This is a genomic window from Pedobacter mendelii, assembly GCF_014635725.1.
GTDB classification, from domain to species: domain Bacteria; phylum Bacteroidota; class Bacteroidia; order Sphingobacteriales; family Sphingobacteriaceae; genus Pedobacter; species Pedobacter mendelii.
Genome location: NZ_BMDJ01000008.1, coordinates 173,015 through 217,540, shown reverse-complemented (window position 1 = coordinate 217,540; position 44,526 = coordinate 173,015). Strand labels below are relative to the sequence as shown.

The following is a 44,526-nucleotide window of genomic DNA, read 5'->3' as shown; positions in this document are numbered from 1 at the left end:
CCTGATAAAATACTTGGAAGAATAAAAGAACACACTTCTAAAGCATTGGTAAAAGCGATAAAAGAAAACAGTCAGGAATTAGAAAGGAATGGATGCTTTGGCTATTTGAGCGGGCAGGACTTAAAATTAGTAATGTAACAAGAAGCCAGTTTTGGCAGCACAATAATAAACCAATTGAATTATGGAGTACAGAAGTGATTGAACAGAAAGCAGATTATCTGCATGATAATCCGGTTGTAGCAGGTTTTGTAAATGAAGCCTGGCATTGGAAATATAGTTTGCTATAGATTATAGTGGCGGTAAAGGGTTAATTGAAATAGAATACTTATAATCTTTTTGGGTTAATGCACACGCGACACGCGTGCGCCAGCAAGGGGAAAGAGGCATTTTTCCTAATGGAGAATTGGACATTTCAATAATAATAAAGAAAAAAGGCTTCGATACCCCCCCATATATTAAATTTTAAAAAGATGAGCACAAAACAAATATATGCCAATCGTTTTGGAAATGAAATTTTTGAAAATCAAGTTAATAAATTAGGTGATTATTTATTGAAACATTATGATGATGAAATCTTAACTAAAATTGAGACGTACTCTAAAGGCGTACTCGTTGTTACATCTTATAATTTGATTTCTCATGACAATGTGCAATCAATTTTAGATTCAGATCCACATGCATCTTTTCAGATTGAGTCACAACAAGGAGACTATAAACTTTTTGAGTGTCTAAGTTATAAGGATAAAATTTTAGTTGATAAACAGATTTACGTAGAGATAATCCCCATCAACGAGACGATTTGCAGGCATTATTTTGATTTACCTTCAAATGCTATCAAACATACAAGTACAATCAAAATTTATTATGATTTAAATGGAAAAGAGCTTTATGAATTTGAATATAACGCAGACGGGACCTGCTTCCATATTAATAATCTTCAAGAGTATCAATCTGATTTTTATGCACACAATATAGGTGTTGACCCAGATTTGGAATTTACTTGGCAGGGATTTGAATATTACCAGTTTTCTGAACCATTAATCCCTACAGGGCCAATTATTTAAAAATAGGGCAAAGAAATTAGATAAAATACTAATTGTAGATATAGAGGCAACCTGCTGGGACGGTGCAAATCCAGAGGGTATGGAAAGTGATATTATAGAAATAGGCATTTGTTTATTGGATTTAAAATCTGGAGAGATCTCGGATAATAAAGGGGTTTTGGTAAAACCAGAGCGTTCGACGATTGGCACATTCTGTACAGAACTTACAACAATAACTCCTGAAATGGTTGCGCAAGATGGTATTTCCTTTATCGAAGCCTGTACGCTATTAAAAAAGCAATATTTATCACAAAGTTATCCTTGGGCAAGTTTTGGTGCTTATGATATGAAACAGTTCCAGAGACAATGTTCTGCAACAGATGTAGGTTATCCTTTTAGTCCATCTCACATCAATGTTAAAACACTATTTGCCTTAAAGAAAAAACTTGATCATGAACATGGGATGGCAGGTGCACTAGAGCTATTAGATTTGCCTTTAGAAGGTACTCACCACAGAGGTGTTGATGATGCAAAAAATATAGCCAAAATTTTAAACTGGATTTTGAACAATTAGATTACAAGCAAATGCCAACCACTAAGCCCGTAACCAAAAGATACTATCCAGCCTTATCAGAAATGATTACAGTAGATGATTTGCCTGAATTTTTGCATTTCGCAGAAGATGGTTTAAATCTGCTTCTGGATAGGATTCATTATAAAAATCTGCAGTACTCCAAAAGTCAAAGGGGAGATGCTGCTTTCTATAGCCTGGATATTGTAACGTCAAATATTGGCCTTGATTTGCCATTTGGTATGCGTTTGGTTTTGAATCCGGATGAACAGGGTGATTCTTCCATTTCGGCTTTCCCAGTTACCTTGCAATATCAATGGGAAATCCTGGCATTTTTACGGGCATTTAAAGTGAATAATTTTGCTTTTAGCCCACAGGCATTTTATGAACTCGGCCTCCAAGTTTTTAAAATTTCTGAAAGCGAAGTCATTGCACATACCTTAAATTATTTCATTGAAAGTGATGAGACCGAAACCAAGTTTCAAAAGTTAATCAATGATATTAATGCTTTATATCCGGATGCATAGTTCATAATCCTTAAACAGTCCAGCTATAATTTTATGAGCATGGCTTTCCGGTTATTTACTATAGGTGTAATGAAAATAGTCGACATCAATATAGCCCTCATCTGACAGGTTATTATAATTGTAAATCGCTATCCGGTCGCCGCGATACGAGCCCCATTCCATTTGATAAAGCTTTCCGAAAGTTATATATTTTTTGCCGTTCATGCTATAATAAAACTGGCTTTTGCCATCCAATCCCCAGGTTGATTTTAGCCAAATTTTTTGACCGTTTAATACAGGACCTTTTGTAATTTTCCCCTTTATATTTAGTTCTAAATGGCTTACTTTACCTTCGCATGCAATTCCTAAAGTAGTATATGCAGTTGCTCCAAAGTGCGAAAGTCCGGCCTTTTGACCATTGGCGATTCCGCTGAAATCTATTTTTATAATAACCTCATTTGCTTTTGTGCGGTATGTACGCTGGGTTAGGGTATTTCCTACTTTCAACAGATTGTTTGCTTCAATGGGTTTGAATGCACGGAGCCTTAACCAACCGGCTCTTTCTTTTAACGACCATTTTTCTGCTCTTGGATGGTAATTCCATTCCCATTGTGGCGGCAAATTAAATTGGTTAAACTCATCACTCGTTTGCGGTTCATAAACTACGCCAGGGTTAATTGGTTTTTTACCAGACCATACCATTGAACCTATCTTGTCCTGGCCAACCTTTCCGATAATTGGCCAGCCATCAATCCAGCTTACCGGTAACAAGCTCATAATTCGCCCAGACCAATCGCCGGTACCATGATGGGTAAGAAAATACCAGTCTCCATTCTGGGTCTGTACCATACCACCCTGGTTGGGTTCATTAAATTGCTTTTCGGCATGGCTCAATTGTTTTTCCTCGGTATAAGGGCCATAAATATTCTTTGACCTTTCCATCATGATAGTTCGGCCTTCGGATTTTACCTCACTAAAAAAATGATAATAAATACCATTAATTTTGTACAATTTATTGGCCTCGCTTCCTTCCGACTGATGAATAACTTTATCAGAGCCTTCAATCAGTTCTTTGCCATCAGCTGTCATTTTAAAAAGGTAGATTTTATAACCATCGCTAAAGTTTGTTCCCACTAAATAACCTTGCCCATCATCATCCCAAAAAGGACTACAATCGTCCCATCCCTTTTTAGCTAATACCTGATGAAGGGGTTGCCAGGGACCTTCGGGTTTTTCGGCAGTCGTCATAAAATAGCCTTCATCGGGTGTGCCGAAATAGATCCAGAATTTTTTATCATGGTAACGTATAGCACCCGCCCATATTCCTTTTCCATACCTGTTCATTTTATCCCAGTTCATTTCCGGAGAAATTGAAGTGATGTCGTTTACTGCATGGCTTATGATTTCCCAATTCACCATATCTTTTGAGTGGAGGATTGCAAATCCTGGCGAATACTGGAATGTGGATGAAACCGCATAATAATCAGTTCCTACGCGGATGCAATCGAGGTCGCTATAATCGGCAGGTAATATGGGGTTGTTGTAAGTGCCATTTCTGTTATCTCCCCAGTTTTCCCATTGACCCCAAATTGGTGCCTGATTATTTATTTGGGCAAATGAATACGTGTTGGCAAAAATAAAAACGATGAAATAGATAAGAATAAGGCGTTGCATAACTTAATTAATAGTGTTTTTTTAATTTTCTATATTTCAGCGAACCGGACTTGTCTTTCAATAATGCTATTAATTACCATACTCGCAACACCTAGAATGCAGGAATCCTGACCCAGCTCTGAAGTGTCAATTCTTGTATTTTCTCTGATTTCAGTCATGCTATAAGTATTAATCGCCTGTATGATTGGAATTGTTATGTATTGCTTTGCCTCCGCCATTTTACCGCCTAAAATAATGAGTTCAGGATTAAAGAGCTGTACCAATGTGGCGATACCTTTACCGAGGTTATTACCAACTACAGACAGGATACTAATTGCATATTGATCACCCCTGTTGGCGGCATCAATCACCAAATGAGGTTCAATTTTTTCAACTTCATAATCTGATAATTCATTCAGCAAGGAATGTTGACCAGATTTAATGCCTTCTTTCGCCATTCTTGCGAGTGCAACACCCGAAGCTACAGTTTCCAAACATCCTTTTTTGCCACAATAACATAATGCGCCTTCATCCATCAATGGAATATGGCCAACTTCTCCGGAAAAGCCTCTGCTACCCTTACGCATTTTACCATCCATGATGATGCCTAATCCAACACCCCAATCCATCAATACCACAAGGGCATCGCTAATTCCTTTTGCCAATCCATATTTACTTTCTGCGATGGCAGCACATTTCACGTCATTTTGCAGAAATACAGGATAGCCGAAGGCCTCTTCCAATACTTGTTGCAATGTTTTTTCTTTACTTTTTGGTCTTAAATAGGTATAATTCACTCCCGCTTCTGTATCAACCAATCCTGGCATTGAGATGCCTATTCCAACCAGCCTGCTCTTATCGATCTTAGCAGAAGATATCAGTTCATTGATAAAAGTATAAAGGTCTGTAAGCGTCGACTCATCTTTGCTGATTCCCTTACCTAAAGTATGAATTGTTGTGATGAAATTATTGTTATTGTCGAGGATAACGGCCCTCGTCCTGAACTTTTCCATATCGATACTGACGATATAAAATGTTGCATCTCTTAATAAATAGATATCTGGCTTTCTACCTCCTACAGATTCCCCTTTACCATTTTTCTCCAAAACATTATCAGCAATCAGTTCATGTAGAAGAATTAAGCATGTAGGGGAACTAATTCCAACAGCGTTGAAGATTTCACTAACCGTTGCAACTCCATTCTGGTAGATATATTTGAGTATTTTAATTTTTTGAAGGTATTTTTTTCTCTCTATGTTACTCAGTTTACGGAGTCTAATTTCATCTACAGAAAAGTAATCAGGCCGAAATGATATATCCATATTGGTTGCGTATTTAAATAGTTGTGAAACAAAAATAGCTTTCTTTTATTAAATTTTATAATAAGTATTATAGTTTTTATAAAAAATATTCAATTATAATTTGTTTTATAAAAAAAATAGGAATATTTTTATTTTATAAACTATTTTTACATAACTTTAAAATAAGAATGATTTTAGGGATTTAAGATGTTAACCTTTTTAAAGTAAGGTGTAATTAACAAAAGGAACCACCAATTATTTGCAATTAGCCAAAACAACTATAAGTATTCAAAACTTAAAAACCAGACAATGAACAAGACCTTCACTTCAGATTCGTAATCGACTTGCATCAAAGTCAGAAAGACTTTATGATTTACAGAAAAAATAAATTTATTTTCATTATGCTGATGTGGTAAATCAGGGCAGATTAAATGCTCTCTATATCGTACAGTATTCAAACAAACTATTTGATGAAACATTTACAAACGATTTTCGCATTTTTACATGCCAGCCGCTCGTTTAATTTCTACCAACCATTTAAGGCAATAATCATATTGTTGTTACTGCTTTCTTTACAGTTCCAAACTGCCTTTGCACAATCGGTAATAAAGGGAAAAGTTACGGATGCAAAAGGAGTTACGCTCCCTGGCGTGAGCGTAAAATTACAAGGCTCTACTATCGGAACAACCACTAACGATAATGGAGAGTTTTCTATTAGCGCTCCCGGAGATGGTATTCTTGAATTTACTTATATCGGTTACCAGAAAACCACTGTTCCTATTGGTGGTAAATCGGTAATTTCGACAATACTATCAGAGAATAATCAAAATCTTAACGAAGTAGTGGTTGTGGGTTACGGTACCACAAAAAAGATAGATGTTACCGGTTCTATTTCCAGTGTTAAAGGTTCGGATATTCAGAACCTGCCGGTTGCTTCAGTTACACAAGCTTTAGATGGTCGTGCCGCAGGGGTTAACATATTACGCAATGATGGTTCGCCAGGTGCTGCCCCAAGTATCAGAATCCGCGGAACAGGAACCATTAACGATGCCAACCCTTTGGTTGTAATCGACGGGGTTCCTTCCAGTAATCCAGATGCTTTAAGTGATGTAAATCCAAACGATATCGCCTCAGTAGAGATTTTAAAAGACGCATCTTCAAGTGCTATTTATGGTACAAGAGCGGCAAATGGCGTGGTGTTGGTAACCACAAAAAAGGGTAGTTATAGTCAGAAATTATCAACATCGGTAAACGCCTACACTGGTTTTTCCAATACTACCCGTTATATTAACCTGTTAACCGCACCAGATTTATATATGCTTAAAAGAGAGCGCTACGCTAATGATGGCGCTACAATAGAAGCCCCATGGGATGATCCCTATTACGCTACACAACGTACCGACTGGCAGAAAGCAATTCTGGGCACAGGTAAGGTGAACAGTGGTGATGTAAATATACAGGGTGGAAATGAAACCTCTACCTATTATTTTGCTGCTTCGATGTACGATGAAAAAGGTGTTGTTGATAAAGCAAGATTTAAACGTTATAGCACCCGGATTAACTCAGAGCATAAAATAAAATCATGGTTAAGAGTAGGGGAGAACATACAGGGCACTTTTACAGAGAGTAATTCATTTAATAATAATGATTCTCAAGCTGGTTTAATTTTCTCAGCCCTACGTTTTAATCCTGCAATTCCGATAATAAATGATGACGGTAGTTTTGGGACTTCCAAAGCTTTTGCCAATCAACTTGGAGACATTAATAACCCTTATGCAACCATACAACAAACAGATGCTTATACCCGAAAATACAGGGTAATTGCGAATGTATTTGCTGAGGTAAATATCATGCAAGATTTGAAATTCCGTGCCAACTACGGCTTTGACGGAACGATTGGCAGAGGTTACAATTTTAACATTCTGGATGTAAACCAGGCAAGACCTACTACCAACTCTAGTTTAACCCAATCGGAATCTGAGGCGTATTCAAATTTACTTGATTTATTTCTTACTTATGATAAAACGATTAATAAAAGCCATATCACAATAACAACTGGCTATTCTAAACAGAACTTTCAGGGAAGCAATTTCAGCGCAGCAAGAATTGGATATGATAATACCAGTTTTGATCAACGTGTTTTAAATCAAGGCAATACTTTATTAACCGCATCTGGCACTGCAGATGATCCTACCGCTTTAGAATCGGTATTTGCACGAGGTTTTTATGATTACGACGGCCGGTTTCTAGCTACGCTGACATTTAGAGCCGATGGTTCATCTCGTTTTGCACCAGGTAAACAATGGGGATATTTCCCTGCCTTTTCTGTGGGATGGAGAATTTCTAACGAAAGTTTCATGAAAGATATAAGCTGGATCAGCAATTTAAAAGTAACAGGTGGATGGGGCGAATTGGGTAATCAAAACGTAACGCCATTTCAATATGTAAGTTCTATTCTGGTTGGAAATACATACGGAACCAATGGATATACTTTTGGCGGTGCAGGATATAATGGAGCAGCAATCACTAAAACAGCTAATCCTAATATTACCTGGGAACGTTCGGCAATGACGAATATGAGTGTTGAAGCCGGATTCCTCAAAAATAAACTGAATACAACCCTAACATATTTTAATAAAGACACCAAAGAAATGCTGATTCCGGCAGTTCAGGTAGGTACCGCCGGTACAACAATCGCATCAGATGTGAATGCCGGAGAGATGAACAACCGTGGTATAGAGGCCGAAATTAACTATAGTGCAGGTGATCAGGTAAAATATTCTGTTGGTGTAAATGGTGCTTTCATCAAAAATAAAATCACCAAACTTTACGGAGAAAGTGCTTATATTTCATCAAAAGTTTACGGCCGTTCAAGCCAGGAAATTTCAAGAACATACGAGGGACAGTCAATTTCTTCTTTCTACGGATGGAAAACAAATGGCTTATATCAAACCCAGGCTGAAATAGATAACGATGCCGCATTAGCAAATGATTCGCGAAAAGGTTCTATCAAACCTGGAGACGTTCGTTTCCTCGATGTAAACGGAGATGGTTTAATTGATGGAAAAGACCGAACTTACCTGGGCAACCCAAACCCTAAAGCCACTATGGGTCTTCAGGGTAGTGTATCTTACAAAAACTTCGATTTAGCAGCTAATTTTACTGGTGTATTCGGTGTAGACTTGTACAATGCCGACCGGATGCAGGGCATAGATCCTACCTATTCGTTTAATTTATATGGTGAAACCATTGGAAGATGGACTGGCCCGGGAACGAGTAATACCATTCCAAGAATGTCGCTCGACCGTTCGAATGATAATTATCGCACATCGGATTTATTCATTGAGAATGGTAGTTATTTCAGTTTAAAAAACATCACACTTGGTTATACTTTCCCATCAACACTGATTAAAAAGACAACCTTCAGCAGCCTGAGGCTATATGTAACCGGACAAAATGTGTTTATGCTTACAAAATACACCGGCTATACCCCAGAATTGGGTTATACAGATGGCAACAGACAAAGAGGTGTTGACGTTGCTCAGTACCCTTCAGTACGTTCATTTACATTTGGTTTAACCCTTAAATTATAATCCTATGAAAACGAAAATAAATATTCTTGTACTAACAGCGATTGTATTTTTAGCTACAGCCTGCAAGAAAAATCTTGATCTTGATCAGAAAGGTGTTTACAATACCGACAATTATTTTAGAAATGAAACCGATGCTGTAAATGCAGTTTCAGGAATATATAGCCTTCTGGAGCAGGAAGACTATATCAGTCATGCCGAAACCACTTTTGATGTAGCTTCTGATGACTATTGGCGCTCGGGCGACCATTCGGAAGATGAAGCGATAGAAAATTTAACCTACGATGCGTCGAACGCACAGGTAAGATTCAGCTGGACATATAAATACGAAACCGTTAACCGTTCGACTAATGCAATTATTAATATCCCTAAAATTGCAACAATGAACGAAGCCGTTCGGAAGAGAAGTATGGGCGAAGCATATTTTATGCGTGCTTTTGGCTACTGGCGCCTGATGTTAATTTATGGAGACGTGCCTATCATTTCTGAATCAGATTTTACAAACAAAACCTTTAATAAACCTAAATCAAGTATTGAGGAAGTAAGGAAACAAATTGAAGCTGATTTATTAAAAGCGGTTGACATGCTGCCTGAATCTTATAGCGCAACGGATAGAGGCCGCGTTAGTAGAGGAACTGCTTTAGGATTGCTTACAAAACTTTATATGTATTGGGAAAAATTACCGGAGGCCATTACCACGGGTCAGCGTTTAATTGATAACCCAAATTATAATTTAGCAGCTACCTATAAGGAAAACTTTACCCGGGCAAACGAAAATAGTACCGAAATTCTTTTTTCTGTGCAAGGCTTACAAAACGTAGTTCAAAACGATTATACCATTTATTACATCCCCAGAGCATGGGGAGGTTATGGCTTTAGCCAACCACTACAAGGTTTAGCCAACGAATTTGAAGCAAATGATTCACGTAAGGCCGCTACACTGCTTAGTGTTGGCGACAAGATTAATATTGGGGATGGTGTAAATGATCAGACTTTTACAAGCAGTTTATCTTCTACAGGATTTGCATTTAGAAAATATGCTGTATTCTATCCATTTGGTTCTGCTGAAGGTAATGGTGTTGATCATAATTATGCAGTTCCGTTGATGCGTTCTGCAGATATTTACCTTTTGGTTGCCGAAGCAAAAATCCGTACCCAGGGTGCAGGTGCCGGAGATGCGCTTATTAACCAGGTTCGCCGAAGGGCTTCAACGCTCTTACCACCTGTAAGTGGTGCCGGAATGACTCAATTGATTCATGAAAGACGTGTAGAACTGGCTGGAGAAGGAGAAAGGCACCAGGATTTAATGCGCTGGGATAAAAAAGGATTGGTTAATATTGCTGCAATCTATAATCTTGTAGTTTCAAAAGCACCTATAGACCAGGGAAAAACAGTTACATTTATTCGTCCTAAACATTATTATTATCCAATACCACAGGTAGAAATCGACAAAGCTGGAGGTGTATTGGTACAAAATCCCAATTTTTAACAATTATGATGCATAGGTATCTGATTTTATTGTTTCTGGCAGTTGCAGCAACAGGTTCAACAGCGATAGCCCAGGTAGACCAGCAAAATACTGCTGCCTTTTTAAAGCGCATCGTATCCAACCGTGCGGAAGCATTTATTGTAGAAGAAATTCCAAAGGAAAATGATAAAGATGTTTTTGAAATTGAGTCCAGAAACAGCAAGATTGTTCTTCGGGGAAACAATGGATTATCTGTTGCTTCTGCATTGAATTATTACTTAAAAAACTATTGTTCCAGTGATATTGGCTGGAATGGCACTAACCTGAATATTCCAGCTGTTTTACCACAATTGCCTGAAAAAATCCATAAGAACACGCCTTACAATTACCGTTATTATTTAAACTATTGCACATTCAATTACAGTATGGCTTGGTGGGATTGGGAACGTTGGCAGAAAGAAATCGATTGGATGGCACTAAATGGTATAAACATGCCGCTTGCCATTACAGGAGAGGAAGCAATATGGAGAGATGTTTACCGCTCAATGGGCTTTACCGATAAAGAACTCGAGGGCTTTTTTAGCGGTCCGGCTTATTTTTCGTGGCTATGGATGGGGAATATTGATGCCTGGGGTGGTCCGTTGCCACAGCACTGGATGGATTCGCATAAAGAATTGCAGAAAAAAATTCTCGAACGCGAAAGATCCTTCGGGATGAAACCTGTTTTATCTGCTTTTACCGGTCATGTGCCGCCAACTTTTAAAGATAAATTTCCTAATGCAAAAGTAAAAAGAACAAACTGGGATGCCGGTTTTCCTGATGTGTTTATTCTTGATCCGCAAGATACCTTGTTCGAGAAAATAGGAAAACAATATATCGAAACACAGACTAAAGAATTTGGAACAGATCACCTGTACTCTTCTGATACATTTAATGAGAACATTCCACCAACCAACGACTCTACTTATCTGAGCGACATGAGTAAAAAGGTTTTCCATTCTATGGCTGCCGCCGACCCTAAAGCGATTTGGGTAATGCAAGGATGGATGTTTCATTACAACAATAAATTCTGGCAGCCACAGCAGGTTAAAGCTTTGCTAAATGCAGTTCCTGATGACCAAATGATTGTACTTGATTTGTATAGCGATGCTCACCCGGTATGGAACCGTACTGATGCCTATTATGGTAAACCATGGATTTGGAATATGCTCCAGAATTTTGGGGGCAACATCAGCCTCTTTGGCAGAATGCGCCATGTGGCAGCCGATCCTTCCATTGCACTGCATGATCCTGAGTCAAAAAAGATGGTCGGTATTGGGCTGGCTCCCGAAGGAATTGAACAAAACCCTGCATTATTTGGCCTGATGCTTGAAAATGTTTGGAGAGATACGCCGATTGATGTGGAGGAATGGCTGAAAGATTACGCAAAGAGAAGGTATGGTAAACAATTACCGCAACTGGATGAGGCATGGAATATTTTGCTGAATACGGTTTACAGCGGAGGATTGACAGAAGGTGGAAATGAATCAATTATTGTGGCCCGCCCAACATTTGAAAAGAAGATTGACAGGGTACTGACGGGATTATCCTACGACCCGCTTAAATTGGTTAAAGTATGGGGTTTGTTTACCGCCAATGCAGATGAACTAAAAACCAGCGATGGTTTCGAATACGATCTGGTAGATGTAACCAGGCAAGTATTGGCCAATTATGCAAGTCCGCTACAACAGAAAATGGCAGCAGCTTACCAGGCCAAAGATCAAATTGCCTTTAAAAAATACAGTAAAGAATTCCTGGAACTATTAGACGATATGGACCTGTTGTTAGCTACCCGAAAAGATTTTCTGCTGGGAAAATGGATTCATGAAGCAAGGGCAAACGGCATTACAGAAAAAGAACGGAATTTATATGAATTTAACGCTCGAGATCTTGTTACCTTATGGGGTGATAAAGAAAGCGGTTTAAGAGAATATTCTAACCGCCAATGGGCAGGGTTAATTAAAGGATATTATAAACCAAGATGGGAAATGTTCTTTAAAACTGTAGAGCAATCGTTTAAAACAGGAACAACAGTTGATTTAAAAGCATTTGATAAAAATGTAAAAAACTGGGAATGGAAATGGGTTAATCTGCATGACAATGCCTATTCTGATAAAATAAAAGGCAATTCGTTTGAAGTAGTTGCAAAACTTTACGCCAAATATAACGATACGATAAAAGCAGCGTATGCGAAATAAAAATTGCGTTAGGCCACTCCGTATTTCTTACACGATGCAATGCGGTAGATCTTTACTTTTGCTGCTGCTTGGCCTTTTTGCTTTTATGTTTACCAATGCGCAGGAAGTAGTAAATGATCATATGTTTCACGGACTTCCTGAAGCAAAGAACTATAGTGATTTTGACAGTAAAGGCTTTCTGATCAATCAGAAAAGAACCTTTATTGTATCGGCTGGGATGGAATATGCTCGGGTGCCACATCAGTTGTGGCGGGAGCGTTTGCTACAACTTAAACGCGGAGGCTTTAATTGTATTGAGATATATACCATCTGGAATTATCATGAACCTTTAGAAGGGAAATTTGAGTTTGATGGCGATCAAAATCTGGATCAGTTTCTTGCTTTAGTCAAAGAATTAGGCCTTTATTCAATTGTGCGAGTTGGTCCTTACTATTGTGCAGAATGGGATCAGGGTGGATACCCTACCTGGCTTCGATTTAAACCTGGTTTGCGGGTGAGAGAAGATAATGCAGAATTTGAAAAATATGTAGATCGTTTCTTTGATCGGCTGCTACCTATTGTAATAAAACACCAGATTACTAAAGGTGGTTCTGTGATTTTGATACAACTGGAAAATGAACATCCAAAAGGCTGGGGAACAGATATGCCCAATGATTACTTTAAACACCTGCAAAGCAAATCGCTGGCCATGGGCATGGAAGTGCCTTACTTTTTTAGCGGCTTACACCATGCCACTGATCCTGCCGGAAATGGAAAACTGGATGATCCTAAAAGACCAAATCCTTGGTTTTCTACAGAATTTTGGAGCGTTTGGTATTCACAGTATGGTGCTAAACCGACAGATGCGCCACTTTACGATCGACGAACATGGAAAATCATTGCCCATGGCGGCAACGGCTATAACTTTTATATGGCCCATGGTGGCTCTAACTTTGGATACACAAATAATGATGAAGATGCAGCCTCATACGATTATGGCGCTGCGGTTGGACAGGCAGGAGATTTGCGTCCGCTTTATTTTACTTTTAAACGTGCTGGCTATTTTGCACGTAGCTTCCAGGAAATTTTGGAAAACAGTACCGATGCATCTGCAGCTTATCAATACTTAAAAAAAGATACTACACTCCAGATTAGCGCAAGGAAGAGCGACGCGGGAACATTGATTTTTCTTGATAATCCGGCTGAAAAACAGTTAATAAAAACGATTACGGTTAAAGGTTTGCCTCCATTTACCATTAACTTATTGCCCGGCGAAATTCATCCAATTGTACATCAGTTTAAATTAAATGATAAAGTAGAATTAAATTGGGGATTATCCAGAATATTCGGTGTTGTTAAACAGCAAAATACAACAACTATTTTGGTAGAAGCAAATGCTGGTGATCCAATCTATCTGAATCTTATTACGACTTTAAAAGCAATTGTAAAATCTACCGTTAACTCTGGCGACTTGAAAGTAAGCGGCAAAAACGTCACTTTAAATACGGTTTTTAAACCATCGGAACAATCTTCTTTTTATCTTTTTAAAGCAGGCGATCAACTAATTCGAATTGTGGTATTGGATAAAGCGGCGACCGATAAAACATGGATCACATCCGAAACAGGAAAAGAGGCGATAATTACAGGTGTTTCCTATCTTGGTGAAACGAAGTTGAGTAGCTTAGGTTTTCAGGCAGCGGCAAGCTATCCATTGGCTGGCGCAAAAGATACCCAGGCAATGCTTTACCTCGAAGATGGATTTAAAAAAATGACTGTTTTACCGATTGAGGATCTTAAAATAGATTCGCTACTTCATTTAACTCCCTGGGAAAACAAGGATGCCGCAATTTTTTCTTCATCCACAATACATAATGGGAAATGGTTAGCTAGTGAAAATCCATTACAGATGGGTATGGATGGAAACCTGACCAATTCTGCCTGGTACCGCACAAAATTTAATGCACCTTTAGCGGGTAAATATACCTTACAGTCTGAAGGTGGCGACCGAGCAACGGTGTTTGTAGATGGAAAACTGGTAACCAATTGGAAGATCAGAAGCGGCGAGCTTACCCTCGTCCTGGAAAAAGGCATGCATAATCTTGCCTTTATTACGGCCCATGATGGCCGTGATAAACTCGCAGCTTACCTTGGCCCCATTACGGAGATAGATAAAAAAGGGCTTTCTGGCGTTACCCGCATTAAAAAAGGAGGGCCATTTATTTCTACGCTTGATAAATGGTATTTCACCGCCGCTGTAGATTCCATGGCCATTAAAAGTGGCCCGCCATTACTTGATACGCTCAAAACAGCCCGATATAAAATTGGAGCAGATGCGTTCGGACTTAAAGAGGGCTATGGCTGGTTTCAAACTATTATTAAAGCCCAACCAGGCCTGCCGAGCCTAATTATAACTTTTAAAAGTACGGATGAAAATGCAACCCTGTTTATTAACGGCAAAAAAGTATTAAGACACGAAGGATGGAATATTCCATTTGAGTATAAAATTACAGATGCAGCTATTTTAGCGCATCCGATTGAACTTTCTGTTTTTATAGAAAATGTAAGTAACGAGGGCGGCATCGATCAACCTGTAAAAATAAATACGATGGCAGGTGGAACTGTTTTAAAAGTTTGGAACATGAAAAATGGTGTAGATCCTGAAGATACTACCGCAAGTTGGAAAATTCTGGCAGGTATTGATTCGCTTAATGGTCCACAATGGTATCGTTCCACTTTCAACCAGCAAAAAATAGCCGATAGGAAATTGGTGTGGAGGGTTCATCCTTTTGGTATGGGGCATGGTTCGGTTTGGATTAACGGGCATAACCTGGGGCGATATCCAGAAAAAATCGGCGATGTAGGCATGTATATTCCGGAACCCTGGTTAAAAGAAGGCTTGAATGAAATCGTTATTTATGATGAAGACGGTAAAATCCCCAGCAAAGTGAAGATAATGATGGAAACCGCATCCAGCAAAATCACTTATAACCTACAAACAGAAGAAATTAAATAACAGCATATTTCCAACAAAATACATCAATAAGACCATTATGGAATTATCAAACAATAGATTTACCACGCTCGATATATTCAGGGGAATGACCATCTGTTTCATGATTATTGTAAATTCTCCTGGGTCTGGTGCGGTGGTATGGTCACCTTTGGATCATGCGGCCTGGTTTGGATTTACACCCACAGATCTCGTTTTTCCATCTTTTCTATTCGCAGTAGGTAATGCATTAAGCTTCTCTAAGAAAAAGATTGAAAGCAATTCTGCTTTTTTAGCCAAGATATTTAAGCGTACGCTCATCATTTTTTTGCTGGGCTATCTGATGTATTGGTTTCCATTTATGCATCGTGATAATGATAGCTGGGTATTCAATGCCTTATCCAATACCCGTATTATGGGTGTGCTGCAACGAATTGCTTTGTGTTATTTTTTTGGTTCCTTAATTGTGCATTATTGCTCAAATAAAACGGCGATTATCATTTCTATAATATTACTGCTGCTCTATTGGGTATTTTTGCTGCTGTTCGGGGCAACAGGAGAAGAGTACAGCATGTTGGGTAATGCAGGCACCAAGCTTGATATTCTCATCCTCGGCGATGCCCATTTATACCACGATCATGGCGGGCCGATAGCTTTCGATCCGGAAGGATTATTGAGTACCATCACTGGTATTGTTAACGTTATTGCCGGCTATCTGGCAGGTGTTTATATTCAACGGAAGGGAAAAAATTTTGAGTGTATAGCCAAACTATTGATGATGGGTGCATTATTGATTGGATTGGCCTTATTCTGGGGACAATTTTTTCCGATTGCTAAAAAACTATGGACCAGTTCTTTTGTGTTACTTACTATCGGGCTGGATTTAGTAATACTTGGTATATTGATTTATGCCATCGAACTCAAAAACATTAAATGGGGAACAAACTTCTTTTTAATTTTTGGGAGAAATTCTTTAGCCATTTATCTTTTATCAGAGTTGCTGCTTGTAATTTTTCAACTGGTTCAAGTTCAGCATGGCCTGAGTTTCTATAACTGGATTAATAAAGTTTTTTACCAAGTGATTTTTCCGGGTGCATTTGGTACCCTTGTATTTGCGGTGAGTTTTATGCTGCTCTGCTGGTTCGTGGGTTACCTAATGGATAAAAGAAAAATTTACATTAAAATCTAAACCCGGATGTTTGCTAAATTTTCCCGTTTATCCTGCACAATACTATCGCTGCTTTTTTTGTCCCTGTCCGTTTATAGCCAAAGGCAATATAATCAGTCAAAAGCAAATACGATTTATGTTGACCCTTTTATTGGCACAACAAAAAGCAATTTATTAACCAGCTGGGGAGGTAATGGCGGCACGTATCCGGGTGCCGTTGCGCCTTCAGGAAATATTCAGTTGACCCCAGAAACGCGGGTTACCGGAGCAAAGGGCTATGATTACAGCGATCAACAGATTTTCTTTTTCAGCTGCTTTAAACACTTCAGCGGTTTCCCGGAAGGATCTTCCGGGCAGGTATTCATCCTCCCTGTGGAGAAAGGTAAAAATTTTGAACCAGGAAAATATAACCGCCCATTTAGTCATACGCAGGAAGAGGCAACACCTGGCTATTATAAAGTGGTATTTACCGATAATAACACCATAGCTGAAGCTGCAGCAAGTACCCGAACCGGGATTTTAAAATTTACTTTTCCTGCAAAGGTAACGCCGCAGATATACATTGGGGAAGCCGGGGATATTAGCTTAAAGAGCAAAAGTGTAGTTCATGGATCTTTGGGGAATACAACGATTAACCTATCATCCAACATCATTGAATCCGATACCGTTAAGGGCGGATATTTATTAAGCTTTGAAAAATCAGATACGGCAGCGCAAATAATCACACTCAAAATCAGTTCTTCTTCTGTTAGTTTTGAAGGTGCACAACAGAACATCGATACAGAAATTGGCCAAATTGACTTTGAGGCTTTCAGGGAAAGAACAGCGAAGGAATGGGATACGCAATTGGCTACAGTAGATATTAAAGATCCTTCAACTGTAAATAAAAAGGTTTTTTATACGGCACTTTACCATTCATTGCTCATTCCATGGGTTATTTCTGATGTAGATGGGAAATACAAGGGAGCCGACGGTAAGACCTACCAAACGAAAGGAAAAAATCAATATGGAGGTTTTTCACCATGGGATACTTTTCGCTCTTTACATCCTCTGCTCACTTTACTTTATCCCGAAAAGCAAAATGATGTAATTCTTTCGATGCTTAACGTATATGAGCAAAGCGGATACTTACCAACAGAAACCATGACTGGAAACCATGCTATCCCAATTATTGTGGATGCCTACTTAAAAGGGATTACAGGCTATGATAAAAACGTTGCTTATAAAGCGATGAAAAATAGCATTGTAGATGGGCCATTCAGCAAAAATGATATGGAGATATACCATCAGCTGGGTTATGTGCCATTTTCCAGGTCAGAATCGGTAACCAGAACCATGGAATATGCTTATGATGACTGGGCACTGTCGCAATTCGCAAAACTGGTCATGAAGAACAAGCCAGATCAGCAACTGCTGGAAACACGCGGCTTAAATTACAGGAACCTTTTCCATTCTTCAGATTTATTTATGTTGCCAAGGCAAGGCAATCAATTTAAGTTAAATCCTGGAATGACAGGCTATAAGGAAGGAAATAAATGGGTATATACCTATTTTGTTCCCCATAACGCGAAAGACCTTATCAATTTACTCGGTGGCCCAGAAGTTTTTTCAAACCGTTTAGATTCTGCGATGGCTAATAACGTTATTCTGTACGATAATGAAACCGTGCTGCATTTGCCTTACCTTTTTAATTCAGCCGGGCGGCCGGCGCTCACACAGCAATGGCTAAGAAACATTATGCTCAGCCGTTTCTCTGCAACGCCAGGCGGCCTGCCAGGAAACGATGACCTTGGATCCATGTCTAGCGCTTATATTTTTAATGCCATCGGCCTCTTTCCGATCAGCCCTGGAAACCCATTGTATGCTATTGGCGCACCCTTATTTGAATCCGTCACGCTACACTTGTTCAATAAAAAAGATTTGCAAATCCATGCGGAAAATCAATCTGCTAAAAACAAATATGTTCATACATTATCTGTGAATAACCACTTGTACAGTCAACTGGATATTTCACATGAAATGCTAACGAAAGGTGGTTTGCTAAACTTTGAGATGAGTCCGGATGCTATCCAGTCCTGGCCAAAAGACAGAGACCCGATTTCGCTTTCAGCAACTAAAATAAATGCCAATATTAAACTTCTACACTCCAGCATCAGCAGTAAACAAGTAAGGCCCGATGAAACATTTCAGATAAAATTCACCTTAAAAAACGAAGGGAGCCTTGGAACCAAACGCATCATTGTTTACGCTGACGGAAAACCCTGGTTATCTAAATTTTGTTTAGTGGCTTCGGGAGCAACCGCAACTGACTCCATAAGCGGGCGATTATACAAACTGGGGAAAGTAAAAATCGGAACGAGTACCTCAACAGCTACGGTGATTAATGTGGTTAACCCTTTAAAACCTGTTGCCCAGTCTTTCCTAATCTCGGGACTGAATGTGAAGCCCATTTTAAAATTGAACACGCAGCAGGAAATCACCTACCGGATAAAAAATATTACGGGAGTTGCCCGAAGCTTTAAACCCAAGGTAATCCTTTCGAAGGCTTCTAATAATAAGGAAGCACTTCTTTATACTGATCAGGTATACCTATTGCCGGGTCAACAAAAAACCATAAATCATCAATTTGCTGTGAATCGAACTGGCCTGCAAACAATCAGAACAGGAAATATGCAAGCAATATTCAAAGTTTACGAAACATCTTCAAAAGCTTTGTTGTTAAATCTGGATTTTGAAAACCTAAAAGACAATTTAGTTACAGATCAATCTGGGTTTAAAAATAATGGATTGCTGATTAGCGGAACAAATGATTCTAAAAAACATATTCCTGAAATAGGGGATAGTACATATCTGGAAATTGCAAATGCGCCTAGTTTAGATCAAATGGGGAATAACCTCAGTATGATGGCTTGGGTTTATCCTACCGGAGATGAAAAAGGGTTGACTGACATCATTTCAAAAGGTGATAGCCATGTCATCCAAACGACTGATAATAGAACTTTAACATTCTTTGCAGGTGGCTGGGGAAGAGGAGATTGTACAGTAAAATTGCCTGCCAACTGGAAAAATAACTGGCATCATATTGCTGGCGTTTGTAATGGCGATTTATTAAGCATTTACCTGGATGGAAAATTGGCAGGAAGTACAAAAGTTGATGGCATCAGCAACCTTTCTAATACCAGCCGATGGCAGATTGGCCGCAATGAAGAATTTCCCTCAGAAAGAATATTTCACGGGCAGATAGACCTAATTAAAATTTACGGAGAGCCATTATTTGCAAAAGAAATTGAAGCTTTGTTTGAAATGGAAAAAGGAAAGTATTAGTATGGAATTTTTAAATTGCATAAATCTTTGGAGACTGCCTCTGTAGCACCAAAAAATAATTAGGCATAAAATATTGTCTGTAATTTAAAGATTTGGTGAGAAGAGGTAAATTATATGGGTTTTTCCACATAAGATTGAGCAAGAATAATTGTTAGATAAAATTTACTTTTACTCTGTATGGTAAATAGAAAATGCTACAATTCTGTTATGAGCTTTTGTTCAAATATCTAGCCAGTCACCTATGTTAAAAAATAGATCCGAACCTCGTTGCTTTGCAACTACAAGTTATAACAAATTTCCAAATTCGCAGAGGCTACTAGACGATGATTGTTGTATCAGAGAGCTTTTGCAAGGAACTTCCTGCCATACCTATCTTGGTTCGCAATACTTATTTCTTGTAAATACAAATAAAAAAAAGCAGATACAATTCAATGTATCTGCTATAATCCCTTTTATCATTTTGTGTGTAAAAGTGATGGTCGTTAAAATTATACTCCTCAAGCTATTTGCTTGGGGAAACCTAAATTATGCATCAGTTAGTTCCAGATGCACATTTAGAGTTACGTGATTAATCGATTAATGGTTTTTCATAAATGCACACCTTAAACGAGTACTCCAAAATTGAGTTTAAGAAAACTATATTTAATGAAAAAAAGAAGATTAATGTTTATCTTATTTATCAATTGTGACTATTGAATATAGCCAGTGCAGTCTTCAAGACTTAAACATAGTTCGAAATAAACGGTACGGTAAAGTCTCGGGGAAATAACGTAACCTTAACCCATTGGTATCATCAGTCAATTGCAAAGCCCGTGTTCTAAAGTTCATGTAATAGTGCTGAAATTCTGGTCTTTTAAATCGCAAAATCTTTTGATTCTATATTACATTTAAGTTAAGTTTTTGCGTACTTAATTATTTTAGAGGTTTAGTTTATAAATTTGATTTTAATAAAAGTAGTATTTTCAATTTTGAAGAAATTATGTAAATAAACAAGGTTTATGTCATCATCAAGAAGAAATTTTATAAAAGGTACAGTTTCCAGTTTGTTATTGGCTGGAATATCAGCATCTGGTACTGAGCTGGTAATTAACAATGGGCAAACCGTGGAGAATTCGGCTGTTAAACTCAGATTTGCAATTGCTTCTGATGGCCATTATGGGCAGCCTGGTACAGCGTATAAAAAGGATCATGAGAATATGATTCGTTGGATTAACGAGGCACATGATAATACGCCTTTTGATTTTGTAATTATCAACGGAGATTTAGTTCACGACAGACCAGAACTTTTAAAAGAAGTAAAGAATAATTATTACGATAAGCTCAAAGTTCCTTTTTATGCTATTCCAGGAAACCACGACCATGCAGATACAGCACATTGGATGTCGGTTTTTGGATACGAGGACAATTATGCTTTCGAGAAAAATGGAATTGGTTTTGTTTTAGCAAACACTTCTAATAGTAAAGGCATATACCTTAGTCCGGATAATAATTTTCTAAGAAAGGAGCTCGATAAGTTCAATAATCTTAAAACGGTATTTGTGATTTTGCATATTCCGCCACATATCTGGGTGCCACAAAATCCCTTTGTTGAATCTCCCGATACGGTTACTTTGCTACATAGCTATGCCAACGTAAAAGCTGTTTTTCATGGTCACGATCATAGTCTTGATGCTGTGTTTTACACCGATAAGTTGCCACATTTCTTCGATTCGCACATTGGTGGAAACTGGGGTACGGCTTATAAAGGATTTCGAATTGTTGAGGTTGATGACCAGGATAAGATATCTACAAAACAGATTAATGCCAGCGGAACACCTGCCTTAAATCAAATGAATTTGTAGGTGTTAAAATCACTTGAATTGTTAATTTATCCTCCCCGTTGCCTCCTCCAAGAGATAGCATGGCGCACATCCCGTCTATGATTTAACTATTTCTTTTAAAATCTGATGGAGTATAATTAAAAGAATTTATCACCTTTGTTAGGTACGGATAAAAAAAATATAATTTTTCTTTAAATTAAATCAACAATGTATAAAACATTGCTCAGGTTCTTTTTCGCTTTAATAATTTTACATGTAGAGGTAGCCACTCATGCGCAAAGCCCAGAAATAAAAGTAGATCTCAATCAAGAAATTGGCCCAATGAAAAATGTATGGGCATGGTTTGGTTATGATGAACCAAATTACACCTACATGAAAGATGGCAAGAAGCTCCTAACAGAGATAGCTGCTTTAAGTCCATCCCCGGTATATGTACGAACGCACAGTTTGCTCGTAACAGGCGATGGTACAGCCGCACTTAAGTGGGGATCTACAAATGCTTATACTGAAGATGCTACCGAAAAGCCTGTTTATAACTGGAAAATTGTAGATAGTATTTTTGATGCTTATGTTTCGCGTGGGATGAAACCACTGGCACAAATCGGTTTTATGCCGGAGGCTTTATCTACACATCCGACACCGTACAGACATTATTGGAAACCTGGTGATCCTTATACAAATATCATTACCGGATGGGCCTATCCACCAAAGGATTACACCAAATGGCGGAACCTGGTATATGAATGGGTAAAGCATTCTGTTGAGCGATATGGGCAAAAAGAAGTGGAAAGCTGGTATTGGGAGGTATGGAACGAACCTAACGGTGCTTATTGGAAAGGTACACAGGAAGAATTTTTTAAACTTTACGATTATGCTGCAGATGGATTAAAAAGTGCTTTGCCTACTGCTAAAATCGGCGGAATTAATATTGCAGGAACTCGTGGGAAAGGTGCAGTTGATTGGACGAATAATTTTATTAAACATTGTATTAGCGGTACTAATTATGCTACGGGTAAAAAAGGCTCTCCGTTAGATGCTATACTTTTTCATGCCAAAGGCTCACCTAAAGTAGTTGATGGTGCGGTAAGAATGGATATGGCTCCCCAGCTTAATGATATCAAAACTGGATTCGAAATTACCGCATCATACCCTGAAACTAAGCACTTGCCCATTATAATTGGCGAGTCTGATCCAGAAGGTTGTGCGGCTTGCGGAATGGCTACCAATCCTGAGAATGCTTACAGAAACGGCACGATGTATTCCAGCTATACAGCAGCAACCTTCGCCCGAAAATACCTATTGGCCGACAAAGCTAAAATCAATTTTCTTGGTGCAGTATCATGGTCTTTTGAATTCGAAAACCAACCCTGGTTTTATGGTTTTCGGGATTTGTCAACCAATGGTGTTAATAAACCTGTACTGAATGTTTTCAGAATGTTTGGCATGATGAGTGGCAAGAGAATATTGGCACTGAGTAACCGAATGTACCCACTACAAGATGTACTAAATAATAGCATTCATGGTTCGCAGTCGGATATAGGAGCACTTGCAACAAAAGACACAAAAAAGGCAGCAATAATGTTGTGGAATTATCATGATGATGACCGGCCAGGACCAACAGAAAATCTGATGGTAAAAATAGATAATATTCCGGCAAAAACAGTTTTACTAAGCATTTACCTTATTGATAAGCAAAATAGCAATTCTTATGAAGTTTGGAAAAAAATGGGTTCACCACAAACGCCAACAAAACAGCAAATTACTACTTTGGAAAAATCGGGTAAACTAAAACGTATCAGCTCTACTAAAATAAAAACAAGTTTAGGTAAGGCTATAGTTCCCTTGAAATTAGAGCGACAGGCAGTAGCACTTGTAAAACTAACCTGGTAATAACAAAAAGCTAAAAGTCTGCAAAAAATATTATGATAACAGAGATGAGTTTAATAACGAACGTTTAAAAATCATTCGATATGGACGTGTTCTGAAAGAATCTCTATCCTTGTTTTTTTATTTTTAAACTTGCCAATTTAATAGCTTAAATTAAATTCTTTTTTCAAAATAGATAATATTATCATCATATTTTCCTTGGTAAGGATTTCCGCAGGCAACAAACCCCTGCGACTTCAAAAAGCGCTGACTTGTTTGTACAGCTGTGGTGGAGAAAACCATACCATGGTGATGGATGATTTTTTCTTGCAGCATTTGCTTTAGCGTACCACTAATACCCAACCTTCGTACATCATCTTCAGTGAAAGAATAGCCAACTTCAAAAATATATTCCTCAATATTTCTCCACACCCCAGCCTTCCTGTGAACTTCTTCAATATAGGATTTTGCTGGTCTTTTTATAGCAGAAATTCCAACGAGTCTATTTTCGAGGTAGCAGAAAGCTAAAAATTCACAATTATGTATTTTTTGAGATAAATCTTTTGTAGAAACTTTGTTCCCTTTTTTTAACAAAAGATAAAAATGAAAGAGCTCTGCAAGTAAACAGTCAGCAGGTTTTTTAATAATATATTTACAGCTAGCCATTACACCTAGCATTATGGGTGTGCTTAGCGTATGTAGGTTATGTTTTTTTGATATTATCATTCAATAAAGTTTTCAAAACCCAAACTTAGAATATTGTAGCTTACCCTTTCTTGTTACATGCGGAGTTAAAGAAGGTAAAGCAAATTTTACTAAAAATAATAATGCCATATTTACTTTAGGTTAGCTTTTTGTTTTTTATTTGTTAAGGCAGGCGGGCAAAATTCTATTCATGTCAAATAAAAGTTTAATTGATAAAAACCCAACATTGTTACGCTTTATTTGGCACCTAACCAATGTTGCATCGTAGCGGATTTTGTGCCTGAATTATCCGTCAAGTTGCTAATCTTTATTGCAACTAAACGATTATATTGATGCCGTATTAAAAAGTTTAATCCCTTAGCTTAACATTAATTTAATATGCTTACTCTTTCTTTGTTAAAATATCTTTTTAGCATGATTAAATACATTAGTTTTTGTTTAATGTTCTTTTTGTTTTCTTTGAATGTTATTGCACAGGATGAAGAATTTAAAACCTTTCTGGATCACAATTCGAAAAAGCCAATAGAATCACTAATTGAGTTAAAAAAAATATATGCACAATCTGTTGAGGATGGTAATGTGCTTTTGGAAGGCCAGTGTTTGCAGCAAATGGGTAAATTGTGTTACCATCAAGGCCATTTCAGACAATCATTAGAATTCTTTTTGAAAGCAGATAAGGTATTTAATAATGCAAACAAACCTTTATCGTTAGCTGCTAACCTAAGTGATATCGGTGTATTGTATTATTATATTAAACAGCCCGAAAAGGCGATGAAAAATTACCTCCTTGCTTTAAAGGTTTATAAAAACCTAAATAATTTAAGCGGACAAGCAACTATTTTTGGGCAAATTGGTCAGCTGTATGAAAAGCGTCAGCAATATGATAGTGCATTTTACTATCAGAAACTAGCCCTTAAAATAAATAATCAGAAAAATGATAAAAACGTTGAGGCCAAAATTTATGAGAATCTGGGTAGTATTTATGAGGATTTAGAAAAGTATGACTTAGCTACTGAAAGTTTCAAAAAATCATTAAGCCTATATCAAAAACAGCATAATGAACTTGGTAGTATTGAGGTAATTAATAATCTGGGCGATATTTTGCGCAAAACCGGCAAATATAATGCAAGTATAACTCAAACTAAAGCAGCAATGACTCTGGCAGGTAGAATGGGTAATATTTATCAACTAGCCTCTTGCTGTAGAGATTTGGGAAAAGCTTACGAGCTGCTAAATAAGATGGATAGTGCTTATCATTACGTTACTCTTGGTTATAAGTATACTATAGATTTATACTCGGAAGATGGCGCAAGGCAGGTAGCTTTTTTACAGGTGCTTTATGATATTAACAAAAAATCTGATGAAATTAATAAGTTGCAGAGTGACAAAAAGATAAACAGGATTATTGCTTTTTCGGGAATTCTGGTGATTATCTTATTAATTGTTTTGGGATTTAGTATTTTTAGCAGGCAACGTTTCAAACTAAGAGACCAGCAATTATTGGCCAAACAGAAAGATATTGAACATGACTTAACAAGTCTCGAACTAAAAAATCTTCAGCTAGAAGAACACAATCTAAAACAGCAACTGGAAGTTAAAAGTCGCGAGCTTTCTACACATACCTTAAACCTTATTAAGCATAATCAGTTTCTGGAAAACCTTAGATGGACTTTGCAGGCTATGGTAAAGGATGATAAGCGAGATCAGAAAAAACAGATGAACCAAATCCTAACGGATATTAATCAGCGGTTTAATAATGAGCGTAACTGGAAAGAATTTACCGCGGCCTTTGAGCAAGTACATCATCAGTTTCTGGAAAACCTTAAAAAATTTAGTAATGAACTTACTTCAGCAGATATGCGATTGATTGCTATGCTTAAAATGAACCTCGACTCAAGTGATATTTCTACCTTATTGGGAATATCCACCGATAGTTTAAGGGTATCACGATATAGGCTTCGGAAAAAACTAAACCTGGCACAAGGTGATAATTTATCTGCTTTTATTCAGAGACTTTAAGCGTTACATTGACTATCTAAAATTATTATTTTTATCACTTTTAATTTACTTAACAATTTGTTAATGTAACGGTAATATAATCATAATGGAGATTAAACTTCGATTCAATTAACTGATAATCAATAATTTAATTATTTGTGTTGCCTTTTAATATATGGTGTATGTAACGGTGTTGCTTTTATGTAACACTATTAATTTTTTTGTCTGGTAATGTGTATACACCTTTGCTATGTCAATAAAATAAAGACATTACCAAGCAAATGAATAAACTTTTACAAATTCTGTTTTTACTTCTCTTTTGTGCCGGCACTGCCAATGCTACAAAAATAAAGGGTCATGTTTACGATAAGCAAACTGGAGAAGCCATTGTGGGTGCTACTGTTGTGCTTGAAAACCCCAGGCGAGTAACCAATACCGGACTCGATGGAACGTTTGAATTTAAAGGCGTTTCAATTGGTTCAGCTAAAATCAGCGTAAGCTATATTACTTATAAAACCATCACTAAAACATTTGTTGTTGTTAAGGAAGACAACGATCACCTAAAATTTTATATGGAAAGTGATTCCAAGAACCTTGATGATATTACTATTAAATCGAACGCGGTAAGTTCTACAGACCAGGGGGCCAGGCGATTAGAAAAGAATTCCACCCAGATTATGAATATTGTATCAGGCAGATCAATTGAAATTTCGCCGGATTTAACAGTAGCTAATGTGATGCAGCGTGTTTCAGGTGTTTCGATTGAACGTAATAGTAATGGTGATGGCCAATACGCCATATTAAGGGGAATGGATAAAAGATACAACTATACTCTGGTTAATGGGGTAAAAATTCCTAGTCCTGATAACAAGTATCGCTATGTCCCTTTAGATCTTTTTCCTTCTGATTTATTAGATAGATTAGAGGTATATAAAACCTTAACACCAAATTTGGAGGGCGATGCTATTGGCGGCGGAATAAATATGGTAATGAAAAATGCACCGGGTCAGTTTCAAGTCAATGCAAACCTTTCTACAGGTTATAGCCAATTATTTCTCGATAGAAAATTTACTAGTTTTAATTCATCAGATATTCAATATAAATCTCCTTATGAATTGAATGGAAAGAGCTATAATGCTACTCAAAGTGATTTTACAAAAGGTACATTGGATTATAAATATAAAAGTCCTGCGCCTAACCTAATTGGAAGTTTATCGCTAAGCCAAAGGTTTTTAAATAATAAGTTAGGTATTGTATTGGCTGGGAGTTATCAGAATACTTATCGCGGCAGCAACAGTAATTTCTATAACACATCGGTAAATGGTACAGATGCTTACGCCGTAATTACCAGCAAAAGTTACAGGGAATTTTCAGAGCAGCAACAACGTACAGGTTTGCATGGAAAGATAGATTATGTATTCAATAAAAATCATCAGTTAAGCCTTTACAACGTTTATGTTAACCTTAAAAATGAGCAGCTTAGAGATGCAGTAACCACAACATACAACGGTGTTTATAATCCTACTTTAGGAAATGCAGAATTGGTTTACGATACCCGTAGCCGTTTAACTGAGCAGCAAATTTACAATAGTACGCTTCACGGTGATCATAAATTTTTTGACGAGAAATTTAAGGTACAATGGTCTGCAGTTTATTCTTCTGCAAAAAACGATGTACCAGAAAATACAAGTATCAGTTTAAATGGAATACAACAAAATTTCCAAAGCAAACGCACCAGTTTGGTTAATACATCACCGGTTAACCGGCGCTGGGAACGTAATACAGACGAGGATTTAGCGGGCTATCTTGATCTAACCTATCGTTTTACAATTGGAAACAATAAGCTGGATGTAATGGCCGGTGGTTTGTATCGTGATAAACAAAGAAGTAGCTTTTTTAATAATTATACACTAGCCCCAAGTGCTGCGGATGCGAATAAACTTTATGGGATAGATTTTCAGAATTATACGGATTTAAATTTAGTCGTGACTAATCCTACGGGAGCGGTTGCAAATCCTTTAACTTATGATGCATCTGAAAAAATTAGTGCTGGTTACGGGATGTTTAAATATACTTCAGCTAAGCTTGAGGTTATCGGTGGTGCCAGGGTAGAGCATACCAATCAAGGTTATAACTTACTTTTTCCGGCAGGTGAGGCTTTTCCAAAAGGTCAGCAAGTTTATACTGATGTTTTACCAAGTTTAACAGCCAAATACTTCTTAACTGAAAAGGCACAATTACATGCCTCTTATTTTAAAGCACTTAATCGTCCGGGATTTTATGAAATTGTACCGGGCAAAGTTGTTAACGAAGAATTTCAGGAACGTGGTAATCCAAATTTGAAACGTGCCTTAGCTGATAACTTTGATTTGCGCTATGAACTTTTTCCAGGTGCATCTGAGCAATTATTGGTAGGCGCTTTTTACAAAAGAATAAAAGACCCTATTGAATATACTTTCCAAGCTGATGCCATTCGTGGACAAGATATTTACTACACGCCAGCAAATTTTGGAACAGCCAATAATTATGGTGCTGAAGTAGATTATATTAAGTATTTCAGTAAAATTGGTATTAAAGCGAATTACACCTATACCCATTCCCGCATTACAACACCTAAAACCATAAGAACGATTAATGCCACAACAGGAGATATTCAGGCACTTTCTGTAGATCAGGAACGTCCGCTTTATGGTCAATCTGAACACATTGGTAATATCTCTTTATTGTTTAAGGATACAAAAAAAGGATGGGATGTTCAGGTTGCAGGCGCTTATACCGGCCCACGCATCAATACCGTTTCTCAATTCTTAAATAACGATTTATGGCAAGAAGGGTTTATTCAAATGGATGCATCAGCCGAGAAACGCTTTAAGGGTGGTATCAGCATTTTCGTAAAAGCAAACAACATTTTGAATACGCCAACAAAACTTTTTATTAAAGGAACCAATCCAGAGAATAACAAAATCAATGAAAACCTGGTAAATGATGGGCGCACATTGGTTCGGAGTGATTACTATGGGCAGAATTATCTTCTTGGTTTTAGGTATAAATTTAATTAATAGAAAATTTAAAAAGAAAAAATATGAAATCAAATCAGATTTTTAGACTATTTATCCTGGTTTTATTAGCCTTATCGGGATGTGAAAAAGCCAATATCGATGTAGATACTACAGCTGTTAATGGTTCGGCAATTGGAGAGGTTTCTGGTGTTTGGGCGAAAGGTAGTACCCAGATAATTAAGGGTGATATTATTATTCCTGAAGGAAAATCTTTAACCATTGAGGAAGGTGTAACCGTTCTGATGGATACTATTGCAAAACCAGAAATTATTGTAAAAGGAAATTTGTATGCTTTAGGAACAGCAACTAACCCAATCAAATTTACGGTAAATGAATTTTACAAAACAGCGCAAAAGAAATTTGGTAAACTATGGGGCGGGATATTAGCAGGCCCTACTTGCGAGGAATTAGTACTCGATTACACAATTATAGAATATGGAGGTTCTACAACTTCTGATGCATCTACATCTGTAAAAATGGGGCTTTACAAAGCCGTTGCCGGAGAAAATCTTCCAGCGCTTTGGTTCTCGAATGCTAAAGGAAAATTAGTTGTGCAAAATAGCGTGTTCAGGAATCTTCAGGAAGATTGTACCTACATAGAGGGTGGGAAAATTATTTTCGCCAATAATGTTTTCTATACCACTGGTGTAACAGGTGGCGAGGCTATGAATTTTAAATCGGGTTGTTTAGCAGATATAGCCTATAACTTGGTTTACAGTACAAATACAAACGCACTAAAGTTATCAAACACGGGTGATAAAACACCGCAGGCTTATATTATAGCTTACAATAATACTTTATTAAATACCGGATGGAGAAGACCAACTGCTAAAGGCGGATCGGTTTGGATGGAAAGTACAGTACGTGCAGATTTATATAATAATCTTTTCGCTAATACTCGCTTTGGTGTAAAGAGAGATCCGAAAAAGCCAGAAGATGCCCGTTCTACATATAGTAACAATTGGTATTATGGTTACGATCAGCTTACTGTAAATCAGTTTCAACCAACTGGCGATATTATTGGTGGTAAAAATGATGTTATTAGCAAGGTTGCTGGTGAAAACGATCCAAAGTTTGTGAATTATCCCGTAAATACATCAGTTAACAATGCAGATTTTAATACTACTTGGGATTTTCATTTACAAGGAAATTCACCAGCTTTGGGTAAGGGAATTACAAACTTTACCCGCCACCACCAAGTGGGAATCGTAATGAAAAATGGTATCACATATATATCACCAGCACCATCTACATTTGTAGGTGCTTATGGTACTAAAATTTAAAATGAAAAATAACAACATCATACATTTTGCAATAAGCGTAATTTTAAGCTTAACCATTGCTTGTAATGGAGCTTCACAAAAAGTAGATATTACAGCCGTTAAGCCACTATATGTATCAGAACCTGTAGATTTTGATACTGATGATCCGGCGATTTGGGTAAATCCAAATGATCCTACAAAATCGTTAGTAATTGGTACAGATAAGGATATTAACGGAGGCTTATACGTTTATGATCTCAAGGGTAAGATTATCAAATCGAAAACAGTAAAAGGACTTAAGAGACCAGATAATGTTGATATTGCTTATGGCCTATTACTTGCCGGAAAAAAAACAGATATTGCAGTTACTACAGAAAGGTATACGCATAAGCTTAGAATTTATTCGCTTCCGGATATGAAACCAATAGATAATGGCGGCATATCAGTATTTGTTGGCGAAACTGGAGAAGCATATCGTGATTTAATGGGCATTTCCATGTATACTGCTCCAAATGGTAAAATTTATGCAATCGCTGGGCGCAAAACCGGACCAAAAAATGGAACTTATCTATGGCAGTATTTATTAACTGATGATGGAAAAGGAAATGTAAAAGCAGATTTAGTTCGAAAATTTGGAAAATATAGTGGTAAAAAGGAAATTGAAGCAATAGCGGTTGATAACGAATTGGGTTTCGTATATTATTGTGATGAACAGGTTGGTGTGCGTAAGTACTATGCAGATCCGGCTAAGGGAAATAATGAACTGTCGTTATTTGGCCAAGGCGATTTCTCCGTTGATAATGAAGGTATTGCTATTTATAAATCCGCTGGAAATAAAGGTTATATACTTGTATCCGATCAAGGTTCAAGGCAGTTAAAAGTGTATAGTAGAATCGGAACCAATAAATCAGCTAATCAGCATGTACTATTAACCACCATTAAATATTCCGCCAATCAAACAGATGGCATAGATGTTGTATCTACTCCTTTGAATTCAGATTTTAAACATGGTTTGCTGGTTGCGATGAGTGATGACCGAACTTTTCACTTTTACAGATGGGAAGATATTGCTGGACAAAAACTCGATGTAAATCCATGAAAAACAAACAGTGTTCAATAAAATTAAGAAAGTCATTATAAATCAGAGTTCCCCAAATCTCATTAAAATATTAAAATTATCTTGATTTTGGAATTATAATCAGTAGAGCTTAAATAAATTGATTAATATCAATATGAAATTTGCAAAAAGGGTAATTTTACTGTATTATTAATTAGCAAAAATTATAAATTTGCTTAATGGAAAATCTAAACAGAAAATCTGATTTAAGCACTTTCTTGCAAAGAGTTAAGCAATTAAGAGGCTTTGGTGATATGAATTCTTATATCCTGGTTACTGAATTTAAAGATATCGGAAATATTCCTGAGCATAAAATACAAAACATAATTGAAGATATGTCTTCACCTCAAACGTGGAATAATGGCAAATCGATTTTTATTGAGACCGTTTTAGAAAAAATTTTAGAAAATTAACTAACTTTTATATATTATAAGGCCTTCATTATTAAATAGTGAAGGCTTTTTTAATGCACTATATTTAATATCCCAAAAAACCTTTATCTTCAAATAAAACTAAATCATCATGAAAAAAATTATCACTATTTGTTTTTGTGTAGCCTTTGCAATTAATGTAAATGCTCAAAAAACTGTTCCTGAAATTAAAACTGGAACGGTAATGTATGCAAGTGCTTTTGTTCAAGGCCAAGAATTTCCATTATTGTTAACGGTTAAAAGCATTACTGCTCCGGTTAGTATTGGCTGGTCTGTAGAGGGTTATGGCGAGGGTGCATTTGAAATGAGTGCAAAATCGGTAGAAAGTGGCACTCAGTTTCTGGCTGTTTCGCAACCTGCACTGGGTATAACTAAATTAGGAGATAATGAAACATTTGGTGTAATATCTAAATCTGCTTTTAAATCCCTGGTTGATACTAAAGCTTTTACTTATGGTGGAGCAAAATTCAAAATTAAAACTCCAGAAACCAGTGCAATCAAAATAAGTGGTAAAGAAGTAGATGTTTTTCATGTAGCAAGTGAAGATGGAAAACAAGAACTTTGGATTTTAAATAGCGCTGCCTTTCCGTATATTGTTCAATCTATTGGGCAAACCACTGATATTACAATAACAGAAATAAAATAGATTTTGATTTATTAAAAAATAAAAAGCCCGAAAGGGCTTTTTTAATTTCAAAGCATTATTTTTACGCCAATTATGGAAAACGACAAAAAAGAAATATTCGATAACGTTGCACAACGTTTAAAAATTGAAGGTTTTAATGTAGTAAACCGCGATGAAACTCGTCCATGGGGTGGTTTCTTTGTAATTGATGAAGCACAGGCACAACAATTTGCAGATACATATTTTGATGGTTTGGATGTAGAGAGTTTAAAAATTGGAGGAAAATTAAGTCCGAAAATTTTAATTGTTGCGCCAAATACGCGCTTATCTTGGCAATATCATTACCGCAGAGCCGAAATTTGGCAAGTAGTAACAGGTACAGTCGGTATAAAAACCAGTGAAAGCGATGAAGAAGGTGAACTTAAAAAATATGCACCAAGAGAACAGATTAAATTACAGCAAGGTGAACGTCATCGTTTAATAGGTTTAGATGATTGGGGTGTTGTTGCAGAAATTTGGCAACATACAGATGCTTCAAATCCATCAGATGAAAGCGATATTGTGAGGGTTCAAGACGATTTTGGTAGATAAATATTTTTTGAATCCTGTTATTCATTTTAGCAGGATTCTCATTTTTAGCGTATTTCCATTTAATTGGTTTATAATACCAAAAAACTAAACGTAGAATATTTACGTTTATAAAGCATACATATTATACATGATTATCTTAATTTTTTTCCTTTGCCACTGGTTTTTATCCTTATTTAGTCAAACCTTTTTCCTGCACCGCTATTCATCGCACAAGATGTTTAAAATGGAAGCCTTTTGGGAAAAGTTTTTCTATTTAATTTTATTGATTTCTCAGGGTTCATCATTTTTAAATCCAAGAGCTTACGCCATTCTTCACCGTATGCATCATGCTTACAGCGATACCGAGAAAGATCCACATTCACCACATTTCTTTAAAGATGTTTTCGGGATGATGATTGCAACAAAAAACATGTATTTAAACTATCTTAAACATAAAATAGAGCCTGAGCCTGCTTTTCAAGGGAATTATCCAGAATGGCCATTAATTGATAGAATTGGTGATTCATGGTTTTGGAGAATTGGATGTGTTTTGTTTTACATTGGGTTTTATGTAATGTTTGCAAATTATTGGTGGATGTTTCTTCTTTTGCCAATACACTTTTTAATGGGGCCATTACATGGTGCAATTGTTAACTGGTGTGGTCATAAATACGGTTATTCTAACCATGATAATGAAGATCATAGCAAAAATTCTCTTCCATGGGATTTCTTGCTGATGGGCGAATTGTTTCAGAATAATCACCATAAAAAACCAAATAGCCCGAATTTTGCTAGCAAATGGTGGGAGTTTGATCCAACCTATCCGGTAATGAAAGCTTTGCATTGGATGAAGATTATTAAAATTAGAAAGGTTTAAAAATACTCTTAAGCAATTAATATATAATTTTAAGGTAATTTAGGTCTGTTCATCCTGAGCTAGTCGAAGGACTTTGGTGAATTTTATCTGTTTGGGCTTCGACAAGTTTAGTCTGACAGGTAGTTTATTTCTTGCATTAATATTATTTCGGGACTTTCATAACCGATATAAACAGAAACTTGATTTTCAAAAAAATTAAATCTCACCCTATGATAAACTTCCTCAAAATCGTTTTCGCTGCACTTTTTGTTTTTATGTGCTATAAAGTAATTACAACTTCTTTAGAAAGTAATCTTTTTGAGCAATGGGATTTCTTAGGTAGTATTCCCTGGATGCGCGCAACGCTATGGGATTTTTATGCTAATATCTTCATTATCGCATTGTGGATGTTCTATAAAGAAAAAAGCATTATTCTTAAAATCTCTATGGCAATTTTGTTCGTATGTTTAGGAAGCATTGCAACATTAGCTTATGTTTTAGTACATTTATTTAAGCTTAAGGATGGCGAAGGAATCGCAGAATTGCTAGTTAAAAGGTAAATGGTTTAAGGTTTAAGGTAATTTAGTGGAATGCATTTACTTAAACCTTTAGCTTTAAATAATTAACCCTACAATGGATTACAAACATTTACTTTTTATTGCATTCATTTCGCTAATTGCCTGTTGCACCATTATGTTTTTGGTTTGGCTCTGGGCAAAGCGAATTAAAAATGCAGGAGTTGTCGATGTTTTTTGGGCATTGAATTTCCCGGTTATCACCACCATTACTTTCTTTTTATCTGATGGTTTTGAAACCAGGAAAATTCTGATTTGTGGAATATTCTTAATTGCCGAATTGAGGTTAGGCATCCACTTATGGCAACGGGTTATTGGTCATATAGGCGAAGAAGAAGGTAGGTACCAACAACTTCGAAAAGAATGGGGCGAACAAGCCAATAGAAATTTCTTTTTCTTCTTTCAATTCCAGGCGATTTCAAACGTTTTATTGGCTATTCCAATTTTTATCATTACCGCAAATCCATCAACAGAAATTTCGATTTTAGAGTATTTAGGTTTGGCCATTTGGGCAATTGCATTTATCGGCGAAATGGTGGCCGACCAGCAATTGGCTGCCTTTAAGAAAGACCCGAAAAATATAGGCAAAGTTTGCGATACCGGCTTATGGTATTACAGCCGCCACCCGAATTATTTTTTCGAATGGTTAAGCTGGATGGCTTATTTTATTTTTGCATTGGCATCGCCATGGGGAATTCTAGCCATTATTAGTCCGGCAATAATTTTATATTTATTAACCAGAGTTACTGGTGTTCCGAATAATGAAGAACAAAATTTAAGGAGCAAACCCGAAGCTTATAAAAAATATCAACAAACAACAAGTGCGTTTTTTCCATGGAGAAAAAAGGATGGATGATGGACGATGTAAGATGGATGCTAAAGGGATGGAAGATGTAAAATGGTTGATGGACCAAATCCATAAATCCTTTTCCATCGTAAATCAACCATATTCCATTTTACATCCTCCATATTCCATAATAAACCCATTTTCCATCTTACATAAATTTCCATCTTACATAAATTCTTACATTTTCCATACTATGTGGTACGATAAACTTTTAGAAAACGATAAACTTCCTGATTCTGCATTGCGTTTAGGAATTAGAAAACTTTGCAAGCAACGTTTAGATGATGAAACTTTAGGCGATGAAGAATTGCAGCAAGAGAAATTTATGGATTTGGTTGCTGAATTAAAGCAGTCGCCAATTGCCGTAAATACCGCTGAAGCAAACGAGCAACATTACGAGTTACCTACGCAGTTTTTTCAATATTGCTTAGGTAAAAATCTAAAATACAGCAGTGGTTATTGGAAACCAGGTGTTAAAGATATTGATACATCAGAAGATGATATGTTGGCTTTAACTTGCAAAAGAGCAGATTTGCAGAATGGGCAAAATGTTTTAGAACTGGGTTGCGGTTGGGGTTCGCTGTCTTTGTATATGGCGGCAAATTTCCCAAACAGCACTTTTACCGTTGTTTCAAACTCTGCAACGCAGAAAATTTTTATCGATGAAACCGCGAACAGAAGAGGTATTCAAAACTTAACGGTTTTAACTGCCGATATGAATAAGTTCACCATTGCCGATACTTTTGATAGAATTGTTTCTGTAGAGATGTTCGAGCATATGCGTAATTATAAATTCTTGCTTAATAAGGTTGCTGGTTTCTTAAAACCCGATGGAAAGTTGTTCGTTCATATTTTTACACATAAAACCCTTGCTTATAAATTCGAGGTAATTGATGAAACCGATTGGATGAGTAAATATTTTTTTACAGGTGGAATAATGCCATCAAACCATTTGTTTTTTTACTTCAATGATGATTTAAAAATCGACAAGCACTGGGTTGTAAATGGTACGAATTACGGCAAAACATCCGAGGCGTGGTTAAGCAATATGGATAAGCACAAAAAAGAAATTATACCTATTTTAGAGAATACTTACGGTAAAGACCAAGCCGTGAAATGGTGGGTGTATTGGCGATTATTTTATATGAGTTGCGCTGAATTGTTTAATTATAATAAGGGCAACGAATGGATGGTTTGTCATTATTTGTTTAGCCCCACCCAACCTCCCCAGAGAGGAGGGGCGCCAGGCAGCCATCAAATTGCTAAACATTAATAACACGTTGATATGGAAGATATGAACTCCTCCCATCTGGGGAGGCCGGGAGGGGCTAAACTCGCCATTATTGGCTCTGGAATAGCAGGAATGGGTTGCGCCCATAAACTGCAACATAAATACGATATTACGGTTTTCGAGGAGGCCGATTACATTGGCGGTCATACAAATACGGTAACACTCGAAGAAGATGGTAAACCCATTTATTTGGACTCTGGCTTTATGGTTTTCAATTACCAAACCTATCCAAACTTGTGCGAACTTTTTAAAGAAATTAATGCGCCTGTTATTAAAACAGACATGTCTTTCAGTGTTCAGTTTTTGCCGAAAAAATTAGAATATAGCGGCTCGAGCTTAAATCACTTATTCGCCCAGCGGAAGAATATTTTTAATGTTTCTTATTTGAAAATGTTGATGCAAATCAATCGTTTCAATAAGCAAAGTGTAGATATTTTAGATAAGCCTGAATATCAAAATCATTCAATCGGTCAATTTTTTAAAGAATTTGGTTATAGTGATGATATGCTTTGGCAATACCTGATTCCGATGAGTGCTGCGGTTTGGAGTGCGCCAATGGAACAGATTTTGGATTTTCCTGCAGTAACATTAATTCGTTTTTTTAAGAATCATGGTTTCCTTGGTTTGGATACACAACACCAATGGTACACGTTGCAAAATGGTAGTCAGGCTTACCGGGAAAAACTAATTGCACCTTTTCGCGACAGAATTAAAATAAATAATAAAATCGTTTCGGTTCGGAGATTGGAAAATGGAAAGGTTGAAGTAGAAAGTTCAAGAGGAGAGAAATTTGAGTTTGATAAGGTAATTATGGCTAGTCATGCCGACCAAACGTACAAAATTGTAAAAGATAAAACGGATTTAGAAACCGAGTTGATTTCAAAATTTAAATATCAATTGAATAAAGCAGTTGTGCATACCGATGAGGCGCAAATGCCAAAGGCTAAATTGGCTTGGAGCAGCTGGAATTATCGCGTAGAAAAACAGGGAGAAAAACTTTTGCCAAGTACCATTTATTGGATGAATAATTTACAAGGCGTATCTAAAAAAGCGAATTATTTTGTTTCGATAAATCCGACGGATAGCTTAAATCCTGCTAAAATTATTAAAGAAATCGATTACCATCATCCATTATTTGATGTTCTAGCTATGCAGGCACAAGAGCGATTGCATGAGCTAAATAAAACTGGGCCTGTTTATTATTGTGGAAGTTATTTTAAATATGGTTTCCATGAAGATGCATATAAAAGTGCGGTAGATTTGTGTAAGGGAATGTAAAAGGGGAGATGGAAAAGGGAAAATGGGGGATGGAAAATGGGAGATGGATGATGGGAAATGGAAATTTAAAATGGGAAATGGTATAATCTCCATAAACCATATTCCATATTACATTAATTATACATCATCCATTTTCCATCCCCACATCTTCCATTTATTTTAAGATTTTTTATTAGTTTTAGTAACTCATCCTTAGAGATTTTATGTATTTAATTTATTTAAGATGAATGAAAAAACTGTAATTCTGTTAGAAAGAACATTTCGATTTGGTGTTGATGTTTTAAAATTTTTAGCTACACTTCCTTATCATTTTGTTTATAAAGTGCCAATATTACAACTCAGTCGATGTTCAACATCTATAGGAGCAAACTATGAGGAGGCACAAGGCGCTGTTAGTAAAAGAGATTTTAGCTACAAGATTGGAATTTCTTACCGAGAGGCTAGAGAAAGTGTTTACTGGTTACGAATATTAAGTGAACTTTATATTGATGAAAAATATATACCGGATTTTGATAGATTTAAAGCTGAGGCCCTGGAACTAAAAAAAATATTTACATCCATAAAAATCTCATCAAGTAAATAATCATGATAACTTTTTAACAATAACCATGACCCATTTTCCATATTCTATCTTACAAAATAACTAGAATTGTATTTTAAAACTATGCCTTATCATCCATTATCCATATTCCATCTTCCATAATAACTAGAATTGTATTTTAAAACTATGCCTTATCATCCATTATCCATATTCCATAATAACTAGAATTGTATTTTAAAACATGCCCCATCTTCCATCATCCATATCACATCTTACATCTACCATTTACACCGCCAAAGTAATGCACAATCGTATTGCTCCTAAAAAGCACTCTTTTTGGTATAATGTGTATATGTTTTATATCGATTTAGATGAGATAGATTTATTGGATAAAAAACTTCGTTGGTTCAGTAGGAATAAGTTCAATCTCTTTTCTTTTAGAGATGCAGAGCATTTACAACTTCCAAAAGAAAATCCTGATAAAACGAAAACTACCCGACAACATTTGGAAGATTATTTGAAAGGATATGGAGTAAATGGTGCTAATCTTAAGATTAAATTATTAACTAACCTTAACGTTTTAGGGTATAACTTTAATCCTGTTTCTTTTTATTATTGCTTTAATGAAGCTGGAAATCCAATTTGTTGTGTTGCCGAAATCAGCAATACTTATCGGGAAATGAAACTATTTTTCTTCGGAAAAGATGAATTAAGTGGAAATACATTTAAAAAAGTTATAACAAAATATTTTTATGTTTCACCATTTATAGATCATGATGATTCATTCGATTTTAATTTAACTGTGCCTACAGATAAGCTCAATATTACAATTGATGATATTGATAAACAAGGTAATAAATTCTTTTTTACTACTTTAAAAGGTAATAAAATACCGCTTACAAATGCCAGCCTACTAAAAAATTTCATCTCAATCCCATTAATTCCCTTACAAATAATGGGCATGATACATTGGCAAGCTTTGAAATTATGGTTAAAAAAACTATCTTTTCATCCAAAAGCTGAAAACCCTGAGCTTCAACGTAACGTATATAAACCTTATAAACCACAAACAAAATAGATTAAAGATTATGAATACGCTTGCCGCTGCTAAAACATCAACCGGGTTTTATGAAAGATTGGTGCTGAATGCACTTTCAAAAATGACCTTGGGTAAAATGGAAATCTCTTTGCCAAATGGAGAAACCCTGGTTTTTGGAGACGGAGAAAATAAAATTTCTGCAAGTATTCAGATTAATCATCCCGATTTTTTTAAGTCGATCGCTTTGTATGGCGATATTGGTTTTGGAGAAGCTTATACATCGGGTTTATGGGATACAGCAAACATTACGAACGTAATTAAATGGGTTATATTAAACATAGATAACGCACCATCCATTACAGGAAGTAAAATAAAATCTGTTGCACTTAATTTATTTAAGTTTGTTAATAAGTTAACTCATGTCCGCAGGGCGAATACACTTGCAGGTTCGCAAAAAAATATTTCAGAGCATTATGATTTAAATAATGATTTCTTTTCTACGTTTTTGGATAAGACGATGACTTATTCAAGCGGTTATTTTTTAAATGAAAATGTGAGTTTAGAAGAATCTCAATATGCGAAATATGATAGATTAGCAAAGCAATTAAAAGTTAAACCAACAGACCATGTTCTAGAAATTGGAAGTGGTTGGGGTGGTAATGCAATCTTTTTGGCTAGAAATTATGGATGTAAAGTTACTTCAGTAACGATTTCAAAGGAACAACAAAAACTTGCTATAGAACGTGTAAAAGAAGAAGGCTTAGAAAATAGCGTTTCAATAATCATTCAGGATTATCGTAAAATTGAAGGTACTTTTGATAAAATTGTATCTATAGAAATGTTGGAAGCAGTTGGTCACCAATATTTAAAAACATACTTTGAAAAATGCCAGCAACTTTTAAAACCTGATGGAATTTTTGCATTTCAGGTAATTACTTCGCCCGATTGCAGGTATGAAAAATTAAGAAACGGAGTAGACTGGATTCAAAAACATATTTTTCCTGGTTCATTATTGCCATCTGTAGCTGCAATTAATAAAGCTATAAATGATACAGGAGATTTAACTATGGTAGATTTAAAAGACATGGGCTTAGATTATGCCAAAACGCTTCATCTTTGGTTTATAGAATTTAATAAGCACCTAGATAAGGTTAAAACCTTAGGTTTTGATGAAAAATTTATTCGCAAATGGAATTATTACTTAAATTACTGCGAAGCCGCTTTTGCTATGCGCAACATTAATGTAATGCAATTCGTTTATTCCAGACCAAATAATACTTCGAGATAATTTGAGATATTCGATGTAATATGGTATTACATCGTTCAAAAAAAATAGAAATGGATAATGGGCAAAAGGCCTGTTATCCATTTTTTATTTTCACCCGGTTTCCGTTATTCATAAAACATTTTCCATCATCCATTATTTTTTTTACCGATAAAAGTCGCACCTTTGCCGACTAACTAAACAACGTCGCGTAAAAAGTATTCCATTGTATTGTAACAAATACGACCTTTAGCAGACTAATTACAAAAAACTATTATTAACATGAAAAGAATTTTACTTTTAACTTTCATCCTCGGAATATTTTTAAATGCCCATGCACAATTCGGAATGGGCGGTGCTCAAAAAGCAACTGTTGCAGGTCGTGTTAGCATAACTGTTTTAGATTCAGTTAGTAAAAAACCAATTGATTATGCTACAATATCACTTATTTCTGTTAAAACAACAAAATCGGTAAACGGTGGTGTAACTGATGAAAAGGGTAAGCTGACTTTGCAAAACGTGGCTCCAGATGCATACAAATTGATAATTGGTTTTATGGGTTACAAAACAAAAACTGTTTTAGTTACCACAACCCCTGCAAAACCCGATAATAATTTAGGAAACATCCTTATTTCATCAACAGAAAATAATTTGGCAGATGTTCAGATTACAGGTACAAAGGCGATTATTGAAAACAAAATTGATAGAATGGTTTACAATGCAGAAGCTGATGGCACAAATGCCGGTGGCGATGCTACTGATGTAATGCGTAAAGTACCGATGCTTTCTGTTGATCCTACTGGGAATATTCAACTTCGTGGTGGTGCTGTTCGTGTATTAATTAACGGTAAGCCTTCGGGTACAATGGCAAGTAGTGTTGCTGATGCTTTAAAAATGATTCCTGCAGAGCAAATTAAAACTGTTGAAGTAATTACTAGTCCATCTGCTAAATACGATGCTGAAGGTTCGGGTGGTATTATAAATATCATCACTAAAAAGTCAAACGCTCAGGGTGTAAGTGGTTCTGTAAATGCTGCGGCAGGCACACGTCAGAATAATGGTTCATTTAATTTAACTGCAAAAACTGGCCGCTTAAGTGTAAATACGAGTTTGGGTACCAATTTAGCTTATCCTCAAAAATCACAAACTGAATTTATTACGAATACAACCTATTTAAATGGTACTACAAATAACATTTCTCAAAACGGGTTTTCTAACTGGAGCCGAAATGGATATAATGGGAGTTTAGGTTTAGATTATGATTTTAACGCTTATAATAATATCAGTACAACGGCAAAGTTAAATAGCTTTTCTAATGGGGGTCCAAGTGAAACCAATTATATAATTAATAATTTGGTTGCATCTAACATTGGCGATATGGACATGACTTTTAGAAACCTAGACTGGAATGTTGACTATCGAAAAACGAGTAAAAAAGAAGGAGAAGAATTCTCTGTATCAGCACAACTGTCAACAGGGCGTACACCTACAAGCTTTAGTAATTTTCTTACTTCAGCTGCCTTCCCATCAGGTTTGCGAACCAACAGTAACAACACAGGTAAAAATAATGAATACACCTTTCAAACAGATTATACTTATCCATTTAATAAAAAAACAACTTTAGAGGTTGGCGCAAAAGCAATTTTAAGGGATATACAAAGTCAATTTGATAATACCGCTCAAGATTTTGAATACAACCAAAACGTTGGCGCAGCTTATGGCGTTGTCAGCTTCGATTTAACAAAAAAATTAAAATTTAAAGGTGGTGTTAGGGCTGAGTATACTCGAATAGACTTTAATACACAAAGCAGTGGGATTCAGAAAAATGATTATTTAAACTTGTTTCCAAGCGCAATTATCTCGCAAAATTTAAAAGGGGGTGCCACTTTAAAATTAAGTTATAATCGACGAGTACAAAGGCCTTCACAATCTTATCTAAATCCTTTTCGTAACGAGAGCGACCAGTTTAATGTTATGCAGGGTAATCCTCAGTTAAGTCCTGAGTTAAGCGATAACTTGGAGTTAGGTTATAATACTTATATCAAAGGATCGATAATAAATGCTTCAATATTTTACCGCCGCACGAGCGATGTAATAGAAAATTCGATTTCACCAATTTCAGAAAACGGTGTAAATAAGACATTAACTTCCTATATAAATGTTGGTACTGCGCCAGTTTATGGATTTAATGTTTTTGCATCATACAACCCTAAACCAAAATGGACATTAATGACCAACTTTGCGGGAAATACATATTCGGTAAATAATGATGAAACAAATGTTAATACGGGTACTTTTTTTAACTTCAATTGGTTTGTACGTTCAGCATATGGCTTTGGTAAGGGTTATAATTTTGAGCTGTTTAACGTAATAACATCTAAAAGACGTACTTATCAAGGTGTTACTGATCCTTTTTATATCTATGGTGCATCCCTTAAAAAAGAACTCTTCAAAAAGAAAGGAAGTATTGGTTTAGGTGTGTTGAACCCTTTTACAAAAAATTTGCATATAAAAACTATTAATAATGCTGTTAATCAGACAGGTACTATTTATCAAAGTCAAAATATATACTATCCATTGCGTAACTACACCTTAAGCTTTAGCTATACTTTTGGTAAACTTAAATTCACAGAGAAGAAGAAAATTAAAAACGACGATATTAAGCAAGACCAGCAACAACAAGGTGGTGGAATGGGAGGCGTTCAGCAATAATTGTAAACCTAATACAAATAAAGATATCAAAAAGGCTGTCTCATAACTACGAAATGTAATCGCGAGCCTGTCGAAGGACTTGTAAGAATTGCTTTTTATAGCGTTTCGACAAGCTCAACGTGACAAGCTCTAAATTGTATGAGACAGCCTCTTTTTTATTTCTTTTTAACTCTTTTCAAAATCATTAAACTCAACGGATTCATCGGATAGCCACTGATATTGTTTTGAAGCATCACTACTGATTGATCGTAAAAAACTGGTACTACCGGAGAATAATCCATCACCATTTGATCCATTTCACGGTAAAGTTTAAAACGTTTTTCATTATTAGGTTCGTAATAACTTTCTTCAAATAACTTATCGAAAGCTTTATTGTAAAAGGCAGTATAGTTTGGTCCGTAGGGTACTTTATTTTTAGAATAAAACATCGAAAGATAGTTTTCACCATCAGCGTAATCCGCAATCCAGCTTCCACGGAAAAAGTTTACATTATTTTTCGACATTAAATCTCTTAAGCTGGCACTAGGACTAACATCAATTTTAGTTTTGATACCGATGGCACTTAATTCTCCTTGTATAAATTCGATTAAATCTTTATATGTAGTTGTGGTATTTAAGGTGATTTCCGTTAAACCTTTTCCTTCAGGGTAGCCCGCTTCGACTAATAATTTTGCTGCAAGTTTTGGGTTATAATTATAACCATGAACAGTAGCACTATCAAAACCGGGCATCCCTTTGGGTATAAAACCCGAGGTTGAAGGGATTCCGATTCCATTTCGTAAATATTTAATTAACTTTTCTCTATCAATAGAATAGTTTATAGCCTGTCTTACTTTTTTAA

32 protein-coding genes (1 of these 32 running past the window's edge) are annotated in these 44,526 nt (G+C 36.3%); 28 read left to right on the top strand and 4 right to left on the bottom strand.

Translation table 11 applies throughout. The annotated features are described in order from the left end of the window. Positions 1 to 92: 92 nt before the first annotated feature. The 4 genes from IEV50_RS14440 (at position 93) to IEV50_RS14425 (ending at position 2,141) form a co-directional block, all read left to right on the top strand. Positions 93 to 287, top strand: coding sequence for a hypothetical protein (locus tag IEV50_RS14440; protein ID WP_188415595.1), 195 nt, complete (start codon positions 93 to 95; stop codon positions 285 to 287). A 183-nt stretch (positions 288 to 470) separates the two neighbouring features. Further along, positions 471 to 1,064: a hypothetical protein gene (locus tag IEV50_RS14435; protein ID WP_188415593.1), complete on the top strand. Its 594-nt coding sequence runs from the start codon at positions 471 to 473 to the stop codon at positions 1,062 to 1,064. 25 nt (positions 1,065 to 1,089) lie between these two features. Next, on the top strand, positions 1,090 to 1,617 hold the full coding sequence (locus IEV50_RS14430) for a 3'-5' exonuclease (RefSeq protein WP_188415628.1): 528 nt from the start codon (positions 1,090 to 1,092) through the stop codon (positions 1,615 to 1,617). A gap of 11 nt (positions 1,618 to 1,628) precedes the next feature. Continuing rightward, positions 1,629 to 2,141, top strand: coding sequence for a hypothetical protein (locus tag IEV50_RS14425; RefSeq protein WP_188415591.1), 513 nt, complete (start codon positions 1,629 to 1,631; stop codon positions 2,139 to 2,141). Positions 2,142 to 2,192: 51 nt separating this feature from the next. Here IEV50_RS14425 and IEV50_RS14420 read toward each other — a convergent pair whose 3' ends face one another. Both IEV50_RS14420 and IEV50_RS14415 read right to left on the bottom strand, forming a co-directional pair. Further along, positions 2,193 to 3,794: a glycoside hydrolase family 43 protein gene (locus IEV50_RS14420; protein WP_188415589.1), complete on the bottom strand. Its 1,602-nt coding sequence runs from the start codon at positions 3,792 to 3,794 to the stop codon at positions 2,193 to 2,195. A gap of 29 nt (positions 3,795 to 3,823) precedes the next feature. Further along, complete coding sequence (locus tag IEV50_RS14415; RefSeq protein ID WP_188415587.1) at positions 3,824 to 5,095, bottom strand: ROK family transcriptional regulator; 1,272 nt, start codon at positions 5,093 to 5,095, stop codon at positions 3,824 to 3,826. Between the two features lie 449 nt (positions 5,096 to 5,544). Between IEV50_RS14415 and IEV50_RS14410 the strand changes: the two genes are divergently transcribed. The 8 genes from IEV50_RS14410 to IEV50_RS14375 all read left to right on the top strand — a co-directional run bounded on the left by IEV50_RS14410 (position 5,545) and on the right by IEV50_RS14375 (position 23,539). Next, entirely contained in the window at positions 5,545 to 8,667 is a 3,123-nt protein-coding gene (locus tag IEV50_RS14410) for a SusC/RagA family TonB-linked outer membrane protein (RefSeq protein WP_188415585.1), read from the top strand. 4 nt (positions 8,668 to 8,671) lie between these two features. Next, on the top strand, positions 8,672 to 10,153 hold the full coding sequence (locus IEV50_RS14405) for a RagB/SusD family nutrient uptake outer membrane protein (RefSeq protein ID WP_188415583.1): 1,482 nt from the start codon (positions 8,672 to 8,674) through the stop codon (positions 10,151 to 10,153). Between the two features lie 5 nt (positions 10,154 to 10,158). Further along, entirely contained in the window at positions 10,159 to 12,369 is a 2,211-nt protein-coding gene (locus tag IEV50_RS14400) for an alpha-N-acetylglucosaminidase (RefSeq protein WP_229746745.1), read from the top strand. Positions 12,370 to 12,403: 34 nt separating this feature from the next. After that, a complete protein-coding gene (locus IEV50_RS14395) occupies positions 12,404 to 15,361 on the top strand; it encodes a beta-galactosidase (protein ID WP_188415581.1) in 2,958 nt (985 codons plus the stop codon). A gap of 37 nt (positions 15,362 to 15,398) precedes the next feature. Beyond that, positions 15,399 to 16,526: an acyltransferase family protein gene (locus IEV50_RS14390; RefSeq protein ID WP_188415579.1), complete on the top strand. Its 1,128-nt coding sequence runs from the start codon at positions 15,399 to 15,401 to the stop codon at positions 16,524 to 16,526. Between the two features lie 57 nt (positions 16,527 to 16,583). After that, positions 16,584 to 19,829 (top strand): GH92 family glycosyl hydrolase, encoded by a 3,246-nt coding sequence (locus IEV50_RS14385; RefSeq protein ID WP_188415577.1) that lies wholly within the window; start codon positions 16,584 to 16,586, stop codon positions 19,827 to 19,829. 998 nt (positions 19,830 to 20,827) lie between these two features. Then, a complete protein-coding gene (locus IEV50_RS14380) occupies positions 20,828 to 21,670 on the top strand; it encodes a metallophosphoesterase family protein (protein WP_188415575.1) in 843 nt (280 codons plus the stop codon). A gap of 186 nt (positions 21,671 to 21,856) precedes the next feature. Beyond that, positions 21,857 to 23,539 carry a GH39 family glycosyl hydrolase gene (locus IEV50_RS14375; RefSeq protein WP_188415573.1) on the top strand — a complete coding sequence of 561 codons (1,683 nt, stop codon included), beginning with the start codon at positions 21,857 to 21,859 and terminating at the stop codon, positions 23,537 to 23,539. Positions 23,540 to 23,689: 150 nt separating this feature from the next. Here the strand turns inward: IEV50_RS14375 and IEV50_RS14370 are convergent, their stop codons facing one another. Beyond that, positions 23,690 to 24,241: a hypothetical protein gene (locus IEV50_RS14370; RefSeq protein WP_188415571.1), complete on the bottom strand. Its 552-nt coding sequence runs from the start codon at positions 24,239 to 24,241 to the stop codon at positions 23,690 to 23,692. 393 nt (positions 24,242 to 24,634) lie between these two features. Here IEV50_RS14370 and IEV50_RS14365 point away from each other — a divergent pair, with 393 nt between their 5' ends. The 16 genes from IEV50_RS14365 (at position 24,635) to IEV50_RS14290 (ending at position 43,685) form a co-directional block, all read left to right on the top strand. Then, the gene (locus IEV50_RS14365; RefSeq protein ID WP_188415569.1) at positions 24,635 to 26,239 is read left to right on the top strand and encodes a tetratricopeptide repeat protein; all 1,605 of its coding nucleotides are present in this window, start codon (positions 24,635 to 24,637) and stop codon (positions 26,237 to 26,239) included. A 260-nt stretch (positions 26,240 to 26,499) separates the two neighbouring features. After that, positions 26,500 to 29,277 (top strand): TonB-dependent receptor, encoded by a 2,778-nt coding sequence (locus tag IEV50_RS14360; RefSeq protein WP_188415567.1) that lies wholly within the window; start codon positions 26,500 to 26,502, stop codon positions 29,275 to 29,277. A gap of 23 nt (positions 29,278 to 29,300) precedes the next feature. Beyond that, complete coding sequence (locus tag IEV50_RS14355; RefSeq protein WP_188415565.1) at positions 29,301 to 30,560, top strand: right-handed parallel beta-helix repeat-containing protein; 1,260 nt, start codon at positions 29,301 to 29,303, stop codon at positions 30,558 to 30,560. A gap of 1 nt (position 30,561) precedes the next feature. Continuing rightward, on the top strand, positions 30,562 to 31,638 hold the full coding sequence (locus IEV50_RS14350; protein WP_229746744.1) for a phytase: 1,077 nt from the start codon (positions 30,562 to 30,564) through the stop codon (positions 31,636 to 31,638). 197 nt (positions 31,639 to 31,835) lie between these two features. After that, positions 31,836 to 32,069, top strand: coding sequence for a hypothetical protein (locus IEV50_RS14345; protein ID WP_188415555.1), 234 nt, complete (start codon positions 31,836 to 31,838; stop codon positions 32,067 to 32,069). Positions 32,070 to 32,178: 109 nt separating this feature from the next. Beyond that, positions 32,179 to 32,733, top strand: a complete 555-nt coding sequence (locus IEV50_RS14340) for a hypothetical protein (RefSeq protein WP_188415553.1) — start codon at positions 32,179 to 32,181, stop codon at positions 32,731 to 32,733. Between the two features lie 72 nt (positions 32,734 to 32,805). Next, the gene (locus tag IEV50_RS14335; RefSeq protein ID WP_188415551.1) at positions 32,806 to 33,303 is read left to right on the top strand and encodes a cupin domain-containing protein; all 498 of its coding nucleotides are present in this window, start codon (positions 32,806 to 32,808) and stop codon (positions 33,301 to 33,303) included. A 127-nt stretch (positions 33,304 to 33,430) separates the two neighbouring features. Further along, entirely contained in the window at positions 33,431 to 34,159 is a 729-nt protein-coding gene (locus IEV50_RS14330) for an acyl-CoA desaturase (RefSeq protein WP_188415549.1), read from the top strand. Positions 34,160 to 34,368: 209 nt separating this feature from the next. Beyond that, positions 34,369 to 34,698 (top strand): DUF1475 family protein, encoded by a 330-nt coding sequence (locus IEV50_RS14325; RefSeq protein ID WP_188415547.1) that lies wholly within the window; start codon positions 34,369 to 34,371, stop codon positions 34,696 to 34,698. 73 nt (positions 34,699 to 34,771) lie between these two features. Continuing rightward, the gene (locus IEV50_RS14320; protein WP_188415545.1) at positions 34,772 to 35,569 is read left to right on the top strand and encodes a DUF1295 domain-containing protein; all 798 of its coding nucleotides are present in this window, start codon (positions 34,772 to 34,774) and stop codon (positions 35,567 to 35,569) included. Continuing rightward, the gene (locus IEV50_RS14315; RefSeq protein WP_229746743.1) at positions 35,535 to 36,833 is read left to right on the top strand and encodes an SAM-dependent methyltransferase; all 1,299 of its coding nucleotides are present in this window, start codon (positions 35,535 to 35,537) and stop codon (positions 36,831 to 36,833) included. Before IEV50_RS14320 ends, IEV50_RS14315 begins: the two co-directional genes overlap by 35 nt. Before the next feature lie 12 nt (positions 36,834 to 36,845). Next, a complete protein-coding gene (locus IEV50_RS14310) occupies positions 36,846 to 38,129 on the top strand; it encodes an NAD(P)/FAD-dependent oxidoreductase (protein WP_229746742.1) in 1,284 nt (427 codons plus the stop codon). A gap of 223 nt (positions 38,130 to 38,352) precedes the next feature. Then, positions 38,353 to 38,712: a four helix bundle protein gene (locus IEV50_RS14305; RefSeq protein ID WP_188415543.1), complete on the top strand. Its 360-nt coding sequence runs from the start codon at positions 38,353 to 38,355 to the stop codon at positions 38,710 to 38,712. A gap of 199 nt (positions 38,713 to 38,911) precedes the next feature. Continuing rightward, entirely contained in the window at positions 38,912 to 39,748 is an 837-nt protein-coding gene (locus IEV50_RS14300) for a DUF1365 domain-containing protein (RefSeq protein WP_188415541.1), read from the top strand. Positions 39,749 to 39,758: 10 nt separating this feature from the next. Further along, a complete protein-coding gene (locus tag IEV50_RS14295; RefSeq protein ID WP_188415538.1) occupies positions 39,759 to 40,997 on the top strand; it encodes an SAM-dependent methyltransferase in 1,239 nt (412 codons plus the stop codon). A gap of 258 nt (positions 40,998 to 41,255) precedes the next feature. Next, complete coding sequence (locus IEV50_RS14290) at positions 41,256 to 43,685, top strand: TonB-dependent receptor (protein ID WP_188415537.1); 2,430 nt, start codon at positions 41,256 to 41,258, stop codon at positions 43,683 to 43,685. Between the two features lie 155 nt (positions 43,686 to 43,840). Here IEV50_RS14290 and IEV50_RS14285 read toward each other — a convergent pair whose 3' ends face one another. After that, positions 43,841 to 44,526, bottom strand: partial view of an ABC transporter substrate-binding protein gene (locus IEV50_RS14285; RefSeq protein ID WP_308785480.1) — the 3' portion only. Its footprint extends 976 nt past the window's final position; 686 of the gene's 1,662 nt are visible here — the last part of the coding sequence; its start codon lies beyond the right edge, outside the window; its stop codon occupies positions 43,841 to 43,843.

Excerpts from the sequence above, each read along its gene's own strand:
- IEV50_RS14310 (WP_229746742.1), top strand. The coding sequence starts at position 36,846 with ATGGAAGATATGAACTCCTCCCATCTGGGGAGGCCGGGAGGGGCTAAA.
- IEV50_RS14395 (WP_188415581.1), top strand. The coding sequence starts at position 12,404 with ATGCAATGCGGTAGATCTTTACTTTTGCTGCTGCTTGGCCTTTTTGCT.
- IEV50_RS14325 (WP_188415547.1), top strand. The coding sequence starts at position 34,369 with ATGATAAACTTCCTCAAAATCGTTTTCGCTGCACTTTTTGTTTTTATG.
- IEV50_RS14305 (WP_188415543.1), top strand. The coding sequence starts at position 38,353 with ATGAATGAAAAAACTGTAATTCTGTTAGAAAGAACATTTCGATTTGGT.
- IEV50_RS14300 (WP_188415541.1), top strand. The coding sequence starts at position 38,912 with ATGCCCCATCTTCCATCATCCATATCACATCTTACATCTACCATTTAC.
- IEV50_RS14440 (WP_188415595.1), top strand. The coding sequence starts at position 93 with ATGCTTTGGCTATTTGAGCGGGCAGGACTTAAAATTAGTAATGTAACA.
- IEV50_RS14320 (WP_188415545.1), top strand. The coding sequence starts at position 34,772 with ATGGATTACAAACATTTACTTTTTATTGCATTCATTTCGCTAATTGCC.
- IEV50_RS14400 (WP_229746745.1), top strand. The coding sequence starts at position 10,159 with ATGATGCATAGGTATCTGATTTTATTGTTTCTGGCAGTTGCAGCAACA.
- IEV50_RS14360 (WP_188415567.1), top strand. The coding sequence starts at position 26,500 with ATGAATAAACTTTTACAAATTCTGTTTTTACTTCTCTTTTGTGCCGGC.
- IEV50_RS14335 (WP_188415551.1), top strand. The coding sequence starts at position 32,806 with ATGGAAAACGACAAAAAAGAAATATTCGATAACGTTGCACAACGTTTA.
- IEV50_RS14350 (WP_229746744.1), top strand. The coding sequence starts at position 30,562 with ATGAAAAATAACAACATCATACATTTTGCAATAAGCGTAATTTTAAGC.
- IEV50_RS14390 (WP_188415579.1), top strand. The coding sequence starts at position 15,399 with ATGGAATTATCAAACAATAGATTTACCACGCTCGATATATTCAGGGGA.
- IEV50_RS14410 (WP_188415585.1), top strand. The coding sequence starts at position 5,545 with ATGAAACATTTACAAACGATTTTCGCATTTTTACATGCCAGCCGCTCG.
- IEV50_RS14330 (WP_188415549.1), top strand. The coding sequence starts at position 33,431 with ATGATTATCTTAATTTTTTTCCTTTGCCACTGGTTTTTATCCTTATTT.
- IEV50_RS14345 (WP_188415555.1), top strand. The coding sequence starts at position 31,836 with ATGGAAAATCTAAACAGAAAATCTGATTTAAGCACTTTCTTGCAAAGA.
- IEV50_RS14415 (WP_188415587.1), bottom strand. The coding sequence starts at position 5,095 with ATGGATATATCATTTCGGCCTGATTACTTTTCTGTAGATGAAATTAGA.
- IEV50_RS14355 (WP_188415565.1), top strand. The coding sequence starts at position 29,301 with ATGAAATCAAATCAGATTTTTAGACTATTTATCCTGGTTTTATTAGCC.
- IEV50_RS14365 (WP_188415569.1), top strand. The coding sequence starts at position 24,635 with ATGATTAAATACATTAGTTTTTGTTTAATGTTCTTTTTGTTTTCTTTG.
- IEV50_RS14290 (WP_188415537.1), top strand. The coding sequence starts at position 41,256 with ATGAAAAGAATTTTACTTTTAACTTTCATCCTCGGAATATTTTTAAAT.
- IEV50_RS14420 (WP_188415589.1), bottom strand. The coding sequence starts at position 3,794 with ATGCAACGCCTTATTCTTATCTATTTCATCGTTTTTATTTTTGCCAAC.
- IEV50_RS14370 (WP_188415571.1), bottom strand. The coding sequence starts at position 24,241 with ATGATAATATCAAAAAAACATAACCTACATACGCTAAGCACACCCATA.
- IEV50_RS14405 (WP_188415583.1), top strand. The coding sequence starts at position 8,672 with ATGAAAACGAAAATAAATATTCTTGTACTAACAGCGATTGTATTTTTA.
- IEV50_RS14375 (WP_188415573.1), top strand. The coding sequence starts at position 21,857 with ATGTATAAAACATTGCTCAGGTTCTTTTTCGCTTTAATAATTTTACAT.
- IEV50_RS14340 (WP_188415553.1), top strand. The coding sequence starts at position 32,179 with ATGAAAAAAATTATCACTATTTGTTTTTGTGTAGCCTTTGCAATTAAT.
- IEV50_RS14295 (WP_188415538.1), top strand. The coding sequence starts at position 39,759 with ATGAATACGCTTGCCGCTGCTAAAACATCAACCGGGTTTTATGAAAGA.
- IEV50_RS14380 (WP_188415575.1), top strand. The coding sequence starts at position 20,828 with ATGTCATCATCAAGAAGAAATTTTATAAAAGGTACAGTTTCCAGTTTG.
- IEV50_RS14435 (WP_188415593.1), top strand. The coding sequence starts at position 471 with ATGAGCACAAAACAAATATATGCCAATCGTTTTGGAAATGAAATTTTT.
- IEV50_RS14425 (WP_188415591.1), top strand. The coding sequence starts at position 1,629 with ATGCCAACCACTAAGCCCGTAACCAAAAGATACTATCCAGCCTTATCA.